The organism is Bacillus sp. FSL R5-0431, from assembly GCF_038002985.1.
Lineage (GTDB): Bacteria > Bacillota > Bacilli > Bacillales > Bacillaceae > Bacillus.
Genome location: NZ_JBBOOG010000001.1, coordinates 2,418,049 through 2,475,719, shown reverse-complemented (window position 1 = coordinate 2,475,719; position 57,671 = coordinate 2,418,049). Strand labels below are relative to the sequence as shown.

Below are 57,671 nucleotides of genomic sequence, written 5' to 3'. Positions count from 1 at the left end.
ACTGTGTATTGGCAAGTTGGCCGTAAAAATGCAAAGACTCAAAGCTTAGCAACTGTTGGGTCATATGAAGCAATGGCGCTTGGAGAAAGTATGTCGGAGGTTTATATAGGTGCAACCAAAAAAGAGCAGGCTAAGATTTGCTGGAAAGAAATAAATGCTCAAATTGAGGGTAGCGACCTTCTCAATAAACCATCAAAAAAATATAAGGTAGCATATGGGACAATTGAACATATTAAAACAAAATCAATTATCACACCACTTGCAAAAGATGCCGGGAAAACCGGAGATGGATTTAACCCTCAATGTGGAATTATTGATGAATATCATGCTCATCCAACATCAGAAATATATGATGTTATTGAATCGGGTATGGGAGCAAGATCACAACCTTTAATGGTAATTATCACGACTGCTGGACCTGAATTGAATAATCCTGCTTACCGTGTCGAGTACAATTTTGCTTCTCGTCTTTTAGATCCAAATATGGTAGAGAAAAATGACCATTACTTTGCAATGATTAATGAGTTAGATGAAGATGATGATATTAAAGACGAGAGTAAATGGGAAAAAGCAAATCCGATACTTGCAAAACACGAGTTTGGCATAAATTATTTAAGACGGCGTTTGGAAATGGCTTTGAATGTACCGGAAAAAATGCGTGATTTCCTCACCAAAAATATGGATATTTGGGTGAACATGCGATCAAACGGATATATGGATATGCAAGCATGGTCTGATTGCGGGTTGAGTGAAGGTATACCAGATTTAAATGGTAAGGAATGTTATGCAGGGATTGACCTATCAAAACGTATTGATTTAACAGCGGCCAGTTTTGAATTTCCACTCGAAAATGGGATGTATTATGTTACAGCACACGGCTTCATGCCAGAAGATACGTTTCATGAGAGGATGAAAACTGACAAGGTACCATATGATCTATGGGTCAAAAAAGGTTGGCTAACTCTAACTGATGGAGCTGTCGTTGATTATGATTATATCCGTGCGTACATTAAAAGAATGGAAAAGGATCAAGGTTGGAAAATCAAAGAGATTGGATATGATCCATATAACGCAACGCAGTTTGCGCAACAGATGGAAGCTGATGGATATGTCATGATCGAGATCAGGCAAGGGGTGCAAACATTATCCGAGCCGACCAAGGATTTACGTGAGAAAGCTAAGGCGCGAAAATTAATTCATGACAACAATGATCTATTAACGTGGGCGATGGGGAACGCTGTGACAAAGATTGATGCGCAGGAGAACATCATGCTTGATAAATCAAAATCGACACAACGTATTGACCCAGCAGCTGCACTCATAAACGCTCATGTGAGAGCTAGTCAAAATGATGATCATTTAGATTTGAATGAGTATATTTTGTCAGGGGGCTTTTCATTCTAATGAAAAATACCATAAAAAAAATTATGATTTTTCTATTCTCAATATTAAATGACCTAGTATTTTTTGCCGGGGCAATCTTTATTACAATAGCAGCTTATAAAATACACGAAATCATCGGTCTTTTAGTGACTGGTGGTTTTTTTATATTTACAGCAATTTTAATGAGCCGAAGGAGGTGATTAATTGTTATTAGAAGGTATGTTCTCTAAAAGATCAGCAGATTCAGACAGCGGCTGGGGAATGTCACAGGTCCCGCAATGGGTGTTTGATATTTTCGGTGGTGGTAAAACAGCAAGCGGAGAGAAAGTGAGTGAATCGACCTCATTAAAACATCCTGACGTTTTTTCTTGTATCAATGTTTTGTCAGATGATATAGCAAAACTATCTGTCCATATGTTTAGGAGGCTGGGAGAGAATATTTCAGGAGAGCGTGACCATCCTGTTTTTAAATTGCTCTATTTAAAACCCAATCAATATATGACAGCTTTTACTTGGAAAAAATTAATGATGACGCATGCTTGTACGTGGGGAAATGCATATTCTTTGATTCTTTCAGATAAAACAGGAGATATCAAAACATTAAACCCTCTTAATCCGGCGAATACAAATCCGTATCTCGATCCAAATACAGGTATATTGTGGTACGAAACAATCATCAATAACAAACGAGCTGAATTGTATGCGGAAGAAGTTCTGCACTTTAAAGGGATGACGGAAGATGGAATAGTAGGCCTCAGTCCAATTCAGGTGGCAAGGGAACATATTGGTGCTCAATCTGCTGCAACAAAGTTTAACGCAAAATTGTACAAAAATGATGCAACACCAAGAGGTATTTTGAAAATCCCAACCCTGTTACAACCAGAGGCAAAAGAGGTTGCAAGAAAAGAATGGCAGAGAGTAAATGCGGGTGAAAGTATTGCGATTGTTGATGCTGGACTTGATTATCAATCTATTTCAATGCCTCTAAAAGATGCCGAATTTGTAGAGTCTATGAAATTCAATAAGGCTCAAATCGCTTCCATATTCAAGGTGCCTCTTCATAAGATAAATGAATTGGACCGCGCTACATTCAGTAATATCGAACATCAATCTATAGAATATGTGAAGAACACTTTACAGCCGTGGATCGTTTCCTTTGAACAAGAAATCAATACAAAGCTGTTTACTGATGATGAAATAAGGCAAGGGCTATATGTTCAATTTAATGTTAATAGTGAATTGCGCGGTGATTCAAAATCAAGAGCTGAATTCTATGAAATTATGGAACGAATAGGAGCTATGAATATAAATGAAATTCGTGCTCTTGAGTCAAAGAATGCTATTCCTGATGGGGACAGACACCTAGTTTCACTTAATTACACTTTCTTAGATATGTTAGATCAATATCAGATGGCTAAAGCAGGCCATAAAGGAGGTGATCCGAATAATGCCAAAGGAAATCAGACAGCTAACGACGGAAATTGAAGTTAGGACACTTGATGATGAAACCAAAGGTGAATATGTAGAGGGTTATGCCCTTAAATTTGAAAAATGGTCTGAGCGGCTTGGGTGGTTTAAGGAAATCATCAGCCGTGGAGCGCTGGACGAAGCAGACATGTCCAATGTAATTGCTTTATTTAATCATAAAATTGATTATCCATTAGCAAGAAATACTGTTTCAACGGGCGCTGGTAGTCTTCAATTAACTGTTGATGCAATAGGGCTGAAATTTAGATTTGAGCCAACAGACACCACTTACGGACAAGATTTGATGAAGAATTTGAGAGCAGGCGTAATCAATCAATGTTCTTTTTCGTTTTCCCTTGATCATTCAGGTGATGAAGAACCTGATGAATGGACAAGAAATGAAGAAGAAAAGTTATATGAGCGCCGAATCAATCGAATCAATCGCATTTTTGATATTTCACTTGTCACAACTCCTGCATACAGCGACACGGAAGCTGTTGTAGGAGAAAGAAGTCTAGAAAAAGTAGAAGTTTTAAAAAGACAAAAAAACACATCAAATAAGAGGATTGAGCTGGAACTAGACTTACTAGACCTGACTATATAGTGGGTCTTTTTTTATGCTCAAAATCAAGGAGGAAAATCTATGCCAGTAATGATGAGTAAAGAGGAACGTCAATTGCGCCAGCAGTTCACACAGAAAAAGCAAGAAGCTAGGAATTTAATAAGTGAAGGAAAAGATGAAGAAGCACGCTCTATGCTTGATGATGCAAAGGCACTGCAAAAAAGAATTGAAATGATGTCTGAGGAAAGAGAACTCGATGCACCAGAAATTGAAGACCGACATTATGTCCCGGAACAGAAAAGAGATCCTGAATCTGATTCTTCTGACGAAGAACGCAGCTTAACAGGAACGCAAGAATATAGAAATGCATGGTTCAAGGTCTTGACTGGTCGTGATGATGAATTAGGTAACGAAGAAAGAAAAATGCTGCAGGAAGTTTTAAAAGAAAATAGACAGCTTTCATCTAGCAGTGATAAGGATGGCGGATACACAGTACCGGATGATATTTCGAAACAGATTATTAAGTCTATTCAAGAATTAAATTCTGTTCGTAACTTGGTACGGGTTGTACCAAAGACGGCACCAGCAGGTAGCTATCCAGTAAGAAAGGGTGCTGCAGGAAAGTTATATAACATTGCTGAAAAAGAAGCGATCAAAGAACTCAAAAATATGGAGTTCGACCAAATCACATACAACGTCAAAAAATTTGCTGGCTTTTTGCCTATCCCAAACGAATTATTGAATGATTCTTTCATTAATTTTGTGAGGGAGATTGTAGAATGGCTCTCTGAATCTGCAACTGTAACTGAAAATGATGAAGTCTTCTATGGAAAAGGCGGAGAAAACAATGTAGAGGGGATTATAACAAGTAAAAAATATAAATCTCTCAAAGCTCCTTCTCTAATTACAATTAAGTTTTTGAGAAAAGTTAAAAACCAAATCAAAAGAGGCTATCGAAAAAATGCAAAATGGGTGATGAATACAGAGGCATTTGAAACATTAGCAAACATTGAAGATAAAAACGGCCGCGGGATTTTAGCCGAGGACCCACGCAATGAGGATAGCTTCCTTTTATTCGGAAGACCTGTTGAAGTGTATGACGAGATTGTAACAGACGATAAACAAAAAACGCATATTCTATTCGGTGATTTTAAAAATGCATACTTTATGTTTGATCGTCAAAAATTCGAGATCAAATCAACTGACATCGGCTCAGATGCATTCCTAACAGATCAAACATATTTCAGAGGTATTGAACGATTTGACGGAAAAGTAGTTGATCCAGAAGCCGCAGTAATTGTTACTGATTTAGTTGTAGGTGAAGAAGCAGCAGTTGAAACACCTTCTGAAGATAAGTCCGTAGACGCTGGAAAATAAAAAAAATTGAAAGGAATTGATCTATCATGGCTAAAGATTATTTGTTTGAAAGTAATGGCGTATACACATCTGCAGAGGAGGGCGCAGACGGTAAACCTATCACACCTGTTTATTTAAAAGGAAACAGCGAAGAAAACCCTCTCTTTATTCAAGGGATGCAGGGTGAAAAAGGACCAAAAGGTGATACTGGTCCTCAAGGTCCAAAAGGAGAAAAAGGTGATCCGGGAGAGCAGGGGCCGAAAGGTGATAAGGGTGATGCAGCTGTAATTGAGGAAGGCGCAGTTACAAATAAACACCTAGCAGATAAATCTGTTAACTCTCGTACATTAGGCACTGGCAGTGTTATGTGGGAGAATCTCAATTCAGCTGTAAAAGAATTGATTACCGAATTACAAACTAGAGTCGAAGTTTTAGAAAAACCAAAATCTGAATAAGGTGATGCCAAATGACTGAGGCAGAACAAAAAGAGCTTGAAAAAGCGAAAAAATACCTCCGCATTGATGGTGATGCGGAGGATGATTTGATTTTACATTTCATCGCTGCAGCAAAAGAGTACATCACGAATGCAACGGGTTTAAAATTCCCTAACAATTTAGCGCAAGTAGAGTTGGCAGTCATGTCATTTACAACTCACTGGTATGAGAATAGGCAAATATCCGGCACGACATCAAATCTTGACGGGGTGCTCACAACAATGGTCAATCAACTCAAATATTTGGTTGTGGACGGTGAAAAAGATGCTGAATGACATGAGACACCGCATCCAGTTTCAACAGAAAAAAGAAAAGACTCGTTTACCTGTTGATGGTGACAACGGTTGGGAAACTGTGGTTGAGTGCTGGGCTAAAGCAGAGGGTTTAAAAGGGGCTGAATATTATGCTGCAGCTGCTATCCAAAAAGAACATACAATCAAGTTCACCATTCGGCACCGGGAAGACATTGACGAACATATGAGGCTCTTATTCAAAGGAAAAGTTTACGAAATTGAGTCTATAACACCCAATTATTCAAGGCTTCATTTCCTCACAGTTAGGGCAAAGGTGGTGAAGTAGTAATGTTTAATCTTCAAATTGAAGGTTTAGATGAATTAGAAAACGCCATTGGCAACATGCAAAGAAAGGTCAGCAAGATGCATAAAGAAGCTCTTACAGCTGGCGCAACCGTGATAAAAGATGAACTTCATCCAAACACACCAAGATCCGACAAAGGCCAAAAACATATGCAAGATGATCTTGATATTACTCGGCTTCGCACTGATGGTGACGGATTGAAATATGTGGCGGTTGGTTGGCCGAAATCCAAGTCACGTAAGGACACACAATGGAGAATTCATTTTCCTGAATTCGGTACCTTACATCAGCCTGCACAAAAATTCTTTACGCGTACTGTAGAAGCAAAATGGGACGAGGCTATTCGAAGAGTAGCAGATAAATATCGACAGGCGCTGAGCAAACTATGAACAATCAAAACTTAATAAGGCGTGCAGATACTTGCAAGAATGCCATTTTTGAAGCGTTGGAGAATGATCCAGCGCTTTTGTCTTTAATAGACAAAGGTGATATCTATGAACTTGCAGTGCCAGAGGGTACAGAGTCGAGTCCGCCGTATGTTGTGCTGCAAGAAATCAACTACAGGCCAATCAAATGGGCTGATAACAGGCCCATACAAGATAGTGCAACTTATCAAATTGATGTTTATCACAATACCGATCCACAATCTATCATGGCTGTAATCGGTGATGTGATGGAGCGTTTAGATTTTGTGCCATCTATACCCATCAATGACTTTTTAGAGAAAGAGAGATTGATCAGAAAAGGGTATCGTTTTGAAAAAAATATAATACTAGGAGGCTAACTATGGCTGAGTACAGTTCAGTAACTGGTTTGGAAAATGTTCAGTTTGCACCATTGCAAAAGAAAGGTAAATTCTTTGTGCCTACTGAAATTTTAAAATATGAATATGCAATCAATATGAAGGTGGAAACTGAGACATCAACCGAGAAGCAGTACGCAGATAACAAACTGGTCGATTTAGTGGTTTCAACTGGTTCTACAAAGCTAGAAATTGAAATGCGGGATCTTCCTATGGAAATTCTTGCGAAGCTGCTAGGAATCGAACAGGACAAAAACGGGTTGTACTTGTTCAAAAAGAACATTACCCCACCATGGGTCGCAATGACGTTTGAAGGTCCAAAAGCAAACGGGAAGTCTCGTCATGTTGGTTTAGTAAAAGGGCGTTTTTCTCTTCCAGGCGATGAGTGGAAGACAAAAGAAGATAAGACAGATTTCCAAACCATTAAACTATCTGCGGAATTTGTTGACCGTGAGCAGGACGATCTTTTTAAAGTGGTCACAGATGAAGATGCTGAAAACTTTAATCTTGATGCATTTTATAAGTCGGTTTTCGGTGATGCATACAAAGATGATAAAGCAGAAAACGGCAGCAGCGTTGATATTGGAAAAGGTGCTTAAGAGGGCTGAAAAGCTCTCTTTTTTCATTGGGAAATAAAAAACAAGGGGGAGTCACTATGACTCAAAAACAAATTTCTATCTCTATTTGGTTCGAAGAAGAGAAAAAACACAAAACGTTTATTGCGCCAAGAACAAACGCAAAAACACTTTATGAGGCATTTGAGTTAGATGAAAAAGCAGCGGGTGCGGATAATGCGAAAGAACTTGTTAAAAGTCTGAATGAACGAATTAAATTCATTGTACGTGTCTTTCAGAATCAATTTACTTTCGATCAGTTTCAAGAAGGCTTCCAATCCTTTGAAATTGCAGATGCAGTTAGAAAAATCATGATGGAGATCATGGGCTTTAAATCAGCAGAAACACAGGAAGAAAAAGATTTTTTGCCCGACATGAAGGCGTAGATGAGCCTTTAAAAAACGGAAAAGATCAATTAAATAAAATCTATACCACTTTACTAGAGCAAGGCTGGAAGATGCATGAAATTGATCAAATGGATATTTTTCATTTCTTAGAATTGAACGCTGAATCAAGCAAAACAAATGAAGTAACGATTGATCAAATATTCTAAGTCTTGAAATCTACGTCAGGGAAGCGGGGTGGTACATAAATGACTCAAGCAATCGGCAATATGGTCGCCAAGGTCAATCTGGATGACTCAGGTTTTAACAGAGGTATAACAGGTCTTCAAAGGCAAATGCGTCTTGCTAATTCTGAATTTAAAGCAGCTACTGAAATTTATAAGAATACCGGCAATCGAGCAAAAGAATTGCAAGCCAAAGTTGATGGACTTAACAATAAATATCGTATTCAGGGTAAAGTAGTAGAAGAGCACCGAAAACGTTATGAACAATTGGTAAGAGAAAAAGGGCGTGATAAAAGAGAAACACAAATTCACGCTCGAAAACTCAACGAATCCATCGCTGTACACCAGAAGCTAGAAAAAGAGCTTCGGCAGGTATCTAAAGAATTTGAGCATTTGCAAAGCACCGGCAATAAAGCAGCTGGTGTTTTTTCTGTTTTTAAGAAGAACGCTGGGGAAGTATCAGAAGAGTTGCAATCTGTCTACTCTGCTGCGGGAATGGCAGGGAAGGCATTAACAGGTATCGGTGTAGCAGGCACCGTCGCAATTGGCGGCGCAGTTAAAGTGGCAGCAGACTTTGAAAAGGCGATGAGCAGGGTCGGTGCTGTGGCGAATGCATCGAATGACGAGATGGGCCGTCTTACAGAAACGGCGCGTCATTTGGGGGCTACGACACAATTTACAGACGGACAAGTTGCCGAAGGAATGCAGTACCTTGCAATGGCTGGTTATAAGACAAATAACATTATCGGTGCCATGCCGGGCTTGCTTGCTACTGCGGCAGCAGGGCAAACAGATTTAGGTGTAACAGCGGATATTGTATCTGACATCCTCACAGAATTCCATATTGCTGCAGAAGATACAAACCGTGTGGCGGACGCCATGACCTACACGTTCACCAACTCAAACGCTACGCTTCAACAGATTGGTCAAACGATGAAGTATGCGGGACCAGCTGCAAAAACTGCAGGTGTCAGCATGGAAGAGTTAGCGGCCGCAACGGGTATCATGGCGAACAGTGGAATCAAAGCAGATATGGCAGGTACTGCATTACGATCCACATTAACAAGGCTTGCGGCACCTCCGAAGCCAGCAGGTAACGCGATACATGAACTTGGGCTTAGTGTTACTGATGCCAGTGGCCGTATGCGACCATTGTCAAATATCATTGATCAGATCAATGATAAAACGAAAAATTATACAGAAACCGAGAAAATCCGAATCGCAAAACAATTGGCTGGTCAACATGCCTTATCTGGTTTTATCACTTTGCTTCATGCAGGCGGTGATAAGATCGACAAGTTTACTAAGCAAATTGAAAACAGTGGCGGTGTAGCTGAAAAAGTGGCAAAAGGTCAAATGGACAACCTTGCGGGGTCAATGGAGTACCTGCGTTCTGCGGCAAATAACGCAGTCATTTCTTTGGGTAATCAGTTTATTCCAGTGATCCGCGCCACTACAGATGGTTTAACAAAAATCGTTAACTGGTTTGATCACCTGCCTTCTTCTGTTATGCAAACAATTGCTGTTACTGGTGCTGCCATTACAGCTTTCAGTCTTTTAGGTGGGGCTTCATTATTGTTGTTGAGTGCCATTCCTAGAATGGCAGAAGGCTGGAGAGTGCTTAGAACTGCTGGGACGTATCTGACAGGCACTGTCAGAGGGTCATCAACAAGTCTAGGAGTATACACGACACAAGTGACTGCTGCGGGGGTAGCTTCACGAACTGCGGCAACAGGTATTAACACAGCTGCAGCATCAACGGCCGTTATGTCTACTCGTATGGGTCGTTTACAACAAAACACAGGTCTAGCGACTACTCGTATGGGACGTCTAAACCAAACGGCCACAAGAACATCAAGGACAATGCGTGGACTTGGCGGCGCATCTCGGATTGCAGGCGGCGGTTTAATGATGTTTGGTGGGCCAATGGGTATGATTGGCGGTCTTGCGCTCTCTTTTCTTCCTGAGATACTCAAATTCGGTAAAGGTATTGTTATGACTGGGGTAAACGCCGTGAAAAGTGCAGGCGGTTTTATGAAACTTGCAAAGGGCGGTTTTGGCCTGTTTAACATTCTTAAAAAAGGCGCAGGCGTTGTGAGTTTGCTTAGAGGCGGCTTATCTGTGCTTGGTGGTCCTGTAGGCATGTTAATAACAGGAGTCACGCTTCTAGGCGAAGCAGGGTTTAAATATTATGACAACCTGCAAAAACGTGTCTTACCAGCAACAATAGACTTTGGCGATAAAGTATCTGAATCCACTTCTAAAGCTGTAAATGCTTATTCGGATATGGAGACAAAAGCCAATGCTAAATTAAATAGCCTTTATCTCAATCAAACTAAGATAACGGATAAACTAGCTGACAACATGAATAAACGATTCTCAAAAATGGCTGACACCATAAAAAAAGGCTATCAAGATAGTGCTGACAAGTCTCTTGACGTTTTAGGAGATTTCTATTCAAAGAATAATTCACTTAAAAAGAAAGATGAGGAAAACATCCTCAATAAAATCAAAACAGGAAATGAAAAGAAGCAGAAGCAAATAGAAAATTACGAGAGCCGAGTCAAAAAAATATATAACAAAGCAGCAAAAGAACATCGATCGCTCACCCAAAAAGAATGGGATGAGGTCAAAGACATCACCAAAAAGATGAGTAAAGAAGTGGAAACGGCTCTTACAAAAAGCAAGGATGAGCAAACGCTCATTTCTAAAAAGTTAAAATCAGAATCGTCTACTTTGTCGGCCAAACAAGCAGCTGCCACAGTGAAACATAGTAAAGATGCCAAAGACAAGGTTATTAGCAACGCCAAAAAACAAGCAGACGCAGTTATTAAAGAAGCAGATGACCAGTTTTACATCAAAAAAAATATTACTGATAAAGAGCACGCTGCGACAGTTAAAGCTGCAAAAGATCAGCGAGACAAAACAATTAAAGAAGCTAAAAAAAGTCATAGAGGCGTAGTGAAAGAAGCAAAGAAACAAGCAGATGGACATATCGAACAAGTCAATTGGGAGACAGGTGAAGTGCTAGGCGCTTGGGATACATTCCTTGTGGATTTAGCTGGTGTCGTCAATACCATTACTGGTGGTATCAATAAGGTTTTAGAATTTATGAATATACCGACAATCCCTGAGTGGAAACCAAGCGGACACAACGGGAAGAAAAAGGCGATGAATGTTGCACCCGGTAAGGCATATGCCAAAGGTACTGACTACCATCCGGGCGGTCGCGCGCTGGTTGGTGAGGAAGGATATGAGCTTGCTCATACTCCGGGTATTGGAACATATATGGTCGGTGTTGGTGGTCCTCAAATTTGGGATTTGCCGCGCGGAACATCGGTTTTGCCACATGACCAGACTAAAAAAATAACTTCGCAGGGGTTGCCGGGTTACGCTGGCGGTGTTGGTGATTTCTTTAAAAAGGGCGTTAAAAAAGCTGGTGAAGTAGTCGGTAAGGTGAAAGATTTCGGATCAGATATCTTTGACCTTGTGATGGCTGGCCCAAAGAAAATTATCAGCAATATATTTGGAGGTCTCATCCCGTTTAAAACTGGTAAAGGGATAGACGGACTTGGAACAGGTATTTTAAAGACAATTCAAAAAGGCGCTTTAGGATTTTTAACAAAATCATTAGGTGATTTTGGAGGAGGTGGAGGATCATTCAAAGGTGTAGGGGGTAGTGCTGCAGTCAAAAAGTGGGTTGCACAAGCCATCAGCATCACTGGAATTTCTCCATCCTATGCAAAAGCGTTAGAAACCATTGCGATGAAGGAATCAAGCGGAAACCCGACATTAGTTAACAGGTGGGATAGTAACTGGAAGGCGGGACATCCATCACAAGGGCTTATGCAATTTATACCAAGCACATTTGCTGCATACAAAAAGCCCGGATATGGAAACATCAAACATCCAGTACATCAAATCGTTGCCGCGATTAACTATCTAAACAAGCGTTATGGCGGCATCTATAACCATCCGGGATTAAAATCTATGGCGCGCGGTGGCTCTTACATCGGTTATGCATCTGGTGGTGTCATTGACAATCATCAGATCGCTCAATTAGGGGAAAACGGCTGGCGCGAATATGCTATCACTACTGAGCCTAAGTATCGTAAACGCTCTTTGCAGTTGTATTCTAATCTCGGCAAAGAGCTTGGAGTGCCTAGTTTTGGGGATGGTATGATCTCCACGGCTTTACAGATGCTTGATCGCATTAGTAACAAAGGAGAAAAGCCTCAGAGCAGGCAGCAAGACGGATCTGACATGAGACAGATGATTGAAAACCAAAACAAGCAAATTGGTCTTATGGCTCAACAAATAGACCTGCTGTCCCAAGGATTAATGATGATGCAAAAAGGCTTTGAACAATTAATCTCCAAAGACAGTAACAACTACATGGATGGTCGAAAGCTAGATCAAACGACAGGTGAACGTTTTAGAAAACAAGCATTTATGAGTGGGGTGAGGTAGATGGAATTATATATTGATTTTAACAATGGATTGGGTGAGCAAAGTCTAAATGACTTGCTTCCTCATTTTCATCCATTGAGCATGACACCTGCCTCACCAATTGTTGAATTTGAGACAGTGTCATTACCACGAATTAATGGTATTGTACTGCCGCAACACCCGAGGGACGTGAAGTACAAAGAAAGACAGATTCAGCTTGAAATATATATGAACTCTATAATAGCTGAGAATTTTTACAGCTACAGAAGCGAGCTTTATGCTTTATTAGTTAAACCGTACCCATACTATATTGCTTGCGATTTATTCCCAAACAGGCGCTTCTTGGTGACTTGTGATGGGAATTTTTCAGTTCCAAAGGAAAAAGAAAAGAATCATGTTGTGTTTACAGTAGAATTTACGGATGTTTTGGGTGCTGCTGAATCAAAAAGCACATCATTAAATCGTCAAACATTTGAGGGGGAACGGTGGAGTCCCGGAATGAATATCGAGATGCGTGACGACCTAGAGTATTCATTCAAGAACAAAAAAACGTTCAGCATCTATAACATTGGAGACTTTAGAATCAACCCATTGCGTCATGATTACCAAGTGACGTTGAAAGCTAAAGGAAAAGGTGTAACCATCATCAATCATACGACAGGAGAGCGTTTGAAAATTGAAGATGAATTAACTAAATCAAGGGAAGTTTCTTTTATCAAACAATACACCGTCGCAAATAAAAAACGTCTAAAGACATCTGGCAGGCTCCCCTCACTTGATATCGGCCGAAACGATTTTGAAATACAGAACGCAAGTGACATTGAAATTGTTTTTGACACAAGGTTCTACTATGCATAAGGAGGGATGACATGGCTGCGGCTGATTTTATCAAAAAACTGGCACCGGGAGCGCAAAAGGTTTACAAAAAATACAACGTTCTTGCAAGTCTTGTCATCGCTCAAGGGTGCTTAGAAAGTGGTTTCGGGACGAGTGGTCTTTCTAAACAAGCAAATAATTTATTTGGAATTAAAGGCACATATAACGGTAAATATGTTCTCATGTGGACGAGTGAACAAGACAAAAAAGGGAATGTCACGAGGATACAAGCTAAGTTTAGAAAATATCCATCTTACGCAGAGAGCTTAGCTGATCTTGGAAGTCTATACACACGTTTGATTCGTTATAAAGATGTGGTCGGTGAAAAAGACTACCAAAAAGCTACAGCTGCTGTTGCTAAAGGTGGTTACGCCACTGACATCAACTATGCAACGAAATTAAACAGCATAATCTTCACTTACAAACTCACACAATATGATAATGTGGATGATCTACCAGAAGAGCCGAGTGAACCAGAAACACCAACTGAACCTGAGTATCCAAGCAAGGAATACGACGGGAAAGACATGCCACTTAATCAAAATTTACCATCCGATGTGGATTTCCCGCAGCTGCATGTTTCAAGTAAGGATGGAAAGGAAGTCATAGAAATCACAGGTGCGTCTGTTGATTTCACAGTTGATACAACAGGTAAAAAAACGTTTACATTCTCGTTAGTTCGTACACAGGAAAATGCTGCAGAGTTTGAATTGTTAGTAGTGGATAACATTTTATACCTTGATGAAAAGAAATATAATCATCAAAAATACTACATTACCAACGTGAGTCTTCATCAAGAAAATGGAATGCTGACAAAAACGGTTACAGCTTCGCACATCTTCACGGTCCTGTTGATTAATAACAGAATTGAAAAAACAGTTTCTAAGAAGTTAAGCATTAAAGAAGCGCTAGATATTGCCCTCAAAGGAACTGATTTCAAATATGTCATTCATGCAAAAGATGGTGAAATTTCTTCTGCGGAACAAGAAAACTTCGGTGAAAAAAATTCTACAGAGCTTATGGATGAAATCATTGAAGATTATGACATAGAGTTAGACGTAGATAATTACAAAATCCATGTTTACAAAAAGATGGGACAAGAAATAGACTTTGTGCTTGATAGTCGTTATAACATGCCGGGTATTACTATTACGACAGATTCCCAAAATTGTACCACTCGTGCGTGGGGATACGGCGCACAAAAAGAAACAGATTCCGATTCTGAATCAAAAGGTGATGGCAAAACAACAGAAGATGAAAAAGAAGTGAAAAAAGATGAAGAGAAAGAGCCTGAGTATGTTTTTGAGCCAGTTCTTTACATTCATCCCGATGAAGATAAATTTCTCATTGAAGGTAAACCACGTTGGGCGGAGCCAATTAAAGACGAGAGGTACAAAAAATCTAGCAGCATTATTTCTGCGTTAAAGAAGCATGTTAACCCTTACCCAGAAATGACTGTGGAAGTAGAATTCCAAAAAATCTATGAACCTAAATTGCTTGAAATTGAACAAGATTTTTGGTTAGGTGACACAATCCATGTTATTGCGGATACTGCAGATGGAATAACCTTTGAGGATGATCTTAGGGTCGTATCATTTCAGCATAACCCTCTCAATCCGTATAGCAGCCCAACGATAACATTTGCGAACTTCCGCAAGGACATTCAGCGTATTAATGTAGATCAAGTGAAGAAAATGAAAAATTTACAACGATATATAAACGACATGCTCAAGACGCTTAGATAGGGTCTTTTTATTTTTGCCAAAAAAGGAGAGTGAGAACATGGTGAGGCTTAGAAAGGACTATGACACTAGACGAAACTCGAAATACGCAGAGCAGCTGCGAGAGGATATGCAGTCTATAGAAACTCATTTGAATCAGAATGCAGATGACTTGAAACGACATAAAACAAGCGATGTAGCTCATACGTCTAATCAAATCAAACATGGGCTATTTTCAGTTGCCAATCGAATAGATAACATGTGGTCAAGGATAATCAATCTAGTATTAAATCACGATGGAAAAGACGTAAAGGAAGTCGTTGATATTCGTGTCGCTAGAGATGCAACTATTCATCCCACTGCAAAAGATCGTCTTGATTATGACTTTCAAATTCTCGAGCAAGAAATTGAAGATTCTGCAGTTTCTCTCAATCTCAAAAAATTCATCAAGAAATACGGGAGCTTCACAGCGGGCTTTAAGGCGGCGCTAAGCCTTGCAAAATTATATCCTGTGCACATTGTTGTTCCTCAAGGACAATACAAACTAATGGAGACTGCACGCATCTATAAAAATACTCACTTAACCTTACAAGCTGGCGCAATTATTAGACGCGGCTTTGTAGGTTCTATGATCGTGAACGGGGATAAAGAAGATCAGACAAAAGGTTATAACGGCCACGGAAACATACTGATTGATGGACAAGGTGTACTGGATAGCGCAGGAGGAGAGATCAAAGAGCAATGTTCTGCCCTGGGGTTCGCTCATGCTGAGCGTATCATCATCCGTGACATCACGATCAAAGATGTGTGCGGCGGCCATGCCTTTGACTGTGCAGGTAATAAACACGTATTAATAGAGAATGTATGGTTTAAAGGTTTCGCTGATTATAAGGGCGACAGATGGTTTTCTGCTGCAATTCAGTTGGACTTAATGAGATCGGCGGGCAACTTCGGCGCATTTGGAGCTTATGACCAAACCGTCAGCAAGCATGTCACTATTCGAGACTGCTATTTTAGCAGATCCGAGAATTTAGGAGGATATGCGCGGGGGATAGATTCTCACACCAGCACTGATGGCTTTTGGTATTCTGATATTCGTATCGAAAACAACGATTTTGAAGATACGACCGAGTACGCAATTTCAGGGAACAAATGGGAAGACGTTTTAATAAGCCGAAACCGATTTAAAAATTGTGCATCCGGCGTAAGGTTAATGATTCCAAGAGTGGAATCAGTCTACACGCAAGACGCAAATGGCAATCCTACGAACAGGGTTAACAAAGTAAAACGTCTTTCTGTCAAAGATAACACTTTCACCAATATCAAAGTGCGTCATGCCATTCAAGTATATGGCCGTAAAGGGATTCAAAAAATTGACGACGTGGATGTTTCCGACAATAAAATCAATGGCGTAAAGGTCAAGCATGCTATCCATTTATCAGATGTGGATGGCTTTTTGGTGTCTCGCAATCAATTTAGAGACATCAAGCATCATGGGGTGCTCTTAACTCGCTGCAGTAATGGCACAGTCGAATCAAGCGTTGGACGAGACATCGAGGGGAACGGTGTACGCGTAGAATTAGGGTGCAAGAACATTGATGTCACTAACACAACCTTACGAGAAGTTGGCTATTCGGGGATTTCTGTTTCAGGAGATTCAGAGGACATAAACGTTGATTTCAGCGATATTCAGAATGCTGGTAAAAGGACTTCTTCATCAAACCCGTATTACGGAATTATCTTCATGGATGGAGTCACAGATTCAGCAGCAAGATTCAACAAAGTGCGAGGGAAAAAATGCAGATACGCGATGTATTTGACTAGCAAGTGTTCAAGGATTCAGCATTTTGGAAATAGACTCAAAGGAGCTGGCGCAGAAGGCAGCTTGAAAGATAACAGCGTTGATCCTATTAAGTCAATAGAAAATGTAATTTGAGTGAGGTGATAACAAATGATTCATAAGAACGGTCCACTTGATTTTGATGTAAACGCATATACCAGTTCAAGTGTATCAACCAGCATAAATTTTTGGACGCAGGACCGTCAGACAGCAAGGCTCATATTCAAACTCACGAAAGATGGCGTACCTTTGCCTCTGGCAGCTGTCACAGGAAAACTTGTATTAGTTATGGCCGACGGCAGCCGATTCATTCGAGACGTAACGATAGTTGATAGAGTGAACGGTCACGCCGAGTACGTTTTGACAGATGAAGAGATCAAGCACTACGGAATAGTACAAGCTGAGCTGAATTTGTATTATGCAAATGATCAATCTATGTCCGTGCATCAATTCTCTTTTAACATTACGAAGTCTCTCATTGATCAAGATATCGTCCCAATTACAGAATACTATGTGGACGAGTTCGAGGCATTAAGAGCAAAGATAAATGAGCTGTATGATGAAGCGATACTAACGATTGATGAATTGAAGGCCAAGTTCGAGGACTTGGAAAAGATCGAAACAAAAGAGGGCGCAAAAGCTAAAGTAGCAGAAGCGCTTGCAACAGCTAAAAAATATACGGTGAATTACGCAGAGACGCCCGCCGGCGCTCAAGATAAAGCAGATACAGCTGTGAAAAAGGTGAAAGACCTTGTGGCGGGTTTTCAACAAAAGAAAATCACGACCGATATGGGCTTGCCGTTGATTTCAATTAAAGACACATCAGTTAGCATATTGGATGCCGTGATTGATAAAGGTCTAGGGATGGGCTCTTTTTACGCAATAGCAAAATCAAAAGATTTACCTAACAACCGTTCTTTCAGAGGTTTCTTCCACATAACAGATGCGACAAATGGAAAGGGTACGTTTGGATGGGTGTATGCTACAGATTACGCCAACAACATATATACAAATTACCTTAACGATAACGTATGGAGTGGTTGGAACCGATTGCTAACCGAAAAAGATTTAAGCAGCACATGGAACCAAGTAACGTTAGTCGCTGGAACAGTAAAACAATTTGCGGGAAATCCTCTCCAATTCTCCATACGTCAAAATGAATTACGTATACGTGGTTCTTTTGAAGGTATTCCGGCAAATGATACAGTGATTGCCCGTTTTGCTCAAAAACCGTCAGGAGAAACTGCATTTTTGGGTGCTACGGTTGGATCGTACGGATCGGCACGTTTGACGCTTGAGAAAGACGGATCACTCAAGTTCAATGGTCTCAACGCGAACGATAATTCAAAAGTGTCGAGAGTTGAGATAAACGAGTCAATTCCATTGTGGTAAAGGAGGGAAGGGACATGCACATATATTATTATGACGAAAACTTTATGTATACAGGTGAAGATGTAATAAGTGAATATGACGAGTTGCCAAAGAATGCTACGAGTGTACGTCCGGAAGAGGGGTTATACCTTCCAATGTATAACGGAAAAAAGAAAGTGTGGAGTGAATCAGCATCCAAAGAGTATATAGAAGGCTTGCAACCTAAATCCCCTTTGTCCAATGATATACCCACACTTAAAAAACAAATGGCTTTACTCACATTGCAGGTATCACAGATACAGAGGGGTGGGTCGTCATGATCTACCCGACGGCGGCCGACATTAAAGTATTTTGGGATTGGGGCGTTTATACGCCTGAGATTATGAGAGAATACGTTTCATTGAAAGTTATAACTAAAACAGAATTTGAAGAGATAACAGGATTGAGGTTCGATAAGCCTGCTGTCTCAGTGGATTTAGGTTCAACAGCATCTTAACAGGTGCTTTTTATTTTGCCTTCGAAAGGAGGTGATTAAAGAAATGGAGGAAACGATAGTGTTTATAAACTTTGAAACTTTGGATCTTGCAAGAACATATCTATTCGGCGGAGTGAAATTTCTGGACTTGCTCTTGCTGCTAAGCATCATTGACATCTTAACTGGCATCATCAAAGCGTGGAAAGTTGGCAAACTACGGAGTCGAACAGCATGGTTCGGTTACGTGCGGAAAATGCTTAGTTTTGTTGTGGTGATTGTAGCCAATATTATTGATCAGATCATGGGACTTAACGGGGTGCTGACCTTCGGGACAGTGCTTTTCTATATTGCAAATGAAGGACTTTCTATCACAGAAAACCTTGCACAGATCGGCGTTAAAATTCCGGCTTCTATTACAGACCGTCTTCACGTCATTGAAAACGACAGCCAAAAAGAAGAAGAAGAGGAAAAGAAAGCTGCTGAGTAATCGGCGGCTTTTTTCTATATAAAAACAAATTAAGGAGTAGATGAACATGACAAAGAAAATTATGATTGATCCGGGACACGGCGGGCACGATCCCGGCGCAGTAGCAAACGGATTAAAAGAAAAAGACCTTGTATTAAAGATCGCAAAGAAAACTAAAACGATCCTCGAAAAAGTGTATGGAGCAACAGTTAAGCTCACACGATCAACTGACGTTTATATTGATTTATCACAAAGAGCAAGACTAGCAAATAATTGGGGCGCTGATTATTTTGCTTCTATCCATATCAATGCAGCTGGCGGCACAGGCTTTGAGACGTATCGTTTCGATAAATTATCAGCAGCATCCAGCACTGGCAAGCAGCAAAAGATCGTACATGATTCTATTTATAACAAGATCAAAGCAAAAACATCAGACCGCGGGAAAAAGTCTGAAAATCTTGCAGTATTGCGAGAGACAAAAATGCCAGCAATTTTGACAGAGAACCTTTTTATTGATCGGGAAAAAGATGCTGCGCTGCTGAAACAAGATTCATTCCTCGATGCTTTGGCCGAGGGGCACGCGGAAGGAATTGCTGCAGCTGTTGGTTTAAAAAAGGTGTCTTCTTCAAATAAAACAAAGCCAACTAATAAACCAGCGCCAAAAGGCGTTAAAATGGCCGTGGTGAAGCCGAATGCCGACGGGTGGCTATGGGTCTATGATAAGCCGAATTGGTCAGCAAAGCACAAAAAGGTGAAACCTGGTGAAGCATTTACGATTGATAAGGCCGTTACAGTCAACGGGTCAAAAATGTATAAGCTTAAATCAGGTCTTTATATCACTGCTGCAACTAAATATATTGAAGTTAAACAGAAGTAAAGAGAAAAGCCCTTCCTTATTGGAGGGGCTTTTTTTGTTTGTCTTTATTCGGTTCGATGTCTCATTTTATTGATCGTTCTAAAAGACGCTTCAACGCCAATGAATACGACAAAGAATATTACTATCCAACTGACCAAATCTGCCCAAATATTTGACATGTTAATCACGCCGAATTTACTTAATCCCGATTGAATTACAAAGGAGATTAAAGCAGTTATAAACACAGACAGAAACCAATTTGTTTTTCTCAATTAAACCACTTCCTTTCAAAAATTAAAGGAATTTGCAAACATACTTAGTTGTTTTATTTTCGTTCTTGTAACGTTTGCAAAATTCATGGCCGCCCATATCTAAAAGCTTTTTACCTAACCATGCTAGACCTGCGCCAGCCAATACTTTGGCCGCCCATATCACTAGCGGAGCAACCATAGTTGTCACTTCACCTTTTTGCTGTGCAGCTAATTGATCTTGATACACTTTTTCAGCATCAGTTCCGGCCAATGATTCTAAATGATTTTTGATCTCTAATGAAATATCCTTTGGTAAGCCAGCATTGATAACTTTGGATTCATCAAAGGAAAAAGTTTTATCTACTTCATTGTATGCAGCAGCTTCGAAAATAGCCTGTGCAATTCTTTGTTGCTTTTGAGGGTCCCATTGTTCTTTGGCTGATGCCTGACCAAAAGCAGATGTGATTCCAAGAGTCACAATAAGTGTTAATACAAGTGTAAGTTTTACATTGAGCTTGCGCAATAAACCGTTCATACTAAACATCCTCCCCCTAAAAGTATTGTCCTACACCCGTATGGTAACAATTAACAGGCTTTATTTTCCATACTTTTTATAAAAATGGTAAAAATAGACTAATTAAAAGTCCCGTCATTTGTGACGAGACTGTGAAATGTTCTTATTTAAACCGCCATTCTCTTTTTTCCTTATCCCACGTTAACTCTTTGCGAGAAACTAAGTTTCGAACCGCCTTACGGATCGTAGGCTCATCTCTGCCTGTTTTTATTTTAAGGTCTTCTATTGTAGGGTTCTTGCGAAATCGGCTCATATTATAGATGATTCGATATAACTTTCTTTCAAGGTCAGTCATAAAGCACCTCCTGAATAGAATATACGTTCGATTATAAGCGGAAATAAATAGCCCTTCAAGTTGAAGGACTATTTCAAAATAGTTGATTTACTTTTAATTATCATGTTATTCCCTGATCGTTCGTAGGAGAATTTGGCTGCGCTCTTATCACTTATGTATGGCACTTTCCAGAATACGGATAACTGTGAAATCGAGTTATTATCCGAACCTATCTTAGCTGCTAAATCTTCACTATACATTTCTGTCATATTATAAGATGTTTGAGCAGAATTCTTTGCATCAAATGACAAGTGAACAAGAGCAATAAATTTATTCGGCTCACCCGAACCCATATCTTCATTAATTTCAATTTTTTCAATTGAAGCAGTAGTGTAATTATCTTCTACAATAGATTCAATTTCATATTCAGCATCACTTTTCAAAGATTCTAATTCGTCTTCTTCATCTGCTGCTTCTGACTCGTATGTTTCTTCGGAATCTGTTTCATTGTGTTTTGTCAGCAAACCACTTTCAAATTTAGAACTTAGTCGATCATCTTCAAATATTAAGTCTGCCGAGGCATCATTTTCAATTCCTTTTTCCCCCGCGTATTCCCAAATGAAATAATTATCTTCTTCAATTTCTTCTGATCTAGGGGAACCACCAATAATTTTTTTAACTTCTTTAGGAGTCATACCTTCCTTTAATTGATTATATTTTTCAGGAGTTATTGATGATATTTCGGAACTTTCATATTTCCAAACAAATGAATTCAAAAATGATATTGATAACAATATAAGAAGACAAGTAATAAAAACGCCTTTTCCTACTTTCCTAGATTTCGAGAAAATTAATAGAATAAGTCCAACACAAATTCCTAAAATCATTAAACCGGCAAATATTGAAATGAAAATCCCCATTTTCTTCCCCCTAAGAATGGCGCTCTTTTAAGTCAATAACCATTATATAACAATGCTGGGTTTTATGAATCCTTTTTAACGAATTCATCATTCAGGATGTTATAATTTATATGGAAAATTAATAATTGGGGTGTGTTATATGCATTTCCGCAAAGAATCAGTTGACGAAATCATCAAATATGACGATTACCCTTATAAGGTCTATACAAGGGTTTCGACAGACCGTGATGAACAAATAAGTTCTAAGGAAAACCAAATTGACGTTTGTAGATACTGGATAGAGCAGAATAATTACGAATGGGATGATCGTTCTGTTTTGTTAGATGACGGTATTAGTGGTACCGTTCTTGAAGATAGGGCAGCCATGAAATACATTTTTTCATTGGCGGAAAAAAAAGAAATAAAAATGGTGATTTTTAAGTCCATCACACGTCTTGCCCGTGATTTAAAAGATGCGTTATACATCAGAGAGATTCTAGTGTCTAATGGGGTTCGTGTCGTTACACTCGAAGAAGACTATGACTCCCTTTACGAGAGTAAAGCGTCAATGAAATTTGAAATGTCTGCTCTGTTTGCGGAGCAGTTGCCTAAGTCTATGTCAGTCAATATAAGTGGTGTACTTGCAGCAAAAGCACGCCGTGGGGAGCACTCTGGGCGTGTACCATATGGTTATACGAAAGATGGTAAACAACTTGTAATTAACGAAAGTGAAGCTCAAGTAATTAGGATGATTTTCCACCTTTATAATAACGAGGGGCTAGGTCAGAAAAGAGTTACATATGCATTGCAAGAAAAATGCAAAATTGGTGAAATACCTCCTCCTAGAACAACAAGAAATTGGCAGCTTACAACAGTTCAAACCATATTAAAAAACCCAATTTATTGTGGTGTGCACATTGCTAATAGACATACCACGATCAAAGTTGATGGCAGAAAAAAATTTATAAGAAATCCACCTGAAAAATGGAACGTTTATGAAGACTTTTGCCCGCCGATTGTCTCAAGAGAAGAGTGGGAGAAAGCAAATAATAAACCAACAGTTAATAAAAAAACTAAATTCACACCTTGGAATGAGCTTAGACAACTGCTTATTTGCGGGAAATGCGGATCTAATATGGTCATTATCCAAACCAGCAGAGCCAAAAAAAACGGAGAGAAAACTTATTGGAAATATGTTAAATGCAGTAATTACAGGAGATCTGGTCCCGAAGGCTGTGTGAACCATGTTCCCATCACTTATGAAGAGGTCCGAGATTTAGTGATTGAAAATCTCATCGAATTCTCTAGGGATATATCACACGACTACAAAAAAAATGCATTTGAGCAAAAAGAAAAACAAATAAAGTCTATTAAAGCAGAGTTGAAATCTCTAGAAGCAAAAAATAAAAGGTTGCTTGAACTTTATTTAGAAGATCAAATGATTACCAAATCAGAATTTCAAATGAAGCGAAATGACATTCAAGCTAAAATTGTTAAGCTTGAACAGAGTTTATTTTCCTTACAGCAGGTCCATGATGAGAAAAGTTCAATGATGGAAATGCAAGCGGTTCTGAGAGAGCTTGAAGACAAAGAGAACGATTTGAAGCATGTGTTTGATAAGCTCATTGATCATATTGTTATCCATCCTAACGGGAAAATGAATTTTCATTATAGATTTAAATGATCCTGTGAGTTATACTCATTTGTAAAAGGTATGCATAACAAATGCCATGCAAAAGCTAGGAGTCAAAGGTCGTTCACAGGCCGTCGTCGAGCTTCTGCGTATGGGTGAGCTAGAGCTCTAAAGTCAGCCGGTTTTCCTTCCGCACCAGGGAGGAACCGGTTATTTCTATATGGTTTCCATGAGTCTCTTCTTGCATTTTCTCTGAAAAACGAGGAAAATAGGAATGTACGTTTTAATCAAAGTGAGATGCTATAGTGAGGTATCAATGAAATGGAAACGAATGAGTTCGACCATGTAGCAGAGATTGAAAAATCATTGCGCCATATTGCTGCAATTATTAAGCAAAAAGGCAGAGAAATTCTGAATCAATATACGATTACACCTCCTCAATTTGTAGGGCTTCAGTGGCTTTATGAATTCGGAGATATGACAATAGGTGAGCTATCACAAAAGATGTATTTGGCTTGCAGCACAACCACCGACTTAATTGATCGAATGGAAAAAAGTGAACTTGTCGAACGAGTGAAAGATCCTTCTGACCGCCGCGTGGTTCGCATTCATTTATTACCTGAAGGCGAGCGGATCATTCAAGAAGTGATTGTCAAACGCCAAGAATACGTCAGTGAACTTCTAGGGGCTTTCTCAGAAGAAGAAGCCATCGTTTTCAACCAATCCTTAACGAAACTACAGCAGCAAATGAAAAGAAAATGAGGCGATTTTGTTGGATCAACCAATCGGCGTCATTGATTCCGGCGTCGGCGGTTTAACCGTTGCAAAGGAAATCATGAGACAACTGCCAAAAGAAAAAATCATTTACGTAGGCGATACAAAACGGTGCCCGTATGGCCCGCGGAAAGAAGAAGAGGTTCTTCAATATACTTGGGAAATGGCGCACTACTTATTAAGACATCATCATATTAAAATGCTCGTCATCGCATGCAACACAGCGACGGCGATCGCACTTGATGAAATCAAAGCAACGCTTGATATTCCGGTCATTGGCGTGATTCAGCCCGGCGCCCGTACAGCCATCAAGGTGACAAATAATCAGCAGATTGGTGTCATTGGCACAGCCAATACGATCAAAAGCGAGGCATACAAAGAAGCACTGTTATCCCTAAAAGCAGGACTAGCGGTTCAAAGCCTGGCATGTCCGCTGCTTGTCCCATTTGTGGAAAGCGGTACATTTTTAGATCAGACAGCAGATGAAGTCGTGAAAGATTCCCTTGAACCAATGAAAGAAACAGGAATTGATACGCTCATTCTTGGCTGCACACACTATCCGATTTTAAAAGAGCCGATTCAGCGCTTTATGGGCAGTGATGTGAGCATTATTTCATCAGGGGATGAGACAGCTAGAGAAGCCAGTACGATTCTTTCGTATAAAGGGCTGTTAAATACTTCTCAAGAAGCACCTGTTCATACATTTTATACAACAGGGCAGCAGCAAAATTTTCAAAACATCGCTCGTGACTGGTTTGGCTACCTCCCAGGGAAGGTCGAAACCGTATCACTCGAACACGTCTATCAGCAATAACCCGCTTCTTCTTGAGGTGGGTTATTTTTTTATGAAAAGGGTCTAATCCGCAGAGGGAGCTCGTATACATAGTAGTACAAACTACTAGAGGAGGGTGAAGTATGCTGAAAAAAGGATCTACAGCAGCTGTGACGTGTATCGCGTCAGCCATGCTTTTGTCAGGATGCGGATTGTTTCAAACAGACCAAGCGAAAACAGAGATTGACCCGCCACAAAACGTCACATATGTGAAAGAAAATAAAGAAGATAAACAAACAGCCAAAGAAGGAAAAGAAGAGAAGAAGGCAGATACAGTCATGAGAGAATTATATTTAATTGATAAAAACGGGTATGTCGTCTCTCAATCCATTCCGCTGCCGAAAAACGAAGGAAGTGCCAAACAAACCCTTGAATATCTCGTGGACGGGGGACCGATTTCTAACCTCTTGCCAAATGGATTCCGAGCTGTTTTGCCGGCCGACACGAGCGTATCTGTCGACATTAAAGACGGAACGGCCGTTGTGGATTTTTCAAATGAATTCAAAAACTATAAAAAAGAAGACGAACAGCGCATCCTGCAATCTGTCACTTGGACGTTAACGCAGTTTGATTCTGTCGCCAAAGTCAAATTGAAAATGAATGGTCATGAATTAAAAGAAATGCCTGTGAACGGTACACCGATTTCCGATGATTTAAGCAGAGAAGACGGTATTAATATTCAGCACGAGGCTGCCGCTGATATGACATCGACAAAGCCAGTGACGGTGTATTACTTAGCTGAATCTGATGAACAGACGTACTATGTTCCTGTGACCAAAAGAGCGCCAAAAGACGAGGATGATCCGATTACAGCAGCCATTGATGAGCTCGTCTCTGGACCAAGCAAAAAAAGCCATTTGCTCACAGACTTTGATCAAGATGTAAAGCTGAATGATATCCCGAAAGTAAAAGACGGACATGTGACACTTGATTTCAACGAATCCATTTTTGGCAGTGCAGATGAAAAGAAAAAGGTCATTTCACAAAAAGTTCTTGATAGCATTGTGCTCACATTAACAGAGCTGCCGGACGTCAAAAGCGTATCCGTTAAGGTAAACGGCAAGGCTGAGCTTGTGAACGAAAAAGGAGCAGAGCTGACAAAGCCAGTTTCAAGACCAGAACAAGTGAATACAGGTAGTTTTTAACGGCACACATTGATATAATGGAGAAAAAGAGGCATGCATATTCGCTGCCTCTTTTTTATTCCAAGCGATTAGAACGAGCCGAGGTTGTCAAAGTTAGTAGGAGAACCCCGCTGGCACCCGCGCGGAATGTATATCGTAACGGAGGTAAATCATGAGATTAGATGAAAGACAATATGACGAATTAAGAAAAATTGAAATACAGGCAGGCTACATTACGCATCCAGAAGGCTCTGTCTTAATCTCAGCGGGCAATACGAAGGTGATTTGTAACGCATCTATCGAAGACCGTGTACCTCCTTTTTTAAGAGGAGAAGGAAAAGGCTGGATTACAGCAGAATATAGCATGCTTCCAAGAGCAACCGCACAAAGAACGATGAGAGAATCATCTAAAGGAAAAGTCACAGGACGTACAATGGAGATTCAGCGCTTAATTGGACGAGCACTCCGCGCAGTCGTTGACTTAGAAAAGCTTGGCGAACGCACGATTTGGATTGACTGTGATGTCATTCAAGCAGACGGCGGCACACGCACAGCATCTATTACCGGTGCTTTTGTCGCCATGACACTTGCGATTCAAAAGCTTCGAGCAGAAGGAGTCATCAAACAAAACCCGATCACTGATTATTTAGCGGCGATATCCGTCGGAATTGATTCTCAGCAGGGTCTTCTGTTAGATTTAAATTATGAAGAAGATTCTTCAGCTGAAGTGGATATGAATGTCATCATGACAGGCGCTGGACGCTTTGTTGAACTTCAAGGGACAGGCGAAGAAGCGACATTCTCAAGAGAACAGCTAAACGGACTGCTTGATTTAGCCGAAAAGGGCATCAAAGAATTAATCGAAAAGCAAAAAGCGGTTACAGGAGAAGTCATCGAATAAAAAGAAGGGTTTGATCAGGATGAAAACAGCCATCATTGCAACGCACAATGCGGGCAAAGCGAAAGAATTCAAAGCCATTCTTGAGCCAAAAGGATTCACGGTCAAAACACTAGCAGACATCGGATTTACTGAAGAGATTGAAGAAACAGGACAAACCTTCGAAGAAAATGCCATCATCAAAGCCGAGGCGATTCAAGCCAAAGCAGGTGAAATGGTCATTGCAGACGATTCCGGTTTGTCGATTGACTATCTTGGCGGAAAACCTGGCGTATATTCAGCGAGATACGCTGGTGAGCATAAAAACGATGCTGAGAATGTGGAAAAAGTGCTGAGCGAACTTCAAGGCATTGAAAAAGAAGACCGCACAGCCAGATTCAGATGTGCCCTGGCTGTCAGCATACCGGGCAAAGAAACAAAGACGGTAGAAGGATCAGTAGAAGGCTTCATCGCAGAGGAACCAATCGGCGAAAACGGCTTCGGATACGACCCCATTTTCATCGTCAAAGACAAAGACCAGACGATGGCCGAGTTATCACCAGAGGAGAAAAACAAGATCAGCCATCGAGCGGTCGCGCTTCAAAAGCTTTCATCACTGCTAGACGCAAATGAATAAGGGGGAATGAAGCCATGAAGATACTCATCATGAGTGACAGTCATGGACTCACAGACGAACTTCAAACCATTGCCAAACGGCACGCGGCTGAAGTCGACATGATGATTCACTGCGGAGATTCAGAACTCGAAACGAACCACCCAGCACTCGAAGGATACAAAGTCGTCAAAGGAAATTGTGACTTTATGGGCGATTTTGAAGAAGAGCTCCTGCTCCCACTTGATGGAGGCGGAAAACTATTTCTCACTCACGGACATCTGCATGGCATCAAACAATCCTTGCTTCAAGTCTACTACCGTGCAGAAGAGCTAAGCGCTGACATTATCTGCTTTGGCCACTCGCATATCCCAGGCAGTGAGCTGCTAAGTGGAAAACTGCTTATTAACCCAGGCAGCGTGCACCTGCCAAGAGTGCGCAAAGAGCGCAGCTATGCTATACTGACACTAGATGGAAGCGAAGCGAACGTACAGTTTTTCACAGACGAAGGTCAAGCCATACAAGACCTCGAAAACACTGTCACATTGGAAGGTATTTCATAAGGGTGCAGCATTTGCCCCTTATGAAAAAACTTTTCGAAAAACCGTTGACTTTAAAGAACAATAGTAATATAATAAATCTTGTCGGTGAGGTACTCACCAACAGAACACTACATAACAACATGTCCCAGTAGCTCAGCTGGATAGAGCAACGCCCTTCTAAGGCGTCGGTCGGGAGTTCGAATCTCTCCTGGGACGTTTAATGATTTAAGACTGTTCAAAGCCAGAAACGTTGATAAAACAATGTTTCTGGCTTTTTTTGTTATCCTCTATTTTCGAACCTGAAAATTTTTAAACAATTTTGATTTAATTTATAAAACTACAAGATAACAGGAATTCATATTCTAATGAGGAGGATGTACAACGAATTCACCAAAGTATATCAAGTTATCTTAGGTAATCAAAGACTGCAAGAAAAATAAAGAACAATTAGTACTTCTTTTGATTTTTCTTTAACTTTATTAATTGAGTTTTCAATATAGATTTTCATTTCAATAATGTTTTATCACTTCTTATACTATCTGTTTTAAATTAATCCTAATAATTTTTAAATCACTTTAAAAAAATGACTCAAAAGTGTAAAATGAGTTAATCAAATAAAAAGGGGTATGTTAAATAATGAATCACTTTCCAGAATCTTTAAGTCAGAAGATAGTTGAAGGGATTTTAAAAGGCTACAAAAGTTACTTAGATGAAAGACGCGAAAAAAAAGCATTGATGAAAATAAGTAGTGCTTATGCTTGGGTGAGAGGGAATCATATTGATAATGCGGTAGCTGAGATATGTGAAACTCAAGGTATAGAATATCAAACATCAAAAGCTGGATACACATGGGGATATTTAAAGTTTGATAATCAAATAAATGGAGAAAAAACGTTATTTATTTTAAAAATAGGGACAATAATTAATAATGGTGCTGCTGGTATCCTTCAAAAGAAAAAGGAGGATCAAGAAAAAAATTATTTAGTACAACTTTCAAAAATAAATAAAAAACATTTCAAAGATACCGAAACCAGTGTAGGAGGAACAGAACAATTAAAGTTTGCTTTTTCTCCACTCGATCGAAAAAATTCAGAGGACAGAGAAGTCCTCGCTGAAATAGCGAGTATGGAAGAAAACTACACTCATTTTTATATAATTGCTTACGAATTTGATGTAACAAGCAAAATGTTATCATCTGTAAATCTCTTTTTGCCTGCTCCTGGATTGTCTGAATTTAGACGAGTTGATAATTGGAATCGTTTTATTGAAGCTTCAAATGTTCAAATTACTTCAGAAGATTTGAAAACTCTTCACGAAGATAAGGTAGCACCTGAAGAATTCTCTGAGAGTGATTACATTGTTGGGAAAGTTCATCAAGAAATTGATGTTAACATAGAGGGGAAAAAATAATTTAAAAGGAGGCACTTAATATGTTTGTTGGTGAAAAACTAACTGATATCAGAGTGCTTCATGGTTATTCAAGAAATGAATTAGCTTTAGCTTTGGATGTAACTGAACAAGCAGTTTGGCAATTTGAAAACGGATATGCTACACCAGGAATTGAGACCATGAGCAAAATTAAACAACTTTTTAATGTTAAAAACTTCTTCTTTTATAATGACTCCAGTATTGGCGAAACTGTTAAAGAAGAAGGAATAGCATATAGATCATCCGAAAAGAACAACGCTAAAAGAACTAAAACAGAAGCTGTATACTTAAGATTTATAAATTACTTGATGGAGTATATTGAAGATTTTGTTGAGTATCCTGACAATCTGATCTTAAAGTTAAGAGATTATACAATAAATCAGATAATAGAGGAAGGTCAAGTAACCGAAAGATTAATTAAAGAAATTGCTATTGAGACAAGGAACATATTAGGTTTGAATAATCAAGATAATAAGAATTTACTGTTCCTTCTAGAGAAAAATGGGTTATTTATTGTGGAACGAGATCTTAGTGTCAAAACCGATGCATACAGTTCCTGGTTAAATAATAATAGACCCATTATTGTTCTCAGCAATTTTAAAAAATCTTCCGTTAGAAGGAATTTCGATTTGGCGCATGAATTGGGCCATTTATTGTTACATTATAAGATTAACATCTTAGAGTTAACCACTACAGAATATGAAAAGATTGAGCGTGAAGCTAATTTATTTGCAGCTAATTTTCTTCTTCCAGAAGAGCTATTCCTTAACGATATGAAATCAGTAAAAAGAAAATCAAATCCGAATTCTTATATAGAATTAAAAGAAAAGTGGCATGTTTCTATTGCTGCATTAGCCTATCGTGCCTACCAACTTAATTTGTTATCTTATCAACAATATCGTTACTTTAATGGGTTATTAAACAAACACGGTTATAGAGTACAAGAGCCACTCGATGATACTATACCGATTATTAGGCCGGGTAAGTTAAGAAATTCTTTAAGATACATTTTTGAAAATAATTTATCTGACTTAAACGATTTTCAAAAACACACGTCTTTTGAGATTAAATTAATTTCTAAATTATTTGGTATTGAAGAGGAGTTCTTTTCTAAGTATAGCGTTCAACCTAAAATCTATAATTTTAAAAAAAGAGTTAAATAAGCCCAAGGCGAAGAGCCTGCGGACACTGATCAACACCTTTTAAGGGTGCTGGTTGGTGTCCTTTCTTTAAATTGTAGGAAAAGAAGTTGCGCGATGAGAGGTTTTGCTAAGTCGTTGTTAGATAAGGGAGCAAATGTTGCTGTAATTTCTAAAGTATTGGGTCATAGTGATATCTCTGTGACTACTAAGTATCTGTATTTAGAGGATAAAGTCAAAAAGCTTGAAGAAGAATTAGAGGCAATTCGTCAACAAGCAGAAGTGGAACAAGAAGAGGTAAAAACCGAGCGTAAAAAGATATCCAAAAACTTTATGCGTCGACAGCAATTAACAGAAGCTGAAACACGTACGATTATCGATGGAAAACTACGTGCTGTTGGGTGGGAAGTAGATACAACTGTACTAAATCAACAAAAGAACGGGACGCTGCCAGAGAAAAACCGAAACATGGCAATTGCTGAATGGAAGGTCAATGGCGGCAGGGTCGACTATGCGTTATTTATTGGCTTAAAGCTTGTTGGCTTTATTGAAGCTAAGGCAAAAAAGAAAACGATTCCTGGCGCATTAGAAAGTCAAACAAAAGTGTATGCAAAAAATGTGATACAAGTCGAAGATGAAGTCATCACACCTACAACAGGTGAATATAAAGTGCCGTTTTTATACGCAACGAACGGCCGACCATACTTGAGACAACTTCATGAAGAGTCAGGCATCTGGTTTTGGGATTCACGCAAACCATTAGAACATGCCCGCCCGCTTGAAGGATGGCACTCACCTGACGACTTGCAGCTTCTTCTTAGTCAAGATGATAAGGATGCAAATAAACGATTAGAAGAAGAGGGTATTACGAAGTTTGGTTTGCGTCATTATCAGCAAAATGCTGTGCTTGCCACTGCAGAAGCATTAAAAGAAGGGCAACGAAGAATGCTTATTGCGATGGCAACGGGAACTGGGAAAACTCGTACAGCTATCGCCCTCATGTATCGCTTAATTAAGTCTAAAAAATGTCGTCGTATTCTTTTCCTTGTAGACCGTAATTCGTTAGGAAAACAGACAGAGGATGCACTTAAGGATACAAAAATTGAAGGCTACTCATTTGCTGATATATACGATGTGGAGTCTTTAGAAGATATGTCTCCAGAAGTTGAAACGAAGGTGCAAATTGCGACGGTGCAGGGAATGGTTAGAAGACTTTTCTATAGTGATAACGAAAAGCTTCCAAGTGTCGGGCATGATTTCATCATTGTAGATGAAGCACATCGTGGCTATACAAGTGACAAAGAAATGTCAGAAGAAGAATTAGAATTCCGTGACCAAAATGATTACTTCAGTCAATATCGACGTGTAATTGATTATTTTGATGCGGCATGTTTAGGACTTACTGCAACACCCGCTCTTCATACAACAGAGATTTTGGGTATGCATTCAAAGTCCTAATGTGGTATTATTTTCCTAACAACGTATTTCCAAATGGGAAGGGTATGAGAGATAAGATGATTTTCAAACATCTAACTGTGAAAAATTTCAGGAACTTTGAGATTGTGGATATAGATTTAACTAATCGTAATATTGTATTTGGACTAAATGATATTGGTAAGAGTAATTTTCTAGCTGCTTTACGTTTCCTGCTGGACAGAAACTTTCGGAGAAATGGTTTCGTTGATTCAGATTTCTACAATAAAGACACAAATAGCGAAATTATTATAACTCTCAAGATTGATATTGCTGATAATGAAGATAATGATGATAATAAGAAAATTTATACGATGATGAGCGGTGCTATTACATCAGATGCTAAAGAGATTTACATTCAACTAAAATCTAAATACAATAGCGAATCTCTTGTAGGAGAACCTAATCTATATTGGGGAGTAGATTTAAAAGATTTAGAGGCGATTCCAAGCAGTCAATCGTATTTTGAGCTAGATAAATACTTTAATGTAGTTTATATTGATTCATCAATTCAATTAGAAAATACTTTTAAAAGATATACAAAAGAAATACTTAAGGGTGAGTCTAGCTTAAGTGAAAAGGAAAGAAAAGTTCTTAGCGATAATATTAATAATCTTAATAAAACAGTGGGAAATCTGAGTACGATTAAAACTTTTGAGAAAGATTTAGAAGACGAGTATAAGAAGTTTAAGGATGAAAAAAACTTTAAGGTTTCTATTCAATCCGAGATTGAAATAAGTAATATTCATAGTAAACTTACACCATACATATTAGATGAAAAATCAGAGAATTATCCAACAGCTGGCGATGGTAGAAAAAAGATTCTAGCGTATACACTACTTACTCTTGAAAATCGTAGATTAGAAGAAAGGAAAATCAACATTTTCCTTATAGAAGAATTAGAGAATCATTTACATAGGTCAATGCAGGTTGCCTTGTCTTATCAAATTTTCTCAGATGAAATATTTAAATATTTGTTTATGACAACTCATTCTTCTCTAATTGTAAGCCAAATGGATGATGTCAATTTAATAAAGCTATTTAAAGGGAATAAAGTGGTAGGTAAATCTTTTGTTTATAGAGTACCAGATGAGTATAGGACATTAAAACAAAAGTTAAATCAAAATTTAGCTGAAGCTATCTATGCAGATGTTGTTTTGCTTGTAGAGGGACCATCAGAGAAGATACTGTTTGAACGTATAATAAAAGATAAGTGCGAACGTTATGAGAGTTATGGTGGTTATATTCTAGAAGTCGCTGGTATTAATTTTAGTGAATACTATACTGTATTATCTGCCCTAGGTATAAATGTGATAGTAAAAACCGACAATGACCTTAAAAAAATAAAAGGGGAAGAGTGCAGTCTTTTAGGTATAAATAGATGCCTAAGGCTTATTGAAGCTAAGCAAAAGGAAAACATAAAAAATGTTGACCCTAAAAGATATGAAGATGAGCCTGATTATGTAGTTGAATTAAAAACAAGTATCTTTAGTAAATTATCTAAAACTATAAACCTATTAAAAATAAAAAATATTTATTTGTCTAAGGTAGATTTGGAAAATGATTTGTATGAAGTTATTCCAGATATTATGGACAACCTAGCTATTGAGATGAATAGTACCAAAAGTGGTGTTGACTATTTACAAAGTGCAAAACTTATTAACATCATTGAATTAAGTAAAAGAATTACTGAACAAGAAGTAGATAAAATATTTAAACATAAGAGATTCGAGTGTTTGAAAGTGTTGGTGGACTTATGTTGCCAGTAGATAAAAATATAAGGGAAGAAATACTTGAAGAAAGTGGTAATGTTATAATAAGTGCTAGTGCAGGAACAGGGAAAACATATACTACTATCCAACGTATAATCAAAGATGCAGAGAGGAGTAGTAACTATCAGACATTTGCTGCTGTTACTTTTACTAGAAAAGCAGCCAAAGAAATAGTTAAGCGGCTGGGACCAAATAAGGGTGAGGGGTTTGTAGGAACAAATGATAATTTTATTTGGTTAGAGATAATTCAACCGTTTATGTACGATGTATATGGTAAAGATTTTAAAATGGAAATAAAACCAGACTTTAGTGATGCAAATCAGATTAGATATTTTAAGGACGGTATTGAGAAAATTAGGAAGACACAATTGATGTGTAAGTATAAAAACAGAAAAAGGAATTTTGCATTCGAATTGGCTCTTAGCATTCTAAAGGGCTCTCACTCCTGTAGGAGATATATGAAAGCAAAGTATTATAGAATTTATATTGATGAGTATCAAGATAGTGACATTGATATGCACAACTTCTTTATGTATCTATGCGATGAGCTTGATATTCCTCTGTTTGTTGTTGGGGATTCTAAACAGTCTATTTACGGCTGGCGAGGGGCGTATAGCGATGGATTCAATGGGGTATCTACAAGACAAACATTTAGAAACTTTGAATTATGGCATAACTTTAGGTCAAACCAAGTGATTCAAAATTACTCTAATATATTCATGAAGAGTGTAAGAAAACATTTCCAACCAACTGAATTTAATGATGAAGTAATTGCATTTAAATACAATACTGATACCGAAGCAATTAACTATATAAATGAATGGATTGATGTTAACAAGAAATGTGCCTTTTTAAACTTTAGTAATGATTCCTCAGAATCCTGGAGTGAGCAATTAAAGAAAGCAGGTATCCCTTTCGTTTTTATACCTGGTTCTCCTTTAGACTATTCTAATATTGAAAGTGAGCATATATGGATAGCGAGAGCTATAGCACAGTATTCTATGCAATATAGGTATAGTGAGTATGATTTTATAGACGAAATACCAATGCCAGATGCCTATAGAATTTCTGATATTAAGACAATGCTAATAAAGATTAAGGATTCGCAACATGACCGTTCCCAATATGAAGAAAACTGTATGAAATTGTACAATTATCTTGGGTACAGTGAAGACTTGGATAAAATTAAGAAAGAGATAAGCAAATTATATGAAGTAGTGAGTAATGAGAAATACATACCTACATACAATCAAGACCGTTACAAATTAACTTCTGGCACAATTCATTCATCCAAAGGGCTTGAGTTTGAGCAAGTAATAATTAATGCTCAGGATTATGAAATGACCAAAGATGGAATAAAGTTTTTGCATTATGTTGCTATTTCTAGACCAGAAGAAAGATTATTAATAATTGCTAGAGAGGGCTTTATGGACAGATATAAAGCTTATATCGATAATGTAATTTCAGAAACTCGCAAATTAGGGATTGAAATTGAGATTGCAAAAGTTATTAAGATTATGGAATAAATGAACTTGAGTATTCTTATTGGATAAGTTTGATAAATGTATCATTTGTCAATCAGATTAAAGAGTATGGTAAATTATTTAAGTGGTTACTGCTAATTGATATAACTATTACATGATTATAAAACGCTAGGAGTTGAACCAACTAAGGTAACACGTTCTGCACTTCAAAACGCAGCTTCTGTAGCGGCAATGTTCTTAACAACTGAAGTAGTGGTAAGTAATGAATGATACAGTAACTGGTAAATTTTATAACATTAGTCAATCCCATCTCTTTTATGAAGGATGGGATTTTTGCTTGTTTGAATATAAATCTTTGGGTATAATTCAGTTAACGACATTAACAATCGTAAAGGCTTGCAATTAACAATCATGATTGCAATTCATAATCTCCAAAAACAACAATAAACCTTGATATATCAATATTCTTCAACAGTCCATGATGGGCGGAGGGTTTACCATCAATACTCCGAATGCTATTGGTTACTTATGGCTGTGTTTTTTCCTTTAAATAAAGCAGCGGAGAATGTGGGTAATTGAAACACTCTAGAACGAGCATCTAACCTAGATATGGTTAGATGCTTTTTTATGGATTAAATTGGTGACGACAATTAATACAATATTGACTTTGTTTATTATCAAAATCAGCTTTATTTTGTTGGATAAATAATCAATCCCTATCCCATTCTTTGTTACAGTCTGGACATTTCCATTTAATAATCCTATCAGCTTCTATACTGCTTATACTAATTTTTCGTGTGAAGTGGGCAGAACCATATACTTTCTGCGATTCTTTAGGTATAGGCTCTCCTTGTAAATCAGCTTTACAATATGGACAACATTCTTTGTTATCTCTCATGAAACCACTCCTTTAAATAAATACCTTTACGTTTTAATATAGCAGATTTAAGTACAACTGTATTACCTTTTCAATAGGGTTGTTTCTACTATGTGAATGCTTTAATTATAAAGCGTAAGCAAATATAATAGAAATTAAGTCAATCGGTCAAAGTTCGGAAAGTGACCGTTACACATGAACGTAAACAAATAGCGATATTTAGGGCGCTGGTGGCGAAAGTCATAGTGGTAATCTAAGCCGTCGGTCGGGAGTTCGAATCTCTCCTGGGACGTACTAAATTAAAAAGGCCTGAAATCCTTGATATGAAAGGATTTCAGGCCTTTTTGTTCTTTGGAACTTAAGTTCGTAACTTGCTCCAAAACAGGGTTTTGGGAGCGGGTAGGGAGCGGATTTATTTTTAAGTAATTCCGTTCTTTGTTTTTGTATCAAAGACCTATTAAAATGGTTGGCTGATTTCTGATCAGCTTCTTCAATGACATGAGCGTAAATGGATCAAAATGTATAAAATGAAAATAGGCTTATATATGAAGGCAGCAACAAATAAATCTATTCAAAGTAGAAAAGCCATTTCGATTTGGAGCGGCTTTTCATTGTGATTCATCGTTATCCAATTCCCATATTTTCTGACCGTCTGCTAAATATACTGCATTTGGTGGCTCTTTATAAAGAGAAATTTCTACTAATGAGCTTTTTCCTGTACTAATCCAATCATATATACTGTTTTCATTATGAGTAGGCTGGGTCAAAACTTCTTTTACCCTAAATGCAACAGCATAGTATTCTGTATAATTTACATCATCGTCTTCTAAACCATTATCTGATTCATAGAGTGTGTCTGGTTTACCAACGATCTTTAATCCATCTTTCCAATCTAATATAAGTTCTTTCCCTCCATTTTCATCTAATGTTTTTATCAAAGAGTTATATTCCATAGTTAATCATCCTTTTAATTCATTCTAATGGTTTTGAAGGGACTATATGAGCACCGTTTCTTGAATAATGTATAGTACCTCTTGTAGTCTCTATATATTTCCCAGTTTTTAAGTCATAGGTCTGTCCTATTTTTTGACCAAAATTGACAACTTCCCTTCCGTTTTCCATCATTTCTCCTTTCCCAGCATATTTATCAAGCAATTCTTGGGCTTTTTTATTGTCCCCGTAAAAGATGCTTTTTTTCTTTCCATTAGCTATCTCCTGTTTATAGTTAGGTGCATCAGGAATATGTTTCTCTTGAGCTCCTGGTTTTACTTTTGCCGGGAAACCATTTACTTCACGATACGGACCTTTTGGTACGGAGTGTTTGCCGAAGGAAGGTGTTTTGACAGTCTTCTTGGCTACTTTCTCTCCTTTCATGATTTTAAATACGTATTTTCCAACTTTAGCGATTTTAGCTCCGGGTATCATGTACAAGCTTGAGACTAAACGATCCATTTCAGCGACTTTGTCACCTGTTACAGGATCTCTCCCTGTGATGACTCGAATTGCATCATTTATTCCTGTAAATTCAACCGCTGTATTTAAGATGGTTGAGGTTTGTTCACCTGTTTTTAAGTCGGAAATCTTTGTGATGCTTTCAATATTCACTTTGTTTTGATCCGATATTCGTAACCGATATAGCATTCCATCTCGAATAACTTCAACTGTTTTGGCATTTGCGAAGTCAATCTTTTCATTTGTATTATATACTTTTCCATTTACGAACACGGCGTTTTGATTGATTTTATTAGACGGTTTCCTATTTAAAATCGTATCCACATTTGCTCGCTCTTTATCATTCAGCTTCTTCAGCATGATCGTCATTGGATTTTCTTTAGGGTTGTCTATTTTTTCATTCAATCCGCTGATGTTGCTGCTGATTTTTTCTTCTTTTCCATCTTTGAAGATAGAGCCTTTTTGATAACTAGTAATTTCAATTTTCGGGCCAGTGAACATCTTGCTTAAAGTATCTATGTATTGCTTCATTGTGTGAAGGGAACTTTTTGTTTCATTTAGAGCACTTGTTTGTTCTCTGTCAAATGCATGAAGTAGTCCAATGGTTTTGGACGTCTCGAGCCATGCTTTTTGATAGCTTTGTTGGAAAGTAGATTCGTCTACATGAGGCAAATGCACAATATGGTTTACTCTGCCAATGGCTTGATTAACATCTGATACAATATCAGAAATGGTCCGTTCGGCTTTTTTTAACCCTTGGTCAAGCTCGTGTTCAATGAATGATTGAGAGATAAAACCATTCGGGTTTGATTCAAAAGCATGAAGTGCCTGTTTTGTCTTTTTTAGCGCACCGCTGTATTCTTCAATGACGATCTGAAAGAATTGCAAAAAGGGAATGTGACACTCCATATAAAAATCTTTTATTGCTTGTCCAGCTTCTCCCTTTAATGCGCTATCTAAGGAGATGATTTGATTGATTTGTTTTTCTAGGGACTTAACATTCTGTGATTGTTGCTTCAACTTGTTCAGCGTTTGGTCAATTCCATTCTTCAACTCAAAGACATCAAGGGTTTTCATTCCGTTCTCCTTTACTTTATGTTAGTACTCGTAGCAATTGCTTTGTCTGTTTCCATCATGGTGTTAACGGCTTCTTCTGTTTGTGCAAGTTGTTTAAGGTTTTTGGAAGTGCTAAATAGATGTGCGTGTTTTTTAATGTTTTCTCACTTCACTGGCACCTATTTTGATTTCTCTAATTCTTTTTCATTCAAATGTTTTTGCTTTCATTTCGAACTTTGAGAGCGTCCACATAAAGAAAGGGAGCTGCATAAACGACAGCTCCCAAGATGAGGAGTTAATTTTTCTTTTTTCTGTAGTCTTTTACTAAGCTTGAAACAACTAAACCCATCACACTAAAAGCCACAAGATAAAATAAAACATTTGTTACAGGTGTATCAATTTTCCCTAAGATCATCACAAGGGCAATAATAGCGCCGGGTAAAGTAATTAATAACATTTTGGATGGCGTGCTTTGCTGTGTCACTTAATGACCTCCTGATTGATCCATTAAATAGATATTTTAGTTGATTTTAACATATGGAGATTGTGCGAACAACATAAGGGATATAGCAATCTACTTTAAGAGCGGACAAACGAAACTTGCTGATTTTATGGGAATCATTTCAATTAAATCTTTTGCGTAATAAAATGTATATGATTTATACAAAGGGATGAGATGGCTGTGAAGCATTTTTTAACGGCAATCGTAGTGGCTATCATGGTGGGGATCATTGTATATGTTGCAGATGATCGTTTAAGCATGTTTCCGTTGATGCTGATTTTAGCGGTTGCGATCTATATCGTAAGCAGGATTAGCGAAGCATTGATTAAGAAATACTCAAAAGAAAATAGTTAATAACACAGCCCTCCATTGAAGGGCGTTTTTTAATTAACCTTCCATTTATTTTTTAACTAATGAAAAAGACATTGCAAAGGGGTAAATGTTCAAAAGAGAGAATAATCATTCTCCAACTAAAAAAATTAAAGTGTATAGTAGAAGGAGAACCCTTTAATAGAACTGTTAAACCAGGAAAGTATCCAGTGCTTTTAAATATTATTCGTTTTGAAAATGAAGATGAACGGATTGCATATGCAATCATAAAACTTAGCAGAAAAAGTAGTGTTAAGTGGGAGCTTGCTTTATCAAATGGACAGATAGAAAGTGATTTACAGGGGGAACAATTCTCTGGTTACGGAGTTGACACTGGAAATGGATGTTTTATAGATGATCATATTTTGAAATTTATACTTTCTGAACAAAGTCAAAAGGGTGAAGATGACATATATGATGAACTTGAAGAGGCATTGGAGAAAAGTTATGAGGATACAAGAAGCTGGTTAGTCACGCGCTTTCAGGAGAAATGTGATGTAGCGATCTTTTCTACTGGTTTTGGGGATGGCGTATCCCCTTGAAGGATTAAGGGGGGAAATAAAACAGGAATTAAAGACAAAACAGAGAAAAATACATAATCCCAAACGCCCCAGAAAAACAATGAAAGGAATGATCCCTTGTACAACATCGATCCAACAAACTTAATTTTTGAAAATGGAGAGAACAAAAGCAGCCCTGAAGGTGATCAATTATTTGCTAAACAGTTAGGCTATATCGAGATCACGAGCGGTCATATCGTTGCCTGTGATCCTTTTGTTTCAGAAGGGGACCAATCGTTTACGAGGAAGGTTGCTCTAGGAAAATATCCTATTATACTTGTAGTTAAGCGATTAGAAAGCGGTGATGAACGCGTCGCCTATGCAATGATCAAGTATACAAACGAGCAAGCAATAGAATGGGAGCTGGCCACAAGAGCAGGGCAGGAACTCAAACATTTGAAAGAAAAACGAGTTCTTCGGCTACGGTGTGAATACGGGGATGGGCAGCTTTATGGATGCTGAGGCAGCTCTATATTTACAAACTTATGAGGATAAGCGATATAAAGAGGATAATGATTTTTATCTTTACGAGGAATTTGAAGAAGCTCTTGCGCAAAACTACAAGCACACATGGGACTGGCTCATCACCCGTTTTCATGACAAGGTGGACATTGCCATCTTTACGAGAGGATTCGGTGACGGGATGTACCCAAGCTTTTGGGGACTAGATGAAAATGGAGAACCTGCTTGCCTTGTGACGGATTTTCTTATCATGGAATGATGAGAAAATCATGAAACCATAGGTTCTTTTTATTGTTTTTTGATCATAATTTTAGTGTATTCATAGATATCATGAAGTGTATAATGAGGTTTTATACGAAAGTGGCTGAAGCCACTTTCGTACTGTGAACGATTTTAAGAGCCAATTAGCCCCGGTGAAATTTGTTCAACCCTTGCCCAATCAAATATGGTTTCGATTTGCATTTGATTCTTACAATTTATTTTTAGAAATCCTTCATTCTCTGTTGTACTAATCTCAAAATGATCAATTATATTATTATTTCCTAAATGATTAATTTTTAAATCCGTTACACCAATGAATGATAATTCAACGTAGACAACATCAAAATCTCTCCAACGTTTTGGTGTATTCTTTACGGAGTCTTTTGTCATTAGTCGTATAAATAGGGTAGGACCATCTCTGTTTAAATCAACATTCATGATTTCTGCATTTTTAAAATGAGGGATCCCCCCGAAAATTTGAGTCATCGCTTGTGGGTTCATAAATTTTTCTTCTCTAATCATTTGGATACTCCTCGTTTGAGTTATTTATTGTTTCTTCTTTCAAAATAATAATGGTCTTCTACACCTTCAACTTTACCATTGCGGGTGTTATGTTCAGGTCTTACATTGTGGTGTGAAGGTTGGTTTCCGATGCCTCCTTCTCCAAAATCGTGACCATTTGAATGATCCTGAATAACAATCTTTTTACCATTAACTTCATACGTAAGTTCTCTCGTAAGGATTGGCTGGTTTTTTTCATTTAATATTCTTTTTCCATTTTTATCTGTTAAGGGCACCATCTTTTGACTTTCAGGGTTTTGGGTTCTTGGTATATTTAATTGGCGTTTAATTTCTTTTAAACTAGCTTTTCTAGATTCATGATGGTTTTTATTTAAGTTTTTCTGTACGTCTAGTGTTGCTTTATTTTTTAATTTATTACTTACACCATTTAGTCCAAACGGCAAAAGCATACCCAGCGCCGCATTCATACTCGCTTCCTGCTGTTCTTTTGAGATCTTGTTTCCAAACATATCTCGGCCTGTGATCGCTTCGCTGAAGCCGTTGGTGGCGGTGAGACCATACAAACCTTTTTGAGAGGTTTTTAAGGCATCAAAGGACTTTTGTGATGTCTTGTAGATATCCACTGCCCTGACTGCGGCTGATGTTGCTTGAGTCGTTTTATAAACGGCTTTTCCACCTTTGAAAATGCGCCCTGCCCATCCGACAATTGGGATGTAACCTGCTGCTGCCATGCCGCCTGCGGCGACCCGCTGTCCTGCGGTGAGTTCTTCCCCTGTGATTGGATCAACGCCAGTCGCGGCACGTTTTGCATCGTTTACACCTGTCAGTTCATTCACGATGTTTCCGCCATAATCGAGCGTTTTTTCATACCATGGACGGTTGGCGAGGGCTTCTTGTTCCTTCGCAATCTTTCGGGCTTCTTCTTGTTCTTTTTTGATTTTGAGATATTCAGCAGTTTGCTTCTCAATATCGCTTTTTGCCTTGTAGATTTCGCTATTTTGATACGCTTTCTTGTCAAAATTCATAGGCGAAATCGCTTTTCCGTCATTTGTGGCATTCATCATTTCCGCGTACAATGCCATTGTAGCTTGCTGCTCCGTCTCTGACAAAGCATATTCATCTTTTAAATTTTGATCAAGTTCTCTTAGTTCTTTGACTGTCTTTTTTCGTTCATCTTCCGCATCTTCTATTTTTTCATCAAAGGATTGGCTATCAAATACCTCCAGAGAAATGAGATCATCAATGTCTTGAAAAATCGTTTTGAGCGCCTTTTTTTGATCCTTTACAATGCTTTTGGCGTTTTTGATGCCCATATGTACTGCGTTGTCTAAAAAGTGTTCTTCTACAAAGGTATCGCCGCCAAAGTTTGTATCATCCAGTGTCCCAGGAACACCTTCATGAAAGGCTTTTTGCTTATCAATGAAGCTGATAAACATGTCCACATTGCCAGACAGCTCTTTATAAAAGCTTTTAATGTTATCGGCACCTTTCCCAGTGAAGTCGTCACCGAGGTTGGCAACACCTTGTAATGCCTTTTTTAAATCTACCATTTGTTCGCGGAGTTCCTGATAGTGTTTTGCCCTTGTGTCCATGGCACTGGTTAGTGCTTTTGCATCAAGTATCTTGCCCAGAAAGGTTCACTCCCTTCTCAAATAAGTATATTTATTTTAACAATATAAAAAAATGTAATGAATAGGAAAAAAGTAGTGAGTGCTAAAGCTCTGAAATTGGTCAACACTCTGCTGAAGTAATATGACCCTTCCATCTTGGTACAAAAAGCGTGATGCGGAGAAGGTCCGGGGTTTTATGAAATTGATGAGCATGACAACAACAAAGGTCCCTTTGTAGTAAAAAGGATTATGTGGTGTTCAAAAACATTCTCATGTTCGAAGTCAATAAATATAAGAAGTAACTGAAATCAAAGCCATCTAGGCAAACTAGGTGGCTTTTGCGTTTATTCGACAGCTTTCAGCAATTTTAAGGCAAATTTAAGCTTGAATTTCATTTCAAATACATTAAATCTTTGTTACAATAAGACAGCTTTGCCTAAAGACACGTTTATCGATTCGACATCTTTTTTTCATGATTTCTTAAAATTTTTATGTTTTGATATGAAACTCTTTGAATGATTCATGCGTCTCTATAAGTGTCAAAAGAAAAGAGGTTATCAATATGCTATTCAAAAAGCTATCAGAAAATAAGTCTGTAAAATGGATAGGATATACAAGCTTTTACTTACTTATTTTGCTATTATTGTTCTTTATTTACGGATTCCATACAGCAAATACGGGCTCATTCATTTACAACGATTTTTAATTGGAGATTAAACTATGAAACTATTACACACGATTCATGAATACCAACAAACGAAACCAACACAGCCAGCATTTGTTTCTCAACATGCTTCGATCACATATGATGAGCTTTGGCATCTATCAGACCAAATGGCTGGTGCGATCGATGCAGTCGCAAATGGCAGTGCACCTGTCATTGTATACGGTCATATGGAGCCAGAGATGCTGATTTCTTTCTTAGGCAGTGTGAAATCAGGCAGACCTTATATTCCGGTCGACATCTCAATCCCTGCCGAGCGTATCGTCTCAATTATTGAAAGCTCAAAAGCCAGTCTGTTGATTTGTGCAAATGAGCAGAATGTACTAGGTTTAGAAGAACACATTGAAGTGAAAAGTGCGGCATCGCTTTTAGCTCTTGAAAAAGAAGCACCGCCATCCTCGCAGTGGGTTCAACAGGATGATGTCTTTTACATCATTTATACGTCTGGCAGTACCGGAAAACCGAAAGGCGTTCAGGTAACAGCCAATAATTTAGAAAGCTTTACAGAGTGGATGTGCAGAGACTTCCCAATTGGCGGGGGGCGCACGTTCTTAAATCAAGCACCATTTTCTTTTGACTTATCAGTGATGGATTTGTATCCAGCGCTTCAATCAGGCGGCACGCTATACTGTTTAGTGAAAGATCTAGTGAATAAGCCGAAGGATATGTTTGCAGCACTTGGTCAATCTGACGTTGAAGTGTGGACATCAACACCTTCCTTTGTGCAAATGTGCTTAATGGATCCTTCCTTTACAGGGGAGCTTTTACCAGAGCTGAAAGTCTTCTTGTTCTGCGGAGAGGCACTTCCTGTATCTGTAGCAAGTGCGCTCCTTGAGCGTTTTCCAAAGGCGCAGGTCTTTAATACGTATGGTCCGACTGAAGCAACTGTTGCGATCACATCGATTGAAGTCACGCAGGCGATTCTTGATCAGCACGATTCTTTACCAGTCGGCTACGCCAAACCGGATACAGATATCGTCATTTTAGATGAAGAAGGCAAGACCCTTCCTGATGGTGAAAAAGGAGAAATTGTCATCGTAGGGCCAAGCGTCACGAGAGGCTACTTAGGTGAACAAGCCTTAACAGATAAAGTGTTCTTTGAATACGAAGGGCGGCCTGCTTACCGTACAGGTGATGCGGGTGTGGCACAGGATGGTTTGATTACATGCCACGGTCGTCTGGACTATCAAATTAAGCTGCATGGATACCGGATGGAGCTTGAAGAAATTGAATATCATGTGAGCGAGACAACCTATGTCAATGCTTGTGTGATTGTGCCGTTCCAGCCAAACGGTCATGTGGAGTACTTAATTGCAGCCATTGTTCCAGCAGCGCATTCATTTGAAAAAGAATATCAGCTGACAAGTGCAATTAAGAAAGAAATGGCGGATTCACTGCCTGCGTACATGATTCCAAGAAAGTTTGTCTATCTTGAGCAGCTGTACATGACGCCAAACGGGAAGGTTGACCGTAAAAGAATCGCGAAAGAGGTTCTTCTATGATTCCGTTTAGTTCATTCTTTTTCTTCATTCTAATTGGTGTTCTTCTTTTGCCGACGATCATTCTTGGTCTTCGCGGCAAAAGAATGCAGGGCTACAACATGTTTGCAACGGTTGTGGCGCTCGCGCTTATTTTCTCAAAGGATGCACATGGCGCATTGCTGCTCTTCTTGTTTACAGTGTGGCAAATCTTGATCATCCGCTTGTACCTTTCGTACCGGCTGAAGGCGAATCAAGCGTCTGTCTTCTATATGGCAGTGGTGGCATCTATTTTGCCGCTTGTACTCTCAAAGGTTTTACCGTTCTTTTTAACTCATCAGCCGCATCAACCGCCGCCAATGAACTGGCTGAGCTTTTTAGGAATCTCGTACCTAACATTTAAAGGTGTCCAGTTAATTATCGAGACAAGAGACGGCTTGATTAAGAAGAAAATTCCGATTCATCGTTTGGTCTATTTCATTGTCTTTTTCCCGACGATTTCATCAGGTCCGATTGATCGTTACCGCCGGTTTGAAAAGGATATGGATACGCCGCCTGAAAAGGAAGCGTACAGTGATCTTCTATACGCCGGTATTCATAAAATTTTTATCGGCTTCTTATATAAGTTCATTATTGGTTATCTGATTCACACGTATATTCTCATGAATATTCATCACATTAGCAGCAGTCACTTTGTTCAACAGTTAACGTATATGTATGCGTACAGTATGTATTTGTTCTTTGACTTTGCTGGTTATACAGCATTTGCTGTTGGTGTGAGTTATATCATGGGCATTAAATCACCAGAAAACTTTAACAAACCGTTTATCAGCCGGAACATTAAAGACTTCTGGAATCGCTGGCACATGTCCCTCTCCTTCTGGTTCAGAGACTACGTGTTTATGAGATTTGTGTTCTTTATGACAAAAAAGAAGTGGATCAAGAACCGTATGGCTGTATCAAATATTGGGTACTTTGTCCTCTTTCTATTGATGGGTGCTTGGCATGGTCTAGCACTTCAATATATTATTTACGGACTATATCACGCAGTTGTGATGTCCGGTTACAATTTATTTGAGAAATGGAATAAAAAGCACAAGTGGTGGCCGGATAATAAGGTCACAATGGTTGTGTCGATCATTATTACATTCCATGTGATTTGTTTCGGATTTTATATTTTTTCAGGAAAACCATTTCATCATTAATCATTAAGGGAGTAGAAAATTATGGAATTTAAAAATCAAGTATACGGTATTATTGCAGAGGTTTGTCAGGACGACGTTGTGAAAGAAAATCCAGAGATTGCAATTTTTGAAGAAGGTCTTCTAGATTCATTTGGTACAGTAGAACTGCTTATGGCAATTGAAAGTCAACTTGGAATTACTGTTCCGATTACAGAGTTCGATCGTGATGTGTGGGATACACCGAATCACATTGCTGAGCAGCTGGCAGAGATGAAGTAATGAAAAAGCGTTTTTTTGGGCCGCTTATTTTAGCGGCTGTTCTATTCATTGGTGTTCTTCTTGTACCAAATGCATGGCTCTCACATCTGATCCCAAAAGACAAATTACAAAAGTCAGCCACAGAATTAGATCCAGGGATGTTCCAAGGGCTTTATTTACAAGATGAAATGCTAAAAGATCCAACTTATTTGCCGATCTATGGATCTTCTGAACTATCGCGTTTTGATCCATATCACCCTTCGAATTTCTTTCATGAGAACCCTCAAGGGTTTACACCTTATCTTATTGGAAAAGGTGGATCTCAATCATTAATTCATGCGATGAACTTTGCAGCACATATGGATGAATTAAAAGGGAAGAAGCTTGTGTTTATCGTGTCCCCGCAGTGGTTTGTAAAATGGGGATCAGACGAGAATCACTTTGCACCGAACTATTCAGCGCTTCAAGCACTGAATCTCGCTTATAATAAAGAAATTGATCCAACTGTGAAAAAAGAACTGATTAAGAGAATTATGACGTTTAAAGCAGTAAAGAACGACATGGTCATCACAGAGCTTTTTAAAGCAGAGCTTTCTGGGAACAAATTTGCTTATGGCGCGATTTCTCCTATTGCCAAAATGTATTATGGCATGCTTCAAAAGAAAGACATGTACTATACAATTGGATCGGGACATGAGCGTAAGCTTCAACCGTCTCCTTCAGTCAAAGGAAAAACATGGGCTGAGCTTGAAAAAGAAGCGAGCGTTTTTGGTGCGAAAAGAGCAGGGGACAACCCGTTTTATATTAATCAAAAACTGTTTGAGCGCAAGCTGAAACCGATTATGAAAAAGATGAAGGATTCCCGTGAAGACCACTCTTATGCGGAATCACCAGAATACAAAGATTTTCAAATCATGCTGGATATTTTAAAACAGGCAGGGGCAAAGCCTTTGTTTGTGACGATTCCTGTCAACGGAAAATGGTATGATTATACCGGTTTTCCAAAAGAGGGACGTACAGAGTATTATGAGAAAATCAATCGTCAAATACGCGATAACGGGTATGAAGTCGCAGATTTGACTAAACATGAATACGATCCTTACTTCTTTAAAGATACAATTCATGTGTCTTATAAAGGATGGGTCTACATCGATAAGGCGATCGAAAAGTTTTACAAAGAGCAGTAGAATGCAGCAGCTTTCTGCTGCTTTTTGTTTGTCGAATCGGCGGATATCTTGTATAACGAAGGGAAAAGGGCTATGCTGTAGATGGAGGCGATATGATGAACCGTTCTGAGAAAAAAGAACTATTAAAGCGTTCGAAGAAGCATTTTAATGATCATGCCTTTTGGGAAAAGTTAAAAAAGACGGCACAAAAAGCTGGTGTCTCTCTTGTCTATGCTGTGCTATTACTTTACTATACATTGCAAAAACCCGAAGTGCCTGTCAAAGCAAAAACCCTTATTATTGGGGCACTCGGATACTTTATCCTTCCTATTGACCTCATCCCTGATACATTGATTGGTGTCGGCTACACAGATGATTTAGGAGCGATCACATTTGCTCTGCTCCAAGTAGCGATGTACATTGATGATGATGTGAAAGGAAAAGCGAAGGACAGGCTGTCAAAATGGTTCGGTGAAAAAACCGATACGTCTCTTATTGATCAAAAGCTTGAAGATGGCGGGATGCCGTCTGCACGCTGAAAAGAAGACAAAGGGCTAAAAAAAGTTCATTTTAGCCCTTTGTCAACAAGCTGAAGCCTCCAAAACGGAGGCTTTTTTCTTTATCCTAAAAATTTCACGCAAACTGGATGAGGAACGGCGATGTCTGATTGTAAGACAGTGAGTCGTCCTGTTTCTTTGTCGCGTTTGTATAACACTAGGTTGCTAGATTCTTGGTTTGAACCGACGAGGAATTCTTCAGTTGGATCAAGCACAAAGTCTCTAGGCCAGTTTCCTTCAGATGAAGCAATCTCGACAAGACTTAATTGGCCGTCGGCGTCTGCTTTAAAAATCGCAATGCTGTCATGACCGCGGTTTCCTGCATAAACAAATTGCCCGTCTGAAGAGACGTGAATGGCACTGCCTTGATTGTTCTTTGTAAAGTCGCTTGGAATGGTTGCGATCGTTTGGATCTCTTCGAAATGACCATCTTCAAAGTAACGAAGCACAATCACCTCTGAGCTTAGCTCTGTCATCACATATGCCACAGGTTTCGTTGGATGGAATGTGATATGGCGAGGACCGGTGCCTGGTTTTGTTTCAAATGTATGAGCGAGCTCGAGTTTGCCGCCCTCTTTCTTATACGTATAAATGCCATCTGTCCCAAGGTCAACAGCCACTGCAAATTGTTCATCTGGTGTCAGACCCATAAAGTGAGTGTGCGGTTTTTCCTGACGGTCTTCGTTTGGTCCAGTTCCTTCATGTTGCGCCTGTGACAGCGTGCGGATGACTGAGCCATTTTCAGCATCGATTTCATACATCTCTGCTGTTCCTTTATGATAGTTTGCTGTAAAAGCTGTTTTTGTTTGACTGTCCACGCTGACGTGGCAAGGAGAAGCGCCATCGGCAAGCTCTTGGTTGATGAAACGAAGTGTGCCGGTTTCTGCATCAATTTGATACGCAGCCAAGCCGCCCTGTGATCCTTCTTTCACAACAGCATACACAAATTTTTGAGAATCTGAGACGGTTAAATATGTAGGATTTTCAAGTTCAGCAGCTACTTCTACTTGCTCAATCTGCTGCTTGTCCGTATTTAATGTAAAAGTATAAATGCCTTTACTGTCTCCCTTTGTATACGTTCCGATATAACCTCTGATGTTAGCCATGTATTGCCCTCCTTCTATAAGATGCTCTCATTCTATCATAAATTCATAGGAAAACGCTTTAGAAAGGCATGCCGTAAGAAAATCAAAAGCGTTGAAATCTACCAGTATTCATTAAAAACGATGTGAAAAAATATGACAAACGTATTCTCAAAAGAAAAGCGTTCAGGTAAAGTAAATAAATTGAAGAAAAAATACAAAAAATTTTAAGTTTTTTCATTCCTTGTCTAGCAAAGGTGTAAGCGTATACATTTAATTTTGATTAGTCTAAATTGTCTAATAATTTTAAAAATGCTGTTGACACTGTATGGAAAGCGGCGTAAGATGGGTTCAACAAAAGCTAAACAAACACGCAGAGAAAGCGTGAGAGGCTTCAATAAAAAGTGTCTGAAAATTCAACTACTTTTTGCTTGAAAGAGAGGGTGCTCACTGAAAATGGAAGACCAAAAGGAACAGTGGATCTTTTTAAACGATGAACTCGTGAAAAAAGAGGATGCAAAAATTTCAGTTTATGATCATGGCTTCTTATATGGTGACGGTGTGTTCGAAGGGATACGCGTGTATAACGGAAATATCTTTCGAATGAAAGAACATTTAGACCGCCTGTATGATTCCGCCAGATCCATTATGCTGAACATTCCATATTCACTTGAGGAACTCACGGAAAAAATGATTCATACAGTTGAAAGGAACGGCCTAAAGGATGCCTATATTCGTCTTGTTGTCTCAAGAGGAGCTGGTGATCTTGGTTTAGATCCAAACAACTGCGGGAGAGCCAACACAGTGATCATTGTAGAGCCGCTGTCCATCTTTCCAAAGCACCTATATGAAACGGGTATTGATATTGTAACAGTACCGACGAGACGAAATCGTCCCGATGTACTGAGCCCAAAAGTGAAATCATTAAATTATTTGAATAACATCCTTGTCCGAATCGAAGCCCATATGGCCGGTGTGAGTGAAGCGCTGATGCTGAACGATCAAGGGTACGTGGCAGAAGGTTCTGCAGACAATGTGTTTATTTATAAAAAAGGTAAGCTTTATACACCGCCAGGTTATATCGGCGCTCTTGAAGGCATCACAAGAAATGCCATCATGGAGATTGCAGAAGACTTAGGCTACGAAGTGAAAGAAGAACCATTCACAAGGCACGATGTGTATACAGCAGAAGAAGTTTTTCTGACAGGAACCGCAGCCGAAGTGATCGCTGTTGTAAAGGTTGACGGCCGTACAATCGGTGAAGGGAAACCTGGGGTCCACACAAACAAACTTCTTGAACAATTCCGCAAGCGAGTGGTTGAAGAAGGAGAAAAAGTCGTATTTACAGATGAAAACATTCACGCAAGCTAAATAGATATCGATAAACGTTGAAGAGGACTAGTAGCTTTAGAGTCAGTATCTACAGAGAGCCGGTGGTAGCTGGAAACCGGTGTTACTTTCTAAAGTGAACTCACCTCTGAGTGTCTGCTTGAAATGATAGTAGGGCAGACCGAGTGACATTGCTCACTCGTTACCAAAATGGATGAAAGATGTCCATGAGACGGCAGCAGATTTTGCCGTGAACAAGGGTGGTACCGCGAAAAACAAAGCTTTTTCGCCCCTTTGACCTAGTGAAAAGTAGTGTCATTGTGGGGTGAGAAGGCTTTTTTATATGGTCTAAAATCTCGATCTTGAATAGAAAAGGGTGAAAAGACTTGACTGAAGCAAGACAAAGAGGAGGAAATCAAATGGGGACAAATGTACAAGTGGAGACGGAAACATCTAAAGCACCACAAACGATGAACGGTGCACTCATGTTAATTGAAGCACTCAAAAGAGAAAAAGTAGAAGTCATTTTCGGATATCCAGGCGGAGCGGTTTTACCGATCTACGATAAAATTTATGATTCTGGTTTATTTCATGTCCTGCCAAGGCATGAGCAGGGAGCGATTCACGCAGCAGAAGGATACGCAAGAGTATCTGGCAAACCGGGTGTTGTCATTGCAACATCAGGACCTGGAGCGACAAACCTTGTCACAGGAATTGCAGATGCAATGATTGATTCACTTCCTCTTGTTGTCTTCACAGGACAGGTGGCAACCTCAGTCATTGGATCGGATGCTTTCCAGGAAGCAGATGTGCTCGGCATCACAATGCCAATCACAAAGCACAGCTACCAAGTAAGAAATCCAGAGGAATTACCGGGTGTCATTAAAGAGGCGTTCCACATCGCAACAACAGGCAGACCTGGTCCAGTCTTGATTGATATTCCAAAAGATGTGGCAGGCATTGAAGGAACGTTTGAATATGATCAGCCAATTGATTTACCTGGTTATCAGCCAAAAGTCGAGCCGAACTATTTGCAAATTCGCAAATTAGTAGAAGCTGTAAGCAGAGCGAAGAAACCAGTCATTCTAGCAGGAGCTGGCGTTCTTCATGGCAAAGCATCTGAAGAATTAAGGCAGTATGTAGAGCAGCAGCAAATCCCAGTCGCTCATACACTGCTTGGACTTGGCGGCTTCCCAGCAAAGCATCCTCTTTTCCTAGGGATGGCTGGTATGCATGGCACATATGCGGCGAACATGGCTCTTCACCAATGTGATCTACTCATTTCAATCGGTGCAAGATTCGATGACAGGGTAACAGGCAACCTCAATCACTTTGCGAAACATGCGAAGGTAGCACATATTGATATCGACCCAGCAGAAATTGGCAAGAACATTCATACCCATATCCCGGTTGTTGGAGACAGTAAACTAGTTCTTGAAGAGCTGATCAAGCAAGACGGGAAGCAAGGAGAATCAAATGAATGGAAAAACCAATTAGATCAGTGGAAGGCAGAATATCCACTCTGGTACGTTGAAAACGATGCAGAGGGCTTTAAGCCTCAAAAGCTGATTGAATACATTCATCAATTCACAAAAGGTGAAGCCATTGTGGCAACTGATGTCGGACAGCATCAAATGTGGGCAGCGCAGTTCTACCCATTTGAAAATGCAGATAAGTGGGTCACATCTGGCGGCCTTGGTACGATGGGCTTCGGTTTACCGGCAGCCATTGGCGCTCAGCTGGCTGATCAAGAGGCAACGGTTGTGGCGATCTTAGGAGACGGAGGTTTCCAAATGACCTTGCAAGAACTTGCCGTTATCCGTGAGCTGAACCTTCCAGTGAAAGTGATTGTTCTGAATAATCACAGCCTTGGAATGGTAAGACAATGGCAAGAAATTTTCTACGAAGAACGCTACTCATATTCTAAATTTTCAGAGCAGCCAGACTTCGTTAAATTATCTGAAGCTTATGGCATTAAAGGAATCAGAATCTCATCAGACGAAGAGGCGAAAGAAAAGCTTGAAGAAGCGTTAACCTCTAGAGAGCCTGTTTTCATCGATGTCAATGTAGCGAGAGATGAAAAAGTATTCCCGATGGTCGCACCGGGGAAAGGACTTCATGAGATGGTGGGGGTGAAACCTTGAAAAGAATTATTGTGTTGACTGTATTAAATCGATCAGGCGTACTGAACCGAATCACTGGCCTTTTTACCAAAAGACACTACAACATTGAAAGCATTACGGTCGGCCATTCTGAGATTCAAGATGTATCACGCATCACGTTCGTCGTCCATGTAGACCAAGAGAAAGACATCGAACAGCTGACAAAACAGCTGAACAAGCAAATTGATGTTCTCAAAGTAACAGACATTACAAACCAATCAATCGTTCAGCGAGAGCTGGCTTTGATAAAAGTCGTTTCTGCACCGGCATCTAGAATGGAGATCACAGGGGTCATTGAACCGTTTAGAGCTTCTATTGTAGATGTAAGCAGAGAGAGTGTCGTCATTCAGGTGACAGGTGAGTCTTCAAAAATTGAAGCACTCATTGAATTACTTAAGCCATACGGCATTAAAGAAGTCGCCAGAACTGGCACCACGGCTTTTGCGAGAGATAATCAGCAAAAGCCGCAATCAAATAAAACAATTTCAATTGTCTAAACAAAAGGAGAGAGTCAAATGGTAAAAGTATATTATAACGGTGATATTCAAGAAAACGTATTAAATGGTCAAAAGGTTGCTATCATTGGGTATGGATCACAAGGTCATGCACATGCATTGAACTTAAAAGAAAGCGGCGTAGATGTGATCGTCGGCGTGAGAAAAGGCGGATCTTATACAAAAGCACAAGAAGACGGCCATCAAGTATTCACAGTAAAAGAAGCGGCAGCACAAGCAGATGTCGTCATGGTACTACTACCAGATGAGCAGCAAAAGAAAGTATATGACGAAGAAATCAAAGATCAATTAGAAGCAGGCAACTCACTTGTTTTCGCACACGGATTCAACGTTCACTTCCATCAAATTGTTCCTCCAAGTGACGTAGATGTGTATCTTGTGGCTCCAAAAGGTCCAGGACATCTTGTGAGAAGAACATATGAACAAGGCGCTGGTGTACCTGCCCTATTTGCTATCTATCAAGATGTATCTGGCCAAGCGAAAGACAAAGCACTTGCTTATGCAAAAGCAATCGGCGGAGCAAGAGCAGGCGTCCTTGAAACAACATTTAAAGAAGAAACGGAAACGGATCTATTCGGTGAGCAAGCGGTCCTTTGCGGGGGTCTTACTTCACTAGTGAAAGCAGGTTTCGAAACGTTAACAGAAGCTGGTTATCAGCCAGAGCTTGCATACTTCGAGTGTCTGCATGAACTGAAATTAATTGTTGACCTAATGTATGAAGAAGGGTTAGAAGGCATGAGATATTCAATCTCTGATACAGCACAATGGGGTGACTTCGTATCAGGACCACGCGTTGTGGATGCAAACGTAAAAGAATCTATGAAAGCCGTCTTGACTGATATCCAAAACGGAACATTTGCAAAAGAATGGATTGTTGAAAACCAAGTGAATCGTCCACGTTTCAATGCGATCAATGCAAATGAAAATGAGCACCAAATTGAAATCGTCGGAAGAAAGCTTCGTGAAATGATGCCTTTCGTCAAACAAGGAAAGAAAAAGGAAGCGGTGAGCGTCGGTGCGGAAAATTAATTTTTTTGACACAACACTTCGAGATGGAGAGCAATCACCAGGAGTGAACTTAAATGCACAAGAAAAGCTAATCATTGCAAAGCAGCTTGAGCGCCTTGGGGTTAATATCATTGAAGCGGGTTTTCCCGCTTCATCCCGAGGGGATTTCTTAGGCGTACAAGAAATTGCTAGAACGATCAAAAACTGTTCAGTTGCTGGTCTTGCACGATGTGTGAAAGGTGACATCGATGCTGCATGGGAAGCGTTAAAAGATGGAGTGGAACCAAGAATTCATATCTTTATCGCTACTTCTGATATTCATCTGAAGCATAAACTAAAGAAAACACGTGAAGAAGTCGTAGAACAGGCTGTCTCAATGGTGAAATACGCGAGAGAACGTTTTCCGGTTGTCCAGTGGTCCGCAGAAGATGCGTGTCGTACAGATCTAGCTTTCTTAGCAGAAATTGTAGAGAAGGTCATTGACGCTGGGGCAAGTGTCATTAACTTGCCAGATACAGTTGGATACTTAGCGCCAAAAGAGTACGGCAATATCTTTAAATATATGAAGGAACACGTTCCAAATATCGACCGCGTCAATTTGTCTGCTCACTGTCATGATGATCTAGGAATGGCTGTAGCAAACTCACTTGCAGCCATTGAAAATGGAGCAAATCAAATTGAAACAGCTGTTAACGGAATTGGAGAACGTGCAGGGAATGCCGCTTTAGAAGAAATTGCAGTCGCTCTTCATATTCGAAAAGACTTCTACCAGGTCGAATCAACGATTCAATTGAATGAAATTAAGCGTACAAGTGATGTAGTGAGCAAATACTCAGGAATGATTGTACCGCGCAATAAAGCAGTCGTTGGCAACAACGCTTTTGCACATGAATCAGGTATTCACCAAGATGGTTTCCTCAAAGAAAAAACAACCTATGAAATCATATCTCCAGAGCTTGTCGGTGTGACAACAGATGTACTTGTCCTTGGGAAACACTCCGGAAGACATGCGTTTAAAGACCGTATGAAAACGCTAGGCTTTAAACTAACAGAAGAAGAAATCAATAAGTTCTTCGAAACCTTCAAGAACTTGACGGAGAAGAAAAAAGAAATCACTGATGATGATTTGATCTCTATTATATTAGAAGAAAAAGTAGCAGACCGAAAAATTGGCTACGAATTTGAAAGTCTTCAAGTGCACTATGGAACAGAACAAATGCCAACAGCAACGGTCTCTCTGAAAAATCAAGAAACGCAGGAAGTCATTCAAGAAGCAGCTACAGGCGCAGGCAGTGTAGAAGCTGTGTACAACACGCTGGAGCGCTGTATGGAGGAAAGAATTCATTTGCTAGACTACCGTATTCAATCGAATGGAAAAGGCAGAGATGCACTAGCGGAAGTATACGTCACTGTTTCAATAGAAGGAAAAGAAACAGCTGGACGCGGTGTGGCGCAAGATGTGCTGGAAGCATCGGCGAAAGCCTACGTCAATGCAGTAAACAGGCATTTAATCTTTAAATCAAATCTCATTGAAATTGAGAAACATCACGCGATTTCATAGGAAAGGAGGTAGGTTCTCATGAAAAAGAAAATTGCACTTTTGCCCGGCGATGGAATCGGACCGGAAGTTGTGACATCAGCGGTCGCTGTCCTCAAAGAGACAGCGGCTCAATTTCAACACGAATTCGAATTCGAAACGGCGCTCATTGGCGGTATCGCAATAGATGAAAAAAACAATCCGCTCCCAAAAGAAACGGTTGATGTATGCAAGAGCGCTGATGCGATTTTATTAGGAGCAGTCGGCGGACCAAAATGGGATCAAAACCCGCCAGAGCTTCGTCCGGAAAAAGGCTTGCTCGCTATTCGTAAACAACTGGACTTATTTGCAAACATTCGTCCTGTCAAAGTGTTCGATAGCTTAAGCGAGGCGTCACCGTTAAAACAGGATCACATTAGCGGAGTCGATTTTGTCATCGTTCGTGAATTAACAGGCGGTCTCTATTTTGGTGAACCAAGCGAGCGTTACACGGATGAAGAAGGAAAAGAAGCTGCGGTTGATACGCTTCTTTATACAAAGCAAGAGATTGTCCGTGTATTAAAAGAAGCATTCGACATGGCCTTAACGAGACGGAAAAAAGTAACGTCTGTGGATAAAGCGAATGTTCTTGCTTCTAGTAAACTATGGCGGGATGCGGTAGAAGAAGTGGCTTCTCAATATCCAGACGTCGAATATGAGCACATGCTCGTTGATAATGCCGCCATGCAGCTGATTTATAAGCCTGCTCAATTTGATGTCATTGTGACAGAGAATATGTTTGGTGACATTTTAAGTGACGAGGCTTCAATGATTACTGGGTCACTCGGTATGCTGCCATCTGCCAGTCTATCAAGTACTGGCCTCCATTTATATGAGCCGATTCATGGTTCAGCACCCGATATTGCGGGGCAAAACGTCGCAAACCCTCTAGCAACCATTTTGTCGGCAGCTAGCTTGCTTAGAACATCTTTTGCGTTAGAAGAAGAAGCGGCTGCAATAGAAGAAGCTGTGGAAGCTGTTCTTGCCTCTGGCAAACGAACAAAGGACTTATCGGCAAAAGAGGGAACGTATCAAACAACTGAAGACATCACTCATGCAGTTGTAGACGCACTCAAGCAGCGCGTGAAAACAATTGTATAAATAGAATCTTGTGGAATTAGGTAGAGGGAGGAAAAGGGTTATGCCTCGAACAATCATCGAAAAAATATGGGATCAGCACGTTGTCAAAAGCGGCGAGGGGAAACCAGACCTTTTATATATTGATCTGCACTTAGTGCATGAAGTGACATCACCTCAAGCATTTGAAGGATTAAGACAAAAAGGACGAAAGGTGAGAAGACCTCAAAACACGTTTGCGACCATGGATCACAATATCCCGACTGTGAATCGATTTGTGATCAAAGATGAGATTGCT

At 39.3% G+C, this 57,671-nt stretch carries 57 protein-coding genes, 1 tRNA gene, 4 pseudogenes and 1 other annotated feature (2 of these 63 only partly in view); of the genes and pseudogenes, 53 read left to right on the top strand and 9 right to left on the bottom strand.

What is annotated here, in order from left to right; all coding sequences use genetic code 11:
* The 20 genes from MKZ03_RS12630 to MKZ03_RS12535 all read left to right on the top strand — a co-directional run.
* Positions 1–1,404, top strand: partial view of a terminase large subunit gene (locus MKZ03_RS12630; protein WP_341032627.1) — the 3' portion only. 288 nt of this gene lie to the left of the window's left edge; the window shows 1,404 of its 1,692 coding nt (coding positions 289–1,692); its start codon lies off the left edge, out of view; it ends in the stop codon at positions 1,402–1,404.
* 183 nt (positions 1,405–1,587) lie between these two features.
* Positions 1,588–2,868, top strand: coding sequence for a phage portal protein (locus tag MKZ03_RS12625; RefSeq protein WP_341032007.1), 1,281 nt, complete (start codon positions 1,588–1,590; stop codon positions 2,866–2,868).
* Positions 2,831–3,454: an HK97 family phage prohead protease gene (locus MKZ03_RS12620; RefSeq protein WP_341032005.1), complete on the top strand. Its 624-nt coding sequence runs from the start codon at positions 2,831–2,833 to the stop codon at positions 3,452–3,454. The genes MKZ03_RS12625 and MKZ03_RS12620 overlap by 38 nt, the downstream gene beginning before the upstream one ends.
* 39 nt (positions 3,455–3,493) lie before the next feature.
* Entirely contained in the window at positions 3,494–4,789 is a 1,296-nt protein-coding gene (locus tag MKZ03_RS12615; protein ID WP_341032003.1) for a phage major capsid protein, read from the top strand.
* Between the two features lie 26 nt (positions 4,790–4,815).
* On the top strand, positions 4,816–5,223 hold the full coding sequence (locus tag MKZ03_RS12610) for a collagen-like triple helix repeat-containing protein (protein WP_341032001.1): 408 nt from the start codon (positions 4,816–4,818) through the stop codon (positions 5,221–5,223).
* A gap of 11 nt (positions 5,224–5,234) precedes the next feature.
* Entirely contained in the window at positions 5,235–5,537 is a 303-nt protein-coding gene (locus MKZ03_RS12605) for a head-tail connector protein (RefSeq protein WP_341032000.1), read from the top strand.
* Complete coding sequence (locus MKZ03_RS12600; protein ID WP_341032626.1) at positions 5,527–5,841, top strand: phage head closure protein; 315 nt, start codon at positions 5,527–5,529, stop codon at positions 5,839–5,841. Before MKZ03_RS12605 ends, MKZ03_RS12600 begins: the two co-directional genes overlap by 11 nt.
* A gap of 2 nt (positions 5,842–5,843) precedes the next feature.
* Positions 5,844–6,248, top strand: a complete 405-nt coding sequence (locus MKZ03_RS12595; RefSeq protein WP_341031998.1) for an HK97-gp10 family putative phage morphogenesis protein — start codon at positions 5,844–5,846, stop codon at positions 6,246–6,248.
* Positions 6,245–6,643 carry a tail completion protein gp17 gene (gp17, locus tag MKZ03_RS12590; RefSeq protein WP_306010989.1) on the top strand — a complete coding sequence of 133 codons (399 nt, stop codon included), beginning with the start codon at positions 6,245–6,247 and terminating at the stop codon, positions 6,641–6,643. The genes MKZ03_RS12595 and gp17 overlap by 4 nt, the downstream gene beginning before the upstream one ends.
* 2 nt (positions 6,644–6,645) lie before the next feature.
* A complete protein-coding gene (locus MKZ03_RS12585; RefSeq protein ID WP_306010988.1) occupies positions 6,646–7,260 on the top strand; it encodes a major tail protein in 615 nt (204 codons plus the stop codon).
* Between the two features lie 56 nt (positions 7,261–7,316).
* Entirely contained in the window at positions 7,317–7,661 is a 345-nt protein-coding gene (gpG, locus tag MKZ03_RS12580; protein WP_137055688.1) for a phage tail assembly chaperone G, read from the top strand.
* 206 nt (positions 7,662–7,867) lie between these two features.
* On the top strand, positions 7,868–12,313 hold the full coding sequence (locus MKZ03_RS12575; protein ID WP_341031994.1) for a phage tail tape measure protein: 4,446 nt from the start codon (positions 7,868–7,870) through the stop codon (positions 12,311–12,313).
* Positions 12,314–13,150: a phage tail domain-containing protein gene (locus tag MKZ03_RS12570; RefSeq protein ID WP_341031993.1), complete on the top strand. Its 837-nt coding sequence runs from the start codon at positions 12,314–12,316 to the stop codon at positions 13,148–13,150.
* An 11-nt stretch (positions 13,151–13,161) separates the two neighbouring features.
* Positions 13,162–14,913, top strand: a complete 1,752-nt coding sequence (locus MKZ03_RS12565) for a phage tail protein (RefSeq protein ID WP_341031991.1) — start codon at positions 13,162–13,164, stop codon at positions 14,911–14,913.
* Between the two features lie 37 nt (positions 14,914–14,950).
* Positions 14,951–16,825 (top strand): right-handed parallel beta-helix repeat-containing protein, encoded by a 1,875-nt coding sequence (locus tag MKZ03_RS12560; protein ID WP_341031989.1) that lies wholly within the window; start codon positions 14,951–14,953, stop codon positions 16,823–16,825.
* A 15-nt stretch (positions 16,826–16,840) separates the two neighbouring features.
* Entirely contained in the window at positions 16,841–18,121 is a 1,281-nt protein-coding gene (locus tag MKZ03_RS12555) for a phage baseplate upper protein (RefSeq protein ID WP_341031987.1), read from the top strand.
* A 14-nt stretch (positions 18,122–18,135) separates the two neighbouring features.
* Positions 18,136–18,420 carry a hypothetical protein gene (locus MKZ03_RS12550; protein ID WP_341031985.1) on the top strand — a complete coding sequence of 95 codons (285 nt, stop codon included), beginning with the start codon at positions 18,136–18,138 and terminating at the stop codon, positions 18,418–18,420.
* Entirely contained in the window at positions 18,417–18,596 is a 180-nt protein-coding gene (locus tag MKZ03_RS12545; RefSeq protein WP_341031983.1) for an XkdX family protein, read from the top strand. The genes MKZ03_RS12550 and MKZ03_RS12545 overlap by 4 nt, the downstream gene beginning before the upstream one ends.
* A gap of 43 nt (positions 18,597–18,639) precedes the next feature.
* Positions 18,640–19,062 (top strand): phage holin family protein, encoded by a 423-nt coding sequence (locus MKZ03_RS12540; protein WP_341031981.1) that lies wholly within the window; start codon positions 18,640–18,642, stop codon positions 19,060–19,062.
* A 46-nt stretch (positions 19,063–19,108) separates the two neighbouring features.
* The gene (locus MKZ03_RS12535; protein WP_341031979.1) at positions 19,109–19,918 is read left to right on the top strand and encodes an N-acetylmuramoyl-L-alanine amidase; all 810 of its coding nucleotides are present in this window, start codon (positions 19,109–19,111) and stop codon (positions 19,916–19,918) included.
* Between the two features lie 273 nt (positions 19,919–20,191).
* Here the strand turns inward: MKZ03_RS12535 and MKZ03_RS12530 are convergent, their stop codons facing one another.
* The 3 genes from MKZ03_RS12530 to MKZ03_RS12520 all read right to left on the bottom strand — a co-directional run bounded on the left by MKZ03_RS12530 (position 20,192) and on the right by MKZ03_RS12520 (position 21,916).
* Positions 20,192–20,683 (bottom strand): hypothetical protein, encoded by a 492-nt coding sequence (locus MKZ03_RS12530; RefSeq protein WP_323648211.1) that lies wholly within the window; start codon positions 20,681–20,683, stop codon positions 20,192–20,194.
* A gap of 142 nt (positions 20,684–20,825) precedes the next feature.
* Positions 20,826–21,017: a hypothetical protein gene (locus tag MKZ03_RS12525; RefSeq protein WP_267542829.1), complete on the bottom strand. Its 192-nt coding sequence runs from the start codon at positions 21,015–21,017 to the stop codon at positions 20,826–20,828.
* A gap of 68 nt (positions 21,018–21,085) precedes the next feature.
* Complete coding sequence (locus MKZ03_RS12520; RefSeq protein ID WP_341031975.1) at positions 21,086–21,916, bottom strand: hypothetical protein; 831 nt, start codon at positions 21,914–21,916, stop codon at positions 21,086–21,088.
* 139 nt (positions 21,917–22,055) lie between these two features.
* Here MKZ03_RS12520 and MKZ03_RS12515 point away from each other — a divergent pair, with 139 nt between their 5' ends.
* The 15 genes and pseudogenes from MKZ03_RS12515 to MKZ03_RS12440 all read left to right on the top strand — a co-directional run.
* Positions 22,056–23,579 (top strand): recombinase family protein, encoded by a 1,524-nt coding sequence (locus MKZ03_RS12515; RefSeq protein WP_341031974.1) that lies wholly within the window; start codon positions 22,056–22,058, stop codon positions 23,577–23,579.
* 34 nt (positions 23,580–23,613) lie between these two features.
* Positions 23,614–23,700, top strand: a pseudogene (gerE, locus tag MKZ03_RS12510) (spore germination transcription factor GerE); the annotation flags it as partial.
* Positions 23,701–23,849: 149 nt separating this feature from the next.
* Positions 23,850–24,290, top strand: coding sequence for a MarR family winged helix-turn-helix transcriptional regulator (locus tag MKZ03_RS12505; RefSeq protein WP_003216546.1), 441 nt, complete (start codon positions 23,850–23,852; stop codon positions 24,288–24,290).
* Between the two features lie 7 nt (positions 24,291–24,297).
* Entirely contained in the window at positions 24,298–25,116 is an 819-nt protein-coding gene (gene racE / locus MKZ03_RS12500; RefSeq protein WP_095285543.1) for a glutamate racemase, read from the top strand.
* Positions 25,117–25,217: 101 nt separating this feature from the next.
* Entirely contained in the window at positions 25,218–26,279 is a 1,062-nt protein-coding gene (locus MKZ03_RS12495; RefSeq protein WP_307500032.1) for a GerMN domain-containing protein, read from the top strand.
* A gap of 151 nt (positions 26,280–26,430) precedes the next feature.
* On the top strand, positions 26,431–27,159 hold the full coding sequence (gene rph / locus MKZ03_RS12490; RefSeq protein ID WP_095285541.1) for a ribonuclease PH: 729 nt from the start codon (positions 26,431–26,433) through the stop codon (positions 27,157–27,159).
* A 10-nt stretch (positions 27,160–27,169) separates the two neighbouring features.
* Positions 27,170–27,772 (top strand): XTP/dITP diphosphatase, encoded by a 603-nt coding sequence (locus MKZ03_RS12485; RefSeq protein ID WP_181185471.1) that lies wholly within the window; start codon positions 27,170–27,172, stop codon positions 27,770–27,772.
* Positions 27,773–27,786: 14 nt separating this feature from the next.
* On the top strand, positions 27,787–28,311 hold the full coding sequence (locus MKZ03_RS12480) for a metallophosphoesterase (protein ID WP_340973488.1): 525 nt from the start codon (positions 27,787–27,789) through the stop codon (positions 28,309–28,311).
* A gap of 121 nt (positions 28,312–28,432) precedes the next feature.
* Positions 28,433–28,506: transfer RNA gene (locus tag MKZ03_RS12475), tRNA-Arg, on the top strand.
* A 420-nt stretch (positions 28,507–28,926) separates the two neighbouring features.
* A complete protein-coding gene (locus MKZ03_RS12470) occupies positions 28,927–29,700 on the top strand; it encodes a spr1630 family ClpXP-sensitive toxin (RefSeq protein ID WP_341031969.1) in 774 nt (257 codons plus the stop codon).
* Between the two features lie 20 nt (positions 29,701–29,720).
* Complete coding sequence (locus tag MKZ03_RS12465) at positions 29,721–30,881, top strand: spr1629 family repressor/antitoxin (RefSeq protein ID WP_341031967.1); 1,161 nt, start codon at positions 29,721–29,723, stop codon at positions 30,879–30,881.
* A 201-nt stretch (positions 30,882–31,082) separates the two neighbouring features.
* Positions 31,083–32,300: pseudogene (locus MKZ03_RS19015) on the top strand (DEAD/DEAH box helicase family protein); the annotation flags it as partial.
* On the top strand, positions 32,246–34,099 hold the full coding sequence (locus MKZ03_RS12450; RefSeq protein WP_341031965.1) for an ATP-dependent nuclease: 1,854 nt from the start codon (positions 32,246–32,248) through the stop codon (positions 34,097–34,099). The pseudogene MKZ03_RS19015 and the gene MKZ03_RS12450, both read left to right, overlap by 55 nt.
* Complete coding sequence (locus MKZ03_RS12445) at positions 34,090–35,628, top strand: ATP-dependent helicase (RefSeq protein ID WP_341031963.1); 1,539 nt, start codon at positions 34,090–34,092, stop codon at positions 35,626–35,628. Before MKZ03_RS12450 ends, MKZ03_RS12445 begins: the two co-directional genes overlap by 10 nt.
* Positions 35,629–35,760: 132 nt before the next feature.
* Positions 35,761–35,856, top strand: a pseudogene (locus tag MKZ03_RS12440) (hypothetical protein); the annotation flags it as partial.
* A 1,215-nt stretch (positions 35,857–37,071) separates the two neighbouring features.
* Here MKZ03_RS12440 and MKZ03_RS12435 read toward each other — a convergent pair.
* From MKZ03_RS12435 to MKZ03_RS12425, 3 genes are all read right to left on the bottom strand, one after another.
* A complete protein-coding gene (locus MKZ03_RS12435; RefSeq protein ID WP_341031961.1) occupies positions 37,072–37,416 on the bottom strand; it encodes a hypothetical protein in 345 nt (114 codons plus the stop codon).
* A 19-nt stretch (positions 37,417–37,435) separates the two neighbouring features.
* Entirely contained in the window at positions 37,436–38,992 is a 1,557-nt protein-coding gene (locus MKZ03_RS12430; protein ID WP_341031959.1) for a T7SS effector LXG polymorphic toxin, read from the bottom strand.
* A gap of 274 nt (positions 38,993–39,266) precedes the next feature.
* Complete coding sequence (locus MKZ03_RS12425) at positions 39,267–39,455, bottom strand: hypothetical protein (protein WP_106038037.1); 189 nt, start codon at positions 39,453–39,455, stop codon at positions 39,267–39,269.
* A gap of 192 nt (positions 39,456–39,647) precedes the next feature.
* Between MKZ03_RS12425 and MKZ03_RS12420 the strand changes: the two genes are divergently transcribed.
* The 4 genes from MKZ03_RS12420 to MKZ03_RS12405 all read left to right on the top strand — a co-directional run bounded on the left by MKZ03_RS12420 (position 39,648) and on the right by MKZ03_RS12405 (position 41,123).
* Positions 39,648–39,827, top strand: a complete 180-nt coding sequence (locus MKZ03_RS12420) for a hypothetical protein (RefSeq protein ID WP_341031956.1) — start codon at positions 39,648–39,650, stop codon at positions 39,825–39,827.
* A 59-nt stretch (positions 39,828–39,886) separates the two neighbouring features.
* Complete coding sequence (locus tag MKZ03_RS12415) at positions 39,887–40,384, top strand: DUF4241 domain-containing protein (protein ID WP_341031954.1); 498 nt, start codon at positions 39,887–39,889, stop codon at positions 40,382–40,384.
* Positions 40,385–40,480: 96 nt separating this feature from the next.
* The gene (locus MKZ03_RS12410) at positions 40,481–40,864 is read left to right on the top strand and encodes a DUF4241 domain-containing protein (protein ID WP_341031952.1); all 384 of its coding nucleotides are present in this window, start codon (positions 40,481–40,483) and stop codon (positions 40,862–40,864) included.
* A complete protein-coding gene (locus tag MKZ03_RS12405) occupies positions 40,854–41,123 on the top strand; it encodes a DUF4241 domain-containing protein (protein ID WP_341031949.1) in 270 nt (89 codons plus the stop codon). The genes MKZ03_RS12410 and MKZ03_RS12405 overlap by 11 nt, the downstream gene beginning before the upstream one ends.
* 134 nt (positions 41,124–41,257) lie before the next feature.
* Here MKZ03_RS12405 and MKZ03_RS12400 read toward each other — a convergent pair whose 3' ends face one another.
* Both MKZ03_RS12400 and MKZ03_RS12395 read right to left on the bottom strand, forming a co-directional pair.
* Positions 41,258–41,647, bottom strand: a complete 390-nt coding sequence (locus MKZ03_RS12400) for an immunity 50 family protein (protein WP_341031947.1) — start codon at positions 41,645–41,647, stop codon at positions 41,258–41,260.
* Between the two features lie 20 nt (positions 41,648–41,667).
* Positions 41,668–43,239 carry a T7SS effector LXG polymorphic toxin gene (locus MKZ03_RS12395; RefSeq protein WP_445662026.1) on the bottom strand — a complete coding sequence of 524 codons (1,572 nt, stop codon included), beginning with the start codon at positions 43,237–43,239 and terminating at the stop codon, positions 41,668–41,670.
* 175 nt (positions 43,240–43,414) lie between these two features.
* Between MKZ03_RS12395 and MKZ03_RS19010 the strand changes: the two are divergent.
* The 7 genes and pseudogenes from MKZ03_RS19010 to MKZ03_RS12365 form a co-directional block, all read left to right on the top strand.
* Positions 43,415–43,559: pseudogene (locus MKZ03_RS19010) on the top strand (Kelch repeat-containing protein); the annotation flags it as partial.
* 254 nt (positions 43,560–43,813) lie between these two features.
* Complete coding sequence (locus tag MKZ03_RS12390; RefSeq protein ID WP_024427820.1) at positions 43,814–43,963, top strand: teichoic acid D-Ala incorporation-associated protein DltX; 150 nt, start codon at positions 43,814–43,816, stop codon at positions 43,961–43,963.
* A gap of 14 nt (positions 43,964–43,977) precedes the next feature.
* Positions 43,978–45,483, top strand: a complete 1,506-nt coding sequence (dltA, locus tag MKZ03_RS12385; RefSeq protein ID WP_341031944.1) for a D-alanine--poly(phosphoribitol) ligase subunit DltA — start codon at positions 43,978–43,980, stop codon at positions 45,481–45,483.
* The gene (gene dltB / locus MKZ03_RS12380) at positions 45,480–46,664 is read left to right on the top strand and encodes a D-alanyl-lipoteichoic acid biosynthesis protein DltB (RefSeq protein WP_187703998.1); all 1,185 of its coding nucleotides are present in this window, start codon (positions 45,480–45,482) and stop codon (positions 46,662–46,664) included. The genes dltA and dltB overlap by 4 nt, the downstream gene beginning before the upstream one ends.
* A 21-nt stretch (positions 46,665–46,685) precedes the next feature.
* Positions 46,686–46,922 (top strand): D-alanine--poly(phosphoribitol) ligase subunit 2, encoded by a 237-nt coding sequence (dltC, locus tag MKZ03_RS12375; protein ID WP_024423191.1) that lies wholly within the window; start codon positions 46,686–46,688, stop codon positions 46,920–46,922.
* On the top strand, positions 46,922–48,088 hold the full coding sequence (dltD, locus tag MKZ03_RS12370; protein WP_341031939.1) for a D-alanyl-lipoteichoic acid biosynthesis protein DltD: 1,167 nt from the start codon (positions 46,922–46,924) through the stop codon (positions 48,086–48,088). Before dltC ends, dltD begins: the two co-directional genes overlap by 1 nt.
* A gap of 95 nt (positions 48,089–48,183) precedes the next feature.
* Positions 48,184–48,606: a YkvA family protein gene (locus MKZ03_RS12365; protein WP_034661711.1), complete on the top strand. Its 423-nt coding sequence runs from the start codon at positions 48,184–48,186 to the stop codon at positions 48,604–48,606.
* Positions 48,607–48,686: 80 nt separating this feature from the next.
* Here the strand turns inward: MKZ03_RS12365 and MKZ03_RS12360 are convergent, their stop codons facing one another.
* Complete coding sequence (locus tag MKZ03_RS12360; protein ID WP_341031936.1) at positions 48,687–49,730, bottom strand: lactonase family protein; 1,044 nt, start codon at positions 49,728–49,730, stop codon at positions 48,687–48,689.
* A 432-nt stretch (positions 49,731–50,162) separates the two neighbouring features.
* Between MKZ03_RS12360 and ilvE the strand changes: the two genes are divergently transcribed.
* The 7 genes from ilvE to leuC all read left to right on the top strand — a co-directional run.
* Positions 50,163–51,077, top strand: a complete 915-nt coding sequence (gene ilvE / locus MKZ03_RS12355; protein ID WP_307500022.1) for a branched-chain-amino-acid transaminase — start codon at positions 50,163–50,165, stop codon at positions 51,075–51,077.
* A gap of 8 nt (positions 51,078–51,085) precedes the next feature.
* Positions 51,086–51,332: a binding site (T-box leader), on the top strand.
* Between the two features lie 122 nt (positions 51,333–51,454).
* Positions 51,455–53,179, top strand: coding sequence for an acetolactate synthase large subunit (gene ilvB, locus MKZ03_RS12350; protein ID WP_307500021.1), 1,725 nt, complete (start codon positions 51,455–51,457; stop codon positions 53,177–53,179).
* Positions 53,176–53,694 (top strand): acetolactate synthase small subunit, encoded by a 519-nt coding sequence (ilvN, locus tag MKZ03_RS12345; protein ID WP_034661705.1) that lies wholly within the window; start codon positions 53,176–53,178, stop codon positions 53,692–53,694. The genes ilvB and ilvN overlap by 4 nt, the downstream gene beginning before the upstream one ends.
* A gap of 18 nt (positions 53,695–53,712) precedes the next feature.
* On the top strand, positions 53,713–54,741 hold the full coding sequence (gene ilvC, locus MKZ03_RS12340) for a ketol-acid reductoisomerase (RefSeq protein ID WP_034661704.1): 1,029 nt from the start codon (positions 53,713–53,715) through the stop codon (positions 54,739–54,741).
* A complete protein-coding gene (locus tag MKZ03_RS12335; protein WP_341031933.1) occupies positions 54,728–56,281 on the top strand; it encodes a 2-isopropylmalate synthase in 1,554 nt (517 codons plus the stop codon). The genes ilvC and MKZ03_RS12335 overlap by 14 nt, the downstream gene beginning before the upstream one ends.
* Positions 56,282–56,299: 18 nt before the next feature.
* Entirely contained in the window at positions 56,300–57,397 is a 1,098-nt protein-coding gene (leuB, locus tag MKZ03_RS12330; RefSeq protein WP_106031225.1) for a 3-isopropylmalate dehydrogenase, read from the top strand.
* Between the two features lie 40 nt (positions 57,398–57,437).
* Positions 57,438–57,671: the 5' end (the start) of a 3-isopropylmalate dehydratase large subunit gene (gene leuC / locus MKZ03_RS12325; protein ID WP_106048517.1), read on the top strand. The gene runs 1,182 nt beyond the window's last position; 234 of the gene's 1,416 nt are visible here — the first part of the coding sequence; its start codon is at positions 57,438–57,440; the stop codon falls past the right edge of the window.

What these genes read in the sequence shown, in the direction of transcription:
- MKZ03_RS12495 (WP_307500032.1), top strand. Translation starts at nt 25,218, where the DNA reads ATGCTGAAAAAAGGATCTACAGCAGCTGTGACGTGTATCGCGTCAGCC.
- MKZ03_RS12565 (WP_341031991.1), top strand. Translation starts at nt 13,162, where the DNA reads ATGGCTGCGGCTGATTTTATCAAAAAACTGGCACCGGGAGCGCAAAAG.
- MKZ03_RS12550 (WP_341031985.1), top strand. Translation starts at nt 18,136, where the DNA reads ATGCACATATATTATTATGACGAAAACTTTATGTATACAGGTGAAGAT.
- MKZ03_RS12420 (WP_341031956.1), top strand. Translation starts at nt 39,648, where the DNA reads ATGGCTGTGAAGCATTTTTTAACGGCAATCGTAGTGGCTATCATGGTG.
- MKZ03_RS12540 (WP_341031981.1), top strand. Translation starts at nt 18,640, where the DNA reads ATGGAGGAAACGATAGTGTTTATAAACTTTGAAACTTTGGATCTTGCA.
- leuB (WP_106031225.1), top strand. Translation starts at nt 56,300, where the DNA reads ATGAAAAAGAAAATTGCACTTTTGCCCGGCGATGGAATCGGACCGGAA.
- rph (WP_095285541.1), top strand. Translation starts at nt 26,431, where the DNA reads ATGAGATTAGATGAAAGACAATATGACGAATTAAGAAAAATTGAAATA.
- MKZ03_RS12360 (WP_341031936.1), bottom strand. Translation starts at nt 49,730, where the DNA reads ATGGCTAACATCAGAGGTTATATCGGAACGTATACAAAGGGAGACAGT.
- MKZ03_RS12555 (WP_341031987.1), top strand. Translation starts at nt 16,841, where the DNA reads ATGATTCATAAGAACGGTCCACTTGATTTTGATGTAAACGCATATACC.
- MKZ03_RS12520 (WP_341031975.1), bottom strand. Translation starts at nt 21,916, where the DNA reads ATGGGGATTTTCATTTCAATATTTGCCGGTTTAATGATTTTAGGAATT.
- MKZ03_RS12515 (WP_341031974.1), top strand. Translation starts at nt 22,056, where the DNA reads ATGCATTTCCGCAAAGAATCAGTTGACGAAATCATCAAATATGACGAT.
- MKZ03_RS12575 (WP_341031994.1), top strand. Translation starts at nt 7,868, where the DNA reads ATGACTCAAGCAATCGGCAATATGGTCGCCAAGGTCAATCTGGATGAC.
- MKZ03_RS12530 (WP_323648211.1), bottom strand. Translation starts at nt 20,683, where the DNA reads ATGAACGGTTTATTGCGCAAGCTCAATGTAAAACTTACACTTGTATTA.
- MKZ03_RS12585 (WP_306010988.1), top strand. Translation starts at nt 6,646, where the DNA reads ATGGCTGAGTACAGTTCAGTAACTGGTTTGGAAAATGTTCAGTTTGCA.
- MKZ03_RS12415 (WP_341031954.1), top strand. Translation starts at nt 39,887, where the DNA reads ATGAAAAAGACATTGCAAAGGGGTAAATGTTCAAAAGAGAGAATAATC.
- MKZ03_RS12480 (WP_340973488.1), top strand. Translation starts at nt 27,787, where the DNA reads ATGAAGATACTCATCATGAGTGACAGTCATGGACTCACAGACGAACTT.
- MKZ03_RS12600 (WP_341032626.1), top strand. Translation starts at nt 5,527, where the DNA reads ATGCTGAATGACATGAGACACCGCATCCAGTTTCAACAGAAAAAAGAA.
- MKZ03_RS12525 (WP_267542829.1), bottom strand. Translation starts at nt 21,017, where the DNA reads ATGACTGACCTTGAAAGAAAGTTATATCGAATCATCTATAATATGAGC.
- MKZ03_RS12430 (WP_341031959.1), bottom strand. Translation starts at nt 38,992, where the DNA reads ATGAAAACCCTTGATGTCTTTGAGTTGAAGAATGGAATTGACCAAACG.
- MKZ03_RS12465 (WP_341031967.1), top strand. Translation starts at nt 29,721, where the DNA reads ATGTTTGTTGGTGAAAAACTAACTGATATCAGAGTGCTTCATGGTTAT.
- MKZ03_RS12365 (WP_034661711.1), top strand. Translation starts at nt 48,184, where the DNA reads ATGAACCGTTCTGAGAAAAAAGAACTATTAAAGCGTTCGAAGAAGCAT.
- ilvE (WP_307500022.1), top strand. Translation starts at nt 50,163, where the DNA reads ATGGAAGACCAAAAGGAACAGTGGATCTTTTTAAACGATGAACTCGTG.
- MKZ03_RS12395 (WP_445662026.1), bottom strand. Translation starts at nt 43,239, where the DNA reads ATGGACACAAGGGCAAAACACTATCAGGAACTCCGCGAACAAATGGTA.
- MKZ03_RS12610 (WP_341032001.1), top strand. Translation starts at nt 4,816, where the DNA reads ATGGCTAAAGATTATTTGTTTGAAAGTAATGGCGTATACACATCTGCA.
- gpG (WP_137055688.1), top strand. Translation starts at nt 7,317, where the DNA reads ATGACTCAAAAACAAATTTCTATCTCTATTTGGTTCGAAGAAGAGAAA.
- dltB (WP_187703998.1), top strand. Translation starts at nt 45,480, where the DNA reads ATGATTCCGTTTAGTTCATTCTTTTTCTTCATTCTAATTGGTGTTCTT.
- MKZ03_RS12560 (WP_341031989.1), top strand. Translation starts at nt 14,951, where the DNA reads ATGGTGAGGCTTAGAAAGGACTATGACACTAGACGAAACTCGAAATAC.
- ilvB (WP_307500021.1), top strand. Translation starts at nt 51,455, where the DNA reads ATGGGGACAAATGTACAAGTGGAGACGGAAACATCTAAAGCACCACAA.
- MKZ03_RS12620 (WP_341032005.1), top strand. Translation starts at nt 2,831, where the DNA reads ATGCCAAAGGAAATCAGACAGCTAACGACGGAAATTGAAGTTAGGACA.
- MKZ03_RS12570 (WP_341031993.1), top strand. Translation starts at nt 12,314, where the DNA reads ATGGAATTATATATTGATTTTAACAATGGATTGGGTGAGCAAAGTCTA.
- MKZ03_RS12545 (WP_341031983.1), top strand. Translation starts at nt 18,417, where the DNA reads ATGATCTACCCGACGGCGGCCGACATTAAAGTATTTTGGGATTGGGGC.
- ilvC (WP_034661704.1), top strand. Translation starts at nt 53,713, where the DNA reads ATGGTAAAAGTATATTATAACGGTGATATTCAAGAAAACGTATTAAAT.
- dltC (WP_024423191.1), top strand. Translation starts at nt 46,686, where the DNA reads ATGGAATTTAAAAATCAAGTATACGGTATTATTGCAGAGGTTTGTCAG.
- dltA (WP_341031944.1), top strand. Translation starts at nt 43,978, where the DNA reads ATGAAACTATTACACACGATTCATGAATACCAACAAACGAAACCAACA.
- MKZ03_RS12405 (WP_341031949.1), top strand. Translation starts at nt 40,854, where the DNA reads ATGGATGCTGAGGCAGCTCTATATTTACAAACTTATGAGGATAAGCGA.
- MKZ03_RS12400 (WP_341031947.1), bottom strand. Translation starts at nt 41,647, where the DNA reads ATGATTAGAGAAGAAAAATTTATGAACCCACAAGCGATGACTCAAATT.
- MKZ03_RS12450 (WP_341031965.1), top strand. Translation starts at nt 32,246, where the DNA reads ATGTTTAGGACTTACTGCAACACCCGCTCTTCATACAACAGAGATTTT.
- MKZ03_RS12605 (WP_341032000.1), top strand. Translation starts at nt 5,235, where the DNA reads ATGACTGAGGCAGAACAAAAAGAGCTTGAAAAAGCGAAAAAATACCTC.
- MKZ03_RS12470 (WP_341031969.1), top strand. Translation starts at nt 28,927, where the DNA reads ATGAATCACTTTCCAGAATCTTTAAGTCAGAAGATAGTTGAAGGGATT.
- MKZ03_RS12505 (WP_003216546.1), top strand. Translation starts at nt 23,850, where the DNA reads ATGGAAACGAATGAGTTCGACCATGTAGCAGAGATTGAAAAATCATTG.
- MKZ03_RS12615 (WP_341032003.1), top strand. Translation starts at nt 3,494, where the DNA reads ATGCCAGTAATGATGAGTAAAGAGGAACGTCAATTGCGCCAGCAGTTC.
- MKZ03_RS12535 (WP_341031979.1), top strand. Translation starts at nt 19,109, where the DNA reads ATGACAAAGAAAATTATGATTGATCCGGGACACGGCGGGCACGATCCC.
- dltD (WP_341031939.1), top strand. Translation starts at nt 46,922, where the DNA reads ATGAAAAAGCGTTTTTTTGGGCCGCTTATTTTAGCGGCTGTTCTATTC.
- MKZ03_RS12435 (WP_341031961.1), bottom strand. Translation starts at nt 37,416, where the DNA reads ATGGAATATAACTCTTTGATAAAAACATTAGATGAAAATGGAGGGAAA.
- MKZ03_RS12595 (WP_341031998.1), top strand. Translation starts at nt 5,844, where the DNA reads ATGTTTAATCTTCAAATTGAAGGTTTAGATGAATTAGAAAACGCCATT.
- gp17 (WP_306010989.1), top strand. Translation starts at nt 6,245, where the DNA reads ATGAACAATCAAAACTTAATAAGGCGTGCAGATACTTGCAAGAATGCC.